The following is a 55,314-nucleotide window of genomic DNA, read 5'->3' as shown; positions in this document are numbered from 1 at the left end:
TCGACCGGGCCCAGCTGGAGGCCACCCGCGGCCCGTGGGTCTTCGACCACCCGTTCTTCGTCATCCTGAACAACGCGGTGGGCGGTGACTGGCCGGGACCACCGGACGCCACCTCGGTCTTCCCGCAGAGGATGCTCGTCGACTACGTGCGCGTCTACCGGTGACGCCTGGCCGGTGACATCTGAGCGGTGACACCTGACCGGTGGCCCGGCCCGTGCCCCGGGCCACCGGCGTCGGCGCTCGACGGCTCCTTCGCGCCCATTGACCTCAATATTGGTTGAGGTTGCATGGTGGATCCCAGTAGAGGCGAGCGAAGGAGTTCTGTGATGAGGGTGGCGGCTTTTTCCGAGTTCGGCGGACCTGAAGTGCTGCGGGTGACGGAGTTCGAGACGCCCGAGGCGGGCGCGGGGCAGGTCCGGGTGCGGGTGAAGGCGGCCGGTGTGCAGCCGTTCGACGTGGCCGTGCGCCAGGGGTGGACTCCGGGCGGGGTGACCGGGGGTCTGCCCCGGATTCCCGGCAACGAGTTCGCCGGGATCGTCGACCAGGTGGGCGAGGGGGTGGGCGGGATCTCCGTCGGCGCCGAGGTGCTGGGGTTCGCCCTGCTGAACTCCTATGCGGAGTACGTCGTGGTCCCGGCCGAGAACGTCACGGCCAAGCCCGCGAACATGCCCTGGGAGGTGGCGGGCGGTTTCACCGCCGGCACCCAGACGGCCCACATCGCCCTGGAGCAGCTCGGGGTGGGGCAGGGCGACACGATCCTGGTGCACGCCGCCGCCGGTTCGGTCGGCACCGCGGCGGTGCAGCTCGCCCGGCTGCGGGGGGCGACGGTCATCGGCACCGCGCGCGAGGAGAACCACGAATACCTGCGCGCGCTCGGCGCGATCCCCGTCACCTACGGCGACGGCCTGCTGGAGCGGGTGCGTGCCCTCGCTCCCGGCGGGGTGGACATGGTCCTGGACGGCGCCGGCGGCGCGGCGCTCGACGTCTCGTTGCAGCTGGTCAAGGGCGAACGCATCATCACGCTGGTCGAGCACGACAAGGCCGAGGCGCTGGGCGTCCAGGTGACCAGGGGAGTACGGCTGGCCTCTCGCCTCGCCGAGCTCGCCGACCTCTACGCCGACGGCAAGCTCACCTTCCCCATCCGCCGGAGCTACCCGCTGGAGCACGCCGCCGACGCCCACCGCGAGGTCGAGGCCGGTCACGGCCGCGGCAAGGTCGTTCTCACTGTGGGGTGAAATGCCGACACGCATACAACAAGTGACTTTTCCCCTGTAAAGTCCGTTTTGAGGGACCGTATGGCGGGGGGAGCCATCGTGGGAAAACTCATGTATGCGGCGGTGCTGTTCATGGCCGCCGCTTCTGGAATCGTCGCCACGGGGACGTCGGCACAGGCGTCCGATCATGACACGCCGGTCAGCCGGGACCAGTACCAGGCCATGCTCGACCAGTGTCAATACGCCGATACGCCGCGGTTGCGCGGCGAATGCCGGGCGGAGGTCAGGAACAACTACCGGATCGGAGAGGAGGACTCCACCCTGGACTGCCGGACGTACTCCGGGGTCACGGTCTGTGGAGACCTGACGTTGAGCAAGCGGGAATCGGCGTGCGTCCAGGACTCGATGGCGGCGGGGCTGACGCGGCGCCGGGCCGAAGTCGAGTGCTACGCCTTCTCCTGAGCCCTCGCCGCGGAAGGCCGGCTCCGCTACGGGCGGGGCATGAGGCGGGGATTCCTCTTCGGATGCCGGTCAACGTATGGCGCCGGTGGCCAAATTTTTAGTAAGGTTTCTTGTTAATAACGTGCTATCCGTCGGCCGTTGGACATGTCCCACCTCCATCCCCCCATAGGAGGAGTCCACGTGCACCTGCGACACAAGGTGGCCACCGGCGCCGCCGTGCTCACCGTCGGGTCACTGCTCGCCCTGTTACCGTCCGCACCCGCGGTCGCTCACGGATCCATGTCGAACCCGCCCAGCCGTGCCTACGTCTGCAAGACGGAGGGTCCGGAGACTCCCAAATCGGAAGCGTGCAAGGCGGCCGTCGCGGCCGGTGGCACCCAGGCGTTCTACGACTGGCACGAAGTGTCCCGGCTGGAGGCGGGCGGCAATCACCGCGCCATCATTCCGGACGGCAAGCTGTGCAGCGCCGGGCGTGACAAATATCGCGGTCTCGACCTCGCCAGGGCCGACTGGCCCGCCACGCGGGTCTCATCGGGACCGTTGACGATCACCTACCATGCGACCGCGCCCCACGCGAACAGCAACTTCGAGTTCTACATCACCAAGCAGAGCTGGAATCCGACCCAGCCGTTGCGCTGGTCGGACCTGGAGCACATCCAGACATTCAACAACCAGAACCCCGGCACGTTTACCAACTGGACGATCAACCTCCCGCAGCGCAGCGGCCGCCAGCTCGTCTACTCGATCTGGCAGCGTGTGGTGGGCAGCACCGAGGCCTTCTACACCTGCTCCGACGTGGACTTCGGCGGGGGCGGCACCCCCACCCCGACACCCACTCCCACGCCGACCACCCCGACACCCACTCCGACGCCGACCGTGCCCACCCCCACGCCGACACCCACTCCGACGCCGACCTCGTCCCAGCCTGGTGGCACCTGGAGCGCGGGCACCGCCTACCCGACGGGTGCGCGGGTGACCTACGGTGGCCTGACCTACCAGTGCCTGCAGCCGCACACCGCGCTGCCGGGCTGGGAGCCGCCGAACGTCCCCTCGCTGTGGCAGCGCGTCTGAGCCGGCGTGACCGGGGCGGCCGGGGCCGCCCCGGTTCGGATGTCACCTTCAGGAGGAGTCCGATGACGAAGCGTGCGGCCCTGATCGTTCTGGGGGTCCTGCTGCTCACCGGCTGCGGCGCCCACAGCATCCAGGAGCTCCACGACGACGGTCACGCGGCGCACGGCGACGGGCACGCGGCGCACGGCGCCGCCCGCACTCCGGGCACGGCGACCGGTACGGGCAGGGACTTCAATCCCACCGACGTGATGTTCCTGCAGATGATGATGGCCCACAACGGCCAGGGCGTGGAGCTGGCCCGGCTCGCGCCGAACCGGCCCGCCCGTACGGAGGTCAAGACGCTGGCCGCGGCGATCGCCACGACCCAGGAAGTGGAGTCCGCCTCGATGTCCGACCGGCTGATCGGCTGGGGTCAGCCGCCCACCGCGAAGCCCGACGAGCACGCCGCCCACGGTGGCATGCCGGGGGCGAGCAAGGCGGAGATCGCCGCGATAGCCGACGCGGCCCCGGCCGACTTCGAGAAGAAGTTCCTCAACATGATGATCGCTCAGCAGGACGACGCCGTGCAGATGGCCAGGATGGAGCTGGCCGACGGCCTGAGCCGTGAGGTCAAGGCGCTGGCCGCGCGAATCGAGGCCTCACGTTCGGCGCAGATCAAGCAGTTTCTGGCGCTCCTGGGCCAGTGACCGAGCGGTTTCTGATGCTCCTGGGCCAGTGACCCGAGCCGCTCGACCGTGATCGATTTGTTCGCACGCTCCCTGGTATGCAATATTTCCTACTGAATATAAGGGAAATTGGGGAGAGTCATGCGCAAGTTGCTCGGGGTCCTGACCGGTTTGATCCTGGCCGGGAGCCTCGCCGCATGCGGTGGGTCTTCGACCGGCACGGCCGAATCCGCCGCCGCACCGAAGGCCGATGCACCGCTCAAGGTCGGGGTGAACCCCGTGCCCCACGGTGAGGTGCTCAAATACGTCAAGGACAACCTCGCCGCCAAGGCCGGGCTGAACCTGGAGATCGTCGAGTTCACCGACTACGTCCAGCCCAACACGCAGCTCGACGAGGGCAACCTGGACGCGAACTACTTCCAGCACATCCCGTATCTGGAGGAGTTCTCCAAGGGGAAGAACATCAAGCTGAGCTGGGTCGCGCCGGTCCACATCGAGCCGCTCGGCCTCTATTCGAAGAAGATCAAGAACGTCTCCGAGCTCGCCCAGGGCGCCTCGGTGGCCCTGCCGAACGACACGAGCAACCTGGGGCGCTCGCTCAAGCTCCTCGCCGACAACGGTGTGATCACCCTCAAGGAGGGCGTCGGCGTCAAGGCCACCGAGCGTGACGTGGCCGACAACCCCAAGGGCCTGCAGTTCAAGCCCCTGGAGGCCGCTCAGCTGCCGCGCTCCCTGGAGGACGTGGACGCCGCGATCATCAACGGCAACTACGCCCTGGAGGCGAGCCTGCAGCCCGCCACCGACTCCCTGGTCCTGGAGAAGGGCGAGGACAACCCCTACGCCAACGGCCTGGTGACCGTTCCCGCGAAGGTGGACGATCCCCGCATCAAGAAGCTCGCCGAGCTCCTCCAGGGGCCGGAAGTCAAGAAGTTCATCGAGGACAAGTACAAGGGAGCGGTCCTGCCCGCCACCAAGTGACCTCGGGGCGCCTTCGCGCCGCCGGATCGGGCTCGCCGCCGCCCGTTCGCCCGCCGGACCTCCCGGCCGGCGACCGGGCGGCGGACGTCTTTTCCGAGCTCATCGGGCCTGCGGATTTTCCGAGCTCATCGGCCCTGCGGCGCCGACGGGACGGCCGTACTCTCCGGCGCGACGTTTGAGACTCGTGTGGGGGATAGGGGATGAGGCGTTGGCTCGAAGGAGGGAATTCCATGACCATCGCAGGCGGCATCATCCTCATCATGCTCGGCGCCATTTTCACCTGGGCGGTCGAGTTCGACATCGCCGGGTTCGACATCAACATCCTCGGCGTCATCCTGATGCTCGGCGGTCTCGTGTGGCTGCTGTTCGCGCTCTACCGGATCAACCTCGCCCGCCGCGCCGTGGCGCCCACCACGACCACCGTCGTCGAGGACCCGGTGACCCACCGCCGTGTCTACGAGGAGCGCGACTACACCGACCCGCCGGTCGTGTGATCCGGTCACTCCCGGCATGAGAGCCGAACATCGAAGGCCTTGCCTACCCGTTGTGTCCTGGGCGATCCGTTAGCGCCCCATTGTGCCGGGTAGGTGTGGTCTTTCATCACGTGTGAACGGAGGACAGGACGTTGAGCAGGATCGTATCCCGGAGCACGAGCGCGGTCAGCGGAATGATCGGCGGTGCCATCGCCGGAGCCATCTTCAAGCAGATCTGGAAGTTCGCCTCGGGCAAGGACGACGCGCCTCAGGCGACGTCCGACGAGTACGGCTGGCGGGAGGTCCTCATCGCGTCCGCCGTCCAGGGGGCGATCTTCGGCGTGGTCAAGGCCGCGATCGACAGGTCTGCGGCGCGGAGCATCCACCGGGCCACCGGCAAGTGAGCTCACGCGAAGAACCCCCGCCCTTTCCGCCCTCCTTCTAGCGGTCGTCGCAACACCCCAGCTCGGGGAGTGCGATGGACTTCGAGATCCGTGCAGACCGTTCAGCCCAGGGACCCCGAAAGCTGCTCAAAGAGCGAGAGCACTACCTTGCTCTGGTGCAGCAAGGGATCACCAACCGGCAGGCGTGCCAAATCGTCGGCGTGAACGAACGGACCGGACGTGAGTGGTTACGCGGTCGACCTGAGGGGCGGAAGAAGGGGACGCGACTGCCAGCGCGAGATGCGCTGGCAGTCGCGGTCTATCCAGGCAGAACCAGGCACATCGAAGCCCGCGGCTCGTCTCGATACCTGGGTGAGGATGAGCGGATCCACATCGCCGACTCGTTGCGTGCGGACGTATCGATTCGAGCGATCGCGCGCGAGCTGGGCCGTGCGCCCTCCACGATCAGCCGAGAGATCCGCCGTAACCGGCACCCCACCAACGGGCAGTATCGGCCCCACGCGGCACACGCCCGAGCGCGGGCTTGCCGCCCACGTCCCAAGCTCGGCAAAATCGGCCAGAATCCCGAGCTACGTGATTTCATTCAAGACCACCTGCATGAACGCTGGAGTCCTGAGTAGATCTCCCAGAGCCTGCGCAGGAGCTTCCCTGGCCGGCCGGAGACGCACGTGGCTCACGAGACGATCTACCAGGCCCTCTACGTCCAAGGGCGTGGTGAGCTACGGCGTGAGCTGGCCCGGGCCCTACGCACGGGCCGCACCATGCGCAAGCCTCGCCGCCTGGCCCAGCAGCGCCAGCCCCGCTTCGTCACACCCATGGTCATGATCAGCGAGCGGCCGGCCGACGTCGAGGACCGCGCCGTGCCCGGCCACTGGGAGGGCGACTGCATCATCGGTAAGAACCAGGCATCGGCCATCGGCACCCTGGTCGAGCGGACCACACGCTACGTGATGCTCGTCCACCTGCCGATCGACCGCAGCGCCGAGCGCATGCGCGACGCCCTGGTGGAGACCATGGCCACGCTGCCCGCCCATCTCAAGCGATCCTTGACCTGGGACCAGGGCAGCGAGATGGGCCGCCACCGAGAGTTCACCATCGCCGCTGACATGCCCGTCTACTTCTGCGACCCGGCCAGCCCCTGGCAGCGTGGCTCCAACGAAAATACCAACGGCCTGTTGCGCCAGTACTTTCCCAAGGGCACCGACCTGTCGGTCCATACCCGCGAGGACCTCGACGCCGTCGCTGCTGAACTCAACTCCAGACCGCGAAAGACGCTCGACTGGGACACCCCGGCTGAACGCCTCGCGGCGCTTCTGGCGGCCTGCGCCTGACCTGGCAGGAGGCGGTCCTGCGGCATCGCCCTAAGGGTTCAGGCTCGACGCCCCGCCGGTTGCGGGACGACATCGCAATTTTGCCCGAACATTGTCGGGCCCGGGATCCGGGTCAGAAGTCGTAGTGGTGGTAGTCGGCGGACTTGGCCTCCTTCTCTGTGCAGAAGAACGTGTCGTCGAACGGCGTCACCGCGTAGTCCTCGTCCCCGGAGACGTTGTAGCTCATGGCGGCCGCGAAGCCGGTGGCGACGACGGGCAGGCTGCCGCACCTGACCACGTGGTACGGATACTGGGTCATCGTGTCGACCAACGGCGTGACCAACGCGATCGCGTACACGGCCACGGCCGCCACCAGCGCGCGCAGCCAGTCCGGCCGGAAGCGCAGCGGAGCGAGCAGGATCAGGCCTGCGAGATAGGCCAGTACGAACAGCACCAGGTACGTCACCGAGAACAGCACCCACGACCGCCCCCACAGCGCGACGATCACCGCGACCAAGCCCAGCGCGGGCAGGCCGATGACGAACGCGGCCAGCCACGCGCCCGCTCGTTGAAATGACCTCATGCGTGGTGTGACGATCAGGTTCGTGGGTTGGTTCTCAGGCCGGACCAGGATTCCCGGACCAGACATGGTGCATGTCCTTCCCGGGACGGACTGGCCGCCCTCGGAAGGACGCCCAGCGGTGACCACCTCGCTATGCTGACTGTCGCCAGCAAACGATCACCTGTGTTGCGACGACCCCTCGAAAGCGCCCCGAAGGGACCGGGGGTTCTTCGCGTTCGATGACGCTCGCCGGGCTCCCGCCCGGCGTTCGTCAGGCTCTCGACCTGCGGGTGATCGCGGCCGCGACGGCTCCGCCCACCAGCGTGAGGGCGGCCAGACGGCGGTGCCGGGAGAGCCACGCCTGCAGGCTGTGAGAGTGAGAGCGGTCACCGAAAGTGCCGTGGGCGCCGTAGTCCTTGTCGTCGTCGGCGGGTTTCCACAGGTTGGCCATGCCGGTGGGGGCCTGGGCCCCGGTCTGCTGGCTCTCCTGACCGGTCCGGCCGAGATAGCGGTCGAGCAGCCCGGGGACGAGCCGCTGCGCGAGCAGCGTGGCGACCGTCGAACCGCCCACCCAGTATTCGCGCCGCTCGGGATGTTCGGCCGCGTGGACCAGCGCCTCGGCGGCCACCTCGGGCTCGTAGATCGGCGGTACCGGCTGCGGATGGCGGCCCAGCTTGGACAGCACCCAGGAGAACTGCGGGGTGTTCAGCGCGGGGAGCTGCACCATGGTGATCCTTATCCCGCTGCGCTCTCCCAGCAACTCCGTCCTGACCGACTCGGTGAACCCCTTGACCGCGTGCTTGGCCCCGCAGTAGGCCGCCTGCAACGGGATGCCCCGATAGGCCAGCGCCGATCCGGCCTGCACGATCGTTCCCCGGTCGCGCGGGCGCATCAGATCCAGCGCCGCCCGCGTGCCCCAGACATAGCCGAGGTAGGTGACCTGGGTGGCCCGCTCGTACTCCTCAGGTGTGATCTCGGTGAAGGGGGCGAAGACCGAGGAGAAGGCCACGTTGATCCAGACGTCGATCGGCCCGACCTCCCTCTCGATCCGTTCGGCGGCGTCCCTGACCTGTCGGTAGTCGGCGACGTCGGCCTCGTAGACCAGCCCGGAGCCGCCCGCCGCACCGGCCTCCACCGCGGCGGATCCCAGACCGGTCTCGCCCCGGGCGATCAGCGCCACCGTGGCGCCACGCTCGGCCAGCAGCCGGACCACCGCCCGGCCGACGCCGCCACTGGCCCCGGTCACCACTACGACCTTGTTCTTCATGGTCCGTTCCTCCTCCGGTTCAGGCGGCTCCCGTACCCGGGCAGGCACGGCTCATACCGAATGACCGGCCGAGAGAGGCCAGCACGTCCGTGTAGACGGCGGTGGTCTGGGCGGCGATCCGGCCCCAGCCGTAGCGTGACCTCGCCCGCTCTCCGGCGGCCACGCCGTACGCGGTGAGCAGGAAAGGATCGGCGAGCAGCCCGCGCAGAGCGCGGCCGAGGACCGCGGCCTTGCGCGGGGGGACCAGCAGGCCGGTGACGCCGGGAACGATCGTGTCCAGGTGCCCGCCCACGGCCGAGGCGACCACCGGCACGCCGCAGGCCATGGCCTCCAGCGGCACGATGCCGAACGGTTCGTACCAGGGCACGCTGACCACGACGTCCGCCGCGCGCATCAACACAGGGACGTCCTCCCGATCCACCCGGCCGAGGAACCGGACGCGGTCTGCCACGCCGTACATTCCGGCGATCCGCATCAGGCGCGCCGGTTCCGGCTCGCCGGGGGCGCCGCCCGCGATCACGAGCGTGGCGTCCGGCACGTGGCGCAGGGCCCGGATGGTGGTCTCGACGCCCTTGCGCGGCACCGCCCGGCCGATGGCGAGCAGGATCGGCCCGGGACCGAGGTCCATCGTGCGGCCCGCCGGGGTGAAGGCGTCCAGGTCGACGCCGCAGGGGACCACATGGATGGAGGCGCAGGGCATCCGCATCCGCCCCAGCTCCGCCACCTCGTCGGCGCAGGTCGCGATCACCGCGTCCGCCTGGCGGGCGACGAGCGCCTCGGTCTCGATGCGCTCGTGCGGGCTGGTGTCGGCGTTCCCCTGGTGGCGTCGCTTGACCGCGCCGAGGGCGTGGAAGGTGTGCACGATCGGCACCGCGGTGTCCCTGGCGGCGGCCAGCGTGGCCAGGCCGCTCATCCAGAAGTGGCTGTGGGCGATGTCGGGCGGAGCCGCGTGCCAGCGCTGGGCGAGCCACCGGCTGAAGTCGGGCATCCACGGCAGCAGGTCGTCCTTGTCCATGGTCATGGCGGGGCCGGCCGGTACGTGGATCACGGTCACTCCGGGGGCGAGGCTCACCTCTTCCGGCCGGCCGGGGTCTTCCCTGCGGGTGTAGACGGTCACCTCGTGTCCCTGCGCGGCGAGCGAGCGGGAGAGGGCGGCGACGTGGACGTTCTGCCCGCCCGCGTCGGCACCGCCGACGGTCGCCAGGGGGCTGGCGTGTTCGGACACCATTGCGATCTTCATGAATGCGGCTCCGCGGCACGACATGCGACAGCAGTGTGCCTGCGTCTTAGGCATCCAACCGGCTCTCCTTCCCCTCGTGAGGGTTTTAAACGCGTTTGACCTTGGGTTTCTCGGGAACGCGATCGTTTTGACGAGAGGAGTTCGACGATGGAGGCTCCGCAGTACATCGCCGCGCGCGTACAGCGCGCACTGGCTGAGGATGAGAGAACCCATGAACTCGGCATCCGGGTGGACGTCCGGGGAGAGCAGCTCTACCTGCGCGGTCAGGTGACCGGAGCCGAGCGCCGCACGCTGATCGCCGACGTGGCGGGTGAGGCGGCTCCCGGCCTGACGCTGCACAACGAGATCACCGTCATGGACGTCCGGGAGCCGGGAGAGGAGGAGAAGCTGTGAGAGAGCTGCGGATCGCGGCGGTCGGAGACGTGCACATGGACGAGAGCTTCAGGGGACGCTACCGCGAACGGCTGCACGACATCGAAGAGCACGCCGACGTCCTGTTGCTCGCCGGAGACCTGACCCGGCACGGCACACTGGAGGAGGCACGAGTGGTGGCGGACGAGTTCCGCGACCTGCCGATCCCCGTGGTCGCCGTGCTCGGCAATCACGACCACCACTCCGACCTGCCCGCGGAGATCGCGGCCCTGCTGACCGACGCCGGGATCACGGTCCTGCACGACGACGCGACCGTGCTCGACATCGACGGGGTACGGCTCGGCGTGGTCGGCGGTAAGGGCTTCGGCGGGGGATACGCGGGCAAGTGCGCCAGCGACTTCGGCGAACCCGAGATCAAGGCGTTCGTCGGCCACACCAAGCGGATCGCGGAGCGCTGGCGGGTGGCGCTCAAGGAGCTCCAGGCCGACCGGAGGGTCGTGCTGTCGCACTACTCGCCGGTCAAGGACACCCTGCACGGGGAGCCGTTGGAGATCTACCCCTTCCTCGGCAGTTACCTGCTGGCCGAGGCGGTGGACGCGGAGGGCGCGGACCTGATCGTCCATGGTCACGCGCACGCGGGAACCGAGAAGGGCGTGACCCCGGGGGGCATCAGGGTGCGCAACGTGGCGCTTCCGGTGCTGGGCCGGTCCTACGGGGTGTACTGCCTGTAGTCCCGGGACGCGGGGGCCGGATCGTGTGCGAGGCGGTGAACGCCAGGCGACGGAACGCGAACGCGCCCGGCGCGATGCCGCGATGCCGTGAGGCCGTGATGCCGTGAGATCGCGATGCCGTGAGATCGCGACGTTGTGAGAGTGCGATGCCGCGATGCCATGAGAGCGCGACGTCGTGAGACGACGCGAGGAAACGACGCCGTGAGACGAGGCGGGGAAACCTCGGCGCTGTGAAACGGTGACGGCACTGAACAGTCAAGTCATGAAACGCCAAAGCACGAAACGCAAGGCGCGAAAGCCGGAGAAGTCGTGAAGAAGCGGGCCGGGTTCTCACCCGGCCCGCTGAGGCTTCTGAAGGTAATTCGGGGCGACTTGAAGTTCGATGTGAATTGTGGATGGTTTTGCGAGCCATCGGCTCGCATCAGACATTGAAGATGCTCACACCTCCGGGGCCAACGAGGAAGCCGAGAACGATGAGGACGATCCCCCAGAGGAGGTCGCGACGGGCCAGGATCACATAGATCCCGGAGATGACGAGTACGACTGCGATGATCCAGAGCAAAGTAGCCATGAGTAGCCCCTGCCCTCACAATTCACGACTTAACATCCTTAGTTCGGTATAGATCGACAATCGGCTGCAGAATCCAGAGCCAGCCGCTGGCCAGCGCGATCACCCCGCCGAACAGCGCGGCCGGCCAGGCGTTGATGACCGTCTCCGAGACCAGCGCCACCGAGCTGGTCATCGCGATCGCGAGCCCGACGGCTCCGGCGATGCCGAGCTCGTTGGCGCGGCGCAGCATCTTCTCCTTCAAGCCGGTCCGAAACAGCAGACGGTGCTGGGCGGCTGGTGTGATGAAGCAGATGGAGGCCAGTGCGGCGCTCAGCAAGGCGATGAAGAAAAGCCACCGGCCGAGAGAGTCCACTTTGTGGAAACCGGCGGCGAACGGCAGCGTCAGCAGGAAGGCGAACAGGACCTGGACCCCGGTAACAGCGACTCGCAACCCCTGAAGAAGCTCACCGAGCTCCCTGTCCACCCGCTCCTTGTGGGTCTCGCCCGGCTCCGCGTCTTCTGTGAGGCGACTTCCATCGGGCTTCCGCTCTTTGTTCCGTATCTGTTCCGGCTGATTCATGTGCACCATTTACCCGAGCCAAGTTTTGCTATGCCTACCTGCGGTTCCGCGGGGTACGCGGGGGGCATGGGAAGCCACAGTCACGAGGTGACCGACGCGATCTTGGAAACACTGAAGCGGGCGAGCACCGGCCTGAAGGACGCGAACGTCAGGTTCGCGCTCGCCGGAGGCTGCGCGGCCTACGCGCGCGGAGCAGCGCCCTCACTGCACGACGTGGACTTCGTCCTTCCGCAGGAAGACGTGCCGACCGCCCTGGAGGCACTGCGTGAGCTGGGCTTCGAGACGGCCAAGCCGCCGGAGGACTGGCTGGTGAAGGCCTATGACGAGGGAAGGCTGGTGGATCTGATCTTCTCGATCTGCGACCATCCCGTCACCCCGGCGCTGCTGGAGCGGGCCGAGCCGATGAAGGCCTCCGCGGTGATCGTGCCCGTCCTGGAAGCCACCGACCTGGTGATCTCGTGGCTGCTGCCACTTTCGGAGCACACTTGCGACTACAGCTCGTTGCTGCCCCAGGTGCGCGCGCTGCGCGAGCAGGTCGACTGGAAGCGGGTCGCGGTGGTCACGCAGGCCTCGCCGTACGCGCTCACCTTTCTGACGCTGCTGGAACGGCTGGAGGTGATTCCCGGCCCGCTCGACCCCGTGGGCGACCCGTCCTGGCCCTGATGCGGGGGCCTTGCCCGTGGGCCGGACCTGTCTCCTGGCCCGGACATCTCTCCGTCCGGACCTGCCTCCTGGCCCGAACCTCTCACCGCCCGGACCTCTCCCCTTCCGGACCTGCCTCACGGGCAAGGCTTGGCCCCGACCACGCTCTCGACGGTTACGCTCTTGCCGCGAACACGCTGTGGACCCCGGGCGCGGTTCCGGCCTGGACGGTCCCGGCCCGAACGGCCTTGGCTTGGACGGTCCTGGCCTGAACGGTCCTGGCCTGAACGGTCCTGGCCTGGACGGCCCTGGGCTTGGACGTAGCGGAAGGGCCCCGCCGCAGCGGGGCCCTTCCTGTTCGTTCACCGTGTGGGTCAGTAAACGCCGCCGGGGCCGCCGCCCAGGGGGAAGCGGCCGTAGTACTCACCGACCGTGTCACGGTAGGTGGGCTCCTTGAAGGTCGCCTCGTCGAACTCCGGAGCGTGCTTGATCTCGTCCTTGGTGCGCGAGACGTAGATCTTCCGCTCCTGCGGGTCGATCCGGGTCACCGTGCTCGCCGGAAGGAGGACCTTCTTGCCGAAGATCCAGGGACCGGTGTCGACGACGATGTAGCTCTCGCCGACGTCATAGGTCGCCTCGTCGACGGAGCCGATCTTTCCGTCCGTGGCTTCCACGTGGAAGCCCGCGATGTCCAGACTCTTGTTGACGTCGTAGACATCGGTTCGGTATGTCCAGAGCTCAGACGACATAGTGCACATCTCCCTTTGGGTTGATTCTCCGGGCTCAACCCTTGCTACCCATGACGGGAGGACTAAACGGAGCACGCCGAGGCGTACGGAATCAAAGCCATGGCTTGTCCTGTTCAAAGACGAATCATGAGATTCGGCCGAAGAGGTCCGAGAGATCCGAAGGGGGCGAAGAGGTCCGAAGAGGTCCGAAGGGATCCGAATGGCTGTCGGTAGGCCCGCTCCGGGTGCTGTCAGCCTTCGAATTTCACCTCGGGGTAGCGCCGGGACGGCCGTTCGAGCAGCGGCTGTGATCGCTTGCGAAGGTGCAGGTCGAAGAAGGCGCCGACGTACTTTCGGGTGATCTCCACCGAGCGGGCCCCGCCGAGCGGCTCACCGAAGTTGAGGCCGAGCTGCTCGGCCGCCAGCGGATAGTCGGTGAAGGACCCGTGGGTCATGCCGTCGACCATGAGCCAGCGCTTCCAGCCGGTCATGTGATTCCAGTCACGGCTCCAGGTGGGGTCGGCTCCGCCCGACTGGTTGGCCTTGCCCGCGCCCATCATGAGGAACGGGCGGGAGAGCCCGTCGTCGGGGATCGGGACGAAGAAGGTGCCGTCCAGGTTGACCCCGGCACGCACCCGGGAGTCTTCGATCATGGTCCGCTGGCTGCCGCTGCCGCCGACGGAGTGACCTCCCATCGCGATCCGGGACGGATCGATCACCTCCGCGTCCTTCCAGGCCGGGTGCGGACCGGTCAGCCGATCGAGCACGAAGGAGACGTCGGCCGCCCGGCCCTTGGTCACCTTCGCGCCGAACTCGAGGGTGCTCTCGGACTCGCAGGCGACGCAGGTCGCGGTGTGCCCGTCGGGGAAGGTGGTGCCGGAGGCCTCGTGCGTGTGGTCGATCCCGGCCACGACGTAGCCCCTGCTGGCCAGATCCTCGGCCAGGGCCGTCAGCGAGCTGCGCGGCAGGGAGAAACCCGGTGACAGCACGACGAGGGGCAGGCCGTGTCGGCGGCCCAGTGGCGCGGCGTCGACGACCGCGTTGGTCCGCGTCCTGCTCAGCGTGTCGGGAGGCACGTCGTCCAGACCTATCCCCTTCAGCAGCAACGTCGACTCCTGCGAGGTCATGTAGGGGGCTCGCCGCCCGTGGGAGGCCCGTGCCGGGTACCACAGCGAGACCATGAGCTCGCGCGACTTCTCCTCTGCCACCCATGGATCCGGGCGGGAGTCGTCGACCAGGTGCAGTGATGTCATGCCCACCGGGTGCGGGCCGGTCGGTCTGGACAGGACGACCGGGCCCGCGGCGGCCGTGGAGGCGGTCGGGCTCGGGGAGGCCGGGACCGCGGCGGAGGCGCCGGCGGCGGCCGTGGCGGCGGGAGGCGTGAAGGCGAACAGGGCGACGGCGGCGGCCAGCGCGCCACGAAGAATCGTTTTCTGCATGGCGATTACCCTTCCGGGCGACGGCCGGGAGCGCCTTGGCCGAGAGGTGATTGGAAAGATGCGACTTTCGTAGGGGGTCAGCGCGACGATCGTCGCGGGTGCGTTCCGGCGGCACCCCCTACGCTCGGAACGTGGAGTACGGCGAAGCGGCACCGATCGGCGACCGGACGCTGAAACGGGTCAACCGTCTGAGCGATCGGGTCGGTCCCTGGGCACTGGGTCTGGCCGTCTTCCTGTTCTCCTGGGTGTCCGGCGACGGCTTGGTGCGGGCGTCCTCGCTGTGGCACCGGCCCGGGTTCCTCCCGCTGCTGGTCATGTCGGCGCTGGCGGCGGGCTTCGTACGGCGGGCACGGTGGCCGCTGTTCGTCCTGGCCGCCGTGGGCTGGGTGTCGTTCGGGCTGTGGCCCGCGGTGTTCGTCGCCTCCTACCACGCGGGCACGAGCCTGCGACGACGGATCGACGTCGTGGCCTACGCCCTGGCCGCCGCCGTGATCATGGGGGGGTCCGCGGCGGCCGATGCCGTGGCCGGCACGGTGGTCGACGGTGAGCGGCACGCCGTGGCGGAGACCGCGGTGGACGGCGTCATGGCGTTGGCGGTGCTGGTGGCCCTGCCGCTGGTGGCGGGGTTGTGGGTGAACGCGCGACGACAGGTGATCGTCGCGTTGCGCGAGCGCGCGGAACGGCTCGAACGCGACCAGCGGGACCGCGCCGACCGGGTCCGGGCGCAGGAGCGCACCCGGATCGCACGCGAGATGCACGACATCGTCGCGCACCGGGTGTCGCTGATGGTCCTGCACGCCGGAGCGCTGGAGGTGGGGACCGCCGAGGAGCGCAGCGCGCAGACGGCCGCGCTCATCCAGGGCATCGGGCGGGAGGCGCTCGTCAACCTGCGGGAGGTGCTCGGCGTGCTGCGCTCGCCGTACACCGATGGTGCGTCTGATGGCGCGACCGGTGTCGTGGCCGCCGGCCTCGACGGCGACGGCGTCCTCCTCGCTCCGCAGCCGATGCTCGCCGACCTCGACCGCCTCCTCGACCAGTCGAGGTCGCTGGGCATCTCCGTCAGCCGGCACGACGAGGGGGCCGTCCGCCCGCTGCCGGCCATGGTGGAGCGGACCGCCTACCGGTTGGTCCAGGAAGCGCTGACCAATGTCCACAAGCACGCCGGCGACGCCGCGGCGGAGGTCTTCCTGCGGTATCTTCCGGAGACGTTCGAGGTGACGGTGGACAACGGCGTGTCCCATGCGGTCGCCGAGCCGCTTCCCGGCGCCGGGCTGGGGCTGACCGGGTTGCGGGAGCGCGTCGAGCTGGTGGGCGGTGAGTTCCGGGTCGGCCGGTTGCCCGGCGGCGGGTTCAGGACGTCCGCCCGGCTCCCGGCAGAGCAGACGGAGGGGTCCGCGTGATCCGCGTGTTGATCGTCGACGACGAGATCCTCGTCCGATCGGGCCTGCGCATGATCCTGGAGGCCACCGGTGACATCGCCGTGGTCGGCGAGGCGTGCGACGGCGCCGACGCGGTCGGCGCGGCCGTCCGGCTCCACCCCGACGTCGTCCTCATGGACGTCCGCATGCCCGGCATGGACGGTCTCACCGCGGCCGCGAAGATCGGCGTGTTGCCGCGGGCGCCCAAAGTGATCATGTTGACGACGTTCGACCTCGACGAATACGTCCATCTGGCGCTGCGCGCCGGCGCGGTCGGGTTCCTGCTCAAGGACACGCCGCCGCGGGACTTCGCGGCCGCGGTCCGCACGGTCGCCGCCGGCAACGCCATGCTCGCTCCCACCGTCACCAAACGGCTGATCAGCTCGTTCGCCGAGAAGGGGCCGTCGAAGTCCGAGGCGGCGCGCAAGCGCCTGAACGTGCTCACCTACCGTGAGCGCCAGGTCCTGCGGGCGGTGGCCCGGGGCCTGTCCAACGCGGAGATCGGCCGCGAGCTGACGATGAGCGAAGCGACCGTCAAGGCGCACGTCAGCCACTCCCTGGCCAAGCTCGGCCTGGCCAACCGCGTCCAGGCGGCCGTCCTCGTCCACGACGCGGGCCTGATCCCGGGGTAGGGCCTCGATCCGGATAACGGTCCGAGATAGGGCTTCGATCTGGATGGCGGTCCGGGGCAAGGCTCTGATCTGGATGGCGGTCCGGGGCGGGGCCCGGGTCTGGATCACGGTCGCTCCGAGGCTCTCATCGTTGACGGCCCCGCTCCGTGGGCGCGTGCGTGAAGTCGCGTTCCGCGACGGGCGGCTGAAGGGAGTGTGACCGGCATATGTCATTCCATGTACGGACCACGGTTCCGAGTCCGGTAGTCTTGTCGAGGTCAAGCGCCGCTAGCTCAGTTGGTTAGAGCAGCTGACTCTTAATCAGCGGGTCCGGGGTTCGAGTCCCTGGCGGCGCACCTGACGGGAAGCCCGGTCGTGATAACGACCGGGCTTCCCGCGTTTCCGGACGCCTCCGTTTCGCTGGTCGATCCGTCCGTCGCGTGGTCGCGCCACCGTCCTGGGTGATCACGTTGTTTCCGGGTGGTCATGTCCTGTCCACCCGGGTGGACAGGTCCTCCCGGGTGGACAGGTATCGCGGGAGGACAGGGCCGTCTTCACGGCTGATCGCGAGTGCAAGACATCCCAACCGTCACGCTGATAGCTTTTTGTCCTACCTATTGATGTGTTCTGGGGGCCAGGGTGAACCAGCCGTTAGTGGAGGACGATCCGCAGCGACTGGGCCCGTACGACATCGTCGGTCGCCTTGGAGAGGGCGGCCAGGGCGTCGTCTACCTGGGGCGGGCGGCATCCGGTGAGCAGGTCGCCGTCAAGCTCTTACACCACGGACTACTGACCGACCCCGGCGCGAGGAACAGGTTTCTCCGCGAGGTGGAGATCGCCCAGCGCGTGGCCAGGTTCTCCACCGCGCCCGTGCTCCACGCCGACCTCGCCGGCCAACGACCGTACATCGTCAGCGAGTACGTGCCCGGACCCTCGCTGCGCGACCTCGTCACCGTCGAGGGGCCGCGGCGCGGTGCCGCGCTCGACCGGCTGGCGATCAGCACCGCCACCGCGCTGGCCGCCATCCACCGTGCCGGGATCCTGCACCGGGACTTCAAACCCGCCAACATCCTGATGGGACCGGAGGGTCCCGTCGTGATCGACTTCGGCATCGCCCGCGCTCTGGACGCGCCGGGCACCGCCTCGACCGGGCCGCTGATGGGGACGCCGTCCTACTTCGCGCCGGAGCAGTTCGGCGGGGCGGCGGCCACGGAGGCGGCCGACATCTTCGCGTGGGGCGTGACCATGGTGTTCGCCGCCTCGGGCCGGCCCGCGTTCGGCGCGGACTCCACCCCCGCGGTGATCAACCGCATCCTCAACCAGGAGCCGGTGATCTCCGGGCTGGACGGGACGCTGCTCGAACTCGTCACCGCCGGCCTGTCCAAGGATCCGGCCAAGCGGCCGAGCGCCGATGACCTGGTCGCCCGGTTGACCTCGCTCCCCGCGCGCCCCCCGGCGGGTGGGCGCCGCCGTACGATGATCCTGACGATCGCCGGCTGCGCGGCTGCGGCGCTGCTCGTCACGGGCGGCGTGCTGATCAACACGGACGGCCATCCGGTGGGATCACCCGTCGGGAGGGTCTCGACGTCTCAGTCACCGACGCGTTCCACCACGGCCCTCGCCTCGGGCTCCGCCTCCACCTCGGCCTCGGACTCCGGCACGGCTCTCGCCACTGCGCCGTCACAGACCAGAAAAGCGGCACGACGGACGTCGCCTCCGGTACCCAGGCAGACGCCCCGCCTCAGGGCTTCGGCGCCGACCGCCAAGCCGACCCGCACTAAGAACTCCACGAACACGCCGACGGGCAACGAATCCGGGAAGCGCTCGAGACCCGATCCGAGCCCCGGAACCGTCCCGGAACCAGCCGCCGAGACCACCGCCGCACCCCCTCCGGCACAGTTCCCGTCCCCTCCCGAGAATCCCTTCACCTGCATTCCCTCGATGTGTTGACGGCGCCCGCGATCGTCCGGCGGACCTGCCGGCTCCCAGGATGGGCTCCCGGCGTCGACCGGGCCGACCTGTGAATTGCCCGGGGCCGGCCGGGATGATCACCGCGGAGGGGAGATCACCTGACCGGAGCCGAAGCGCCGCGGGATCAGCAAGGCGGGGACGAGCGCGAGCACGCCGATCCCGAAGCTCCACAGAAGACTTCCGGTGAACGCCCGCGGGCCTACGCCGTCCGCGCGGGTGAGAGTCTGCAGGACGACGGCCAGTACGGCGGCACCCAGCGCGCTTCCCATCCGGACCACGATCTGGGAGGCGGCCGCCGCCCCGGGGACGGCGCTCCTGGGCAGGGTGCGATAGGCGGCGGTCATGGCTCAGGCGTGCTCGATCCGGCGTGCTCCGGCCGGGCGGGTCCCCTCTCCGGCGCGAGGGCCGCCGCCGGCGAGAACGATCACCATGTCACCGGGCTGGAAGGTGAGCTCCCTGCTCTTGGGCGGGTTCAGGACGATGCCGCTCCCACCGGAGCGATAGCCGATCGCCACCTCCTCATAGGCCCGCGCCGCCGCTACCACGGTCGCGTGGTTGACCGGGGTCGACAGCCGCACGTAGTCCTCGGCGGGCTTGATGTAGATCTCCTGTCCTCCGGCGTCGAAGAGGTCGGCGAACAGGTCGTAGCGATGTGGATTCTCGGCGATCTGGATCATCAGAAGACTGGTGATCTTGGAGCTGACGATGAAGTCGTCGACCTCGGTGACCTCCACGAGACGCCTGTCGCGGTCATCGACGATCTCCGTCACCAGGCTGTGCTGCCACCCGTTGCCCTGGCTCATGTCCCGGACGTGGAGAAGGGTGAGGAGCGTGCGCGAATCGGCGACGTGGGCGTCGACCCGGTCGTCGGCCAGGATCAGAACGTGGTCGTAGGATCCGAGACCCAGTGATTCGAGGACATCGCGCCTGGTGACGTCCTCGGTCGCGCAGCTCAGAGCCAGGTGGTCGAGCCGGGCCGACAGGGTGTTCACCCGCGAGGTCATCCGGGGGTCCTCGGCGACGACCGTCACCTGTGAGCCCGGCGGCATGTAGCGGTCGAACTCCGTGACGATCGCGGCTCCGCAGTCGTTCCAGCCGAGGATCAGCACGCGCCGCGCCGGGGGGTCGTGCCGGTCGGTGACGGCGATCGCCGCTTCGTTCACCTCGGCGGAGGTGCGGGTCCGCTGGATGCCGTCGTCGTCCGCGATCACGATGAGCTGGTCGTCCGGGCCGATCGGCGTCTCTCCGGCGGGGTTGAGGACGACCTTTCCCTCTTGCCGCATACCGATGAGCGAGTGGTTCTCCCAGACGGTCAGCGCGTCGCCGAATCTGCTGCCCGCCAGCTCTCCGGGCGGGCAGAAATAGATCTCGTCGCCCTCGAAGCCGAGGAGGTCGCTGTAGACCGTGGAGAGGCCGGCGTGCAGGCAGGTCTGGACCATGATCCGGGCGGCCGTCTCGTCGATGTCGACGATCCTCGCGTTTCCTCCGCCCGCGAGCCGGGCGGCGGCGAGATTGCGCGGATCACGGACGCCCGCCACCAGCTGGACCTCCGGCCGTACCCCCGCGGCGTCAAGGGCCAGCAGGCTCTTGATGGTCTTCGCGTCGGAGTCCGCGTCCTCGGACCCGAGCACGATGACCGCGTGCGCCTGCTCGGGACTGACGATGGCCACGTCCATCGGATCGGTGGGGTTTCCGGTGCGGCACACCACGCGCAGGCGGCGGGGAAGGTCGGCCCTGTCCCTGACGGCCTCCTCCATGGAGACCTTGTCCTCGTCGGCGAGGATCGCCACGCAGGTCCTACCCCTGCCGGCGTTGGCGGCGGCGAGCTCCGAAAGGATCAGGAACGTCTGCTCCGACCAGCCGAGAAGGACGGTGTGATCGTATTCGAGCACCTGAGAGCGGCCCTTGCGCAACCGGGCCAGCTTCCGGTCGAGCCCCGTCTTGATCAGCCCGATGAGAGCACTGAAGATCACGATTCCGGTCAGGGCGAGAACCAGCATGCACGCCAGGAAGAGCGGGGAGCCGATGTCGCGGGTCACCATGACCGGCGACATGGTGCGCATCAAGCCGGACCAGAGGGCGGACGGCAGGTCCGTGGGCCGTGGGGAGAGGGCGAGGATGGCGGCCGCGCCGACGGACGCCATGACCACGGCCACGACGGCGAGCAGGCCGGTCATAGCCCAGGCGCCCCGGGCGATGAGGTTGTCGAAGCGATATCGCAGACGCCTCATGGGCGAGCCCTCCCTTTCCTTACATTGAGTTAACAGTCACAACGTAAAGTGATTGCGGCTCGGTGTTGGGGAAAGTGCGGAAATCCGCGGGAAAAGGCTCCGGCCGGACCCTGTGGGGTCCGGCCGGAGCTGGGGGGCGGGTGAGGCTAGCTGACGCTGGCGCAGATCACGTAGACGCTGATGCCGACGTCGTTGTAGTTGTTCTGGCGGCCGAGGCCGATCCAGCCGGCACCGTCATCGGTGGGGAAGGAGCCGACCAGGATCGCGTCGTTGCCCTGTGCCTCGGCGCCGCCGCCGACTGCCTTCTTGCCGCTGGGACAGCGGACCGTGCGGCGCTGGAAGTTGGGGACGTTGGCGTTGGGCAGCTTGACGATCTGGTAGCCGGTGAAGTCGGCCGCGGCCGGAGCCGCAGCCGGGACGGAGGCCGTGGCCGACGCCGCGGCGGCCATCGTCGTCAGGCTCGCACAGCCGACGAGGGCGGCCAGGGCGATGGTCGTGAGCCTCTTGCTTTGCATGTTGTCTCCTGGGGCAGGGGGTGCCGGAGTGGTCACGCAAAGTAAATAAGTTGTTACTTGCAGTGTCCAGCCTTGTTTTTGTCACCGCGCGGCGAGTTGTGTGGGGCAACGGTTCGTTGATAGCGCGTCACCCGTCACCCGTCACCCGTCACCCGTCACCCGTCACGCGTTTCCGGTCGTCCGCGCCCGCGCCCGCGCCCGCCGTCCGCCGTCCGTCACCCGTTTCCGGTCGCGCGCCCGCCGTCCGTCCCACCGCCCGGCTCGTGATGGAGAGAGCGCTCTCAAATGCAGACAGGGGCATCGAGCGCCGGCGGAACGGGACACGGCTGTGGCGCCCCCTGATCCATGGCGAGCGGTCGGCACGTGAAAACCCCTGATTTACGGGAGATAACTCCCTCGCCTGGGCTTCCGTGATTCACCTTCTCGTTACCGCGGCGAAACATTGACGCCCGTCGCACAGGCCGTTACTTTCGCGGTCAGAGAGCGCTCTCTCGCAAGGTTCGCCTCAGATCCCGACTCCTTTCGGAGGCACCCCCCATGGATCACTCGATCCGGACCTCGGGTCCGGACAGCGCGCAACCTCATGACGGACGACTCACCTCCCGCCTCCGGGCACGCAGACGCGCCCTCGCCGCCGGTGTGGCCGTCGCGATGGCACTGGCCGGAATGTTCGGTCTCAGCGTGGTCCGCTCCGCCGAGGCGGCGACCGTCGGCGCCGGCGGCTACGCCGACACGCTGCCCGCCGGTCGCTCACTGCCGGCCGGCTGCGGCTCCATCTCCACCAACCCGCGCCAGTGGGTGACGGCCAACGCCCCCGCGGGAGCCGTACCGACCAATGACTGGTGGTCGTCGATCCTCTACAAGAGGACCGACTGCTCCTACGGCGAGCCGCTGCACGCCCACCCGATCTCCTACGACACCTTCGGCACCGGCCTCGGCTTCTCCTACAACACCACACCTGCGATCAGCGGGACGGCGACCGGGGTCGGGGAGTACCACTACCCCTACGTCCAGGACATCCTCGTCGGCGTCGCCGGGCTGAACTCGCCCGACGTCAAGGTCGACGGCTGGAGCGACTGGACGGTCACGCCGTACTGGAGCGGTGGCGGCCGGACCATGAAGGCCACCATCGGCCACGGCCTGCCGTTCGCCTACTTCCAGGTGACGGGCGGCGACGCGCAGATCACCACCTCGGGCGTCCCGGCGGTCTGGTCCAACAGCGGCGCCACCGTCGGCTTCACGGCCAACGGGCACGACTACGTCGCCTACGCCCCGGCGGGCGCGACCTGGACGGTCGCCGGGACGACGATCAGCTCGTCGCTGGCAGGCAAGGGCTTCTTCTCGGTGGCGGTGCTGCCCGCGGGCGGCGACCGCGCCGCGCTGGCGAACACCTACGGCCAGTACGCGCACGCGCACGTCACCGGCACCCGGGTCTCCTACTCCTACAACCCGGCCGCCGGCACGCTGAGCACAACGTACGCCTTCACCACCATGGCCAGGCAGGGCGGTGCGAGCGGCACCGTCATCGCGCTCTACCCGCATCAGTGGAACCATCTGACCGGTTCGACCCCGCTCGCTCAGACCTACACCTCCGCGCGCGGCCAGATGAAGATCATTACTGGGACGCAGTTCACGACGTCGATGAAGTACACCGGCGTGCTGCCCGAGGTGCCCGCCGTCGGCGACGGCGCGGGAGCCGACCTCGCCACGGTCACCAACCTGCTCAACGCCGAGCTGGGCAACCCGATGGACAACCGGGGCGACGACACCTACTGGACCGGCAAAGGGCTGGGCCGCGCCGCCCGCATCGCGGAGATCGCCGACCAGCTCAACCTCACCTCGGTCCGCGACGCCGCCCTGAGCGCCATCCGCGCTCGCCTCAACGACTGGTTCACCGCCTCACCGGGCAAGACGTCCCGGGTCTTCTATCTCAACCCCGCCTGGGGCACGCTGATCGGCTACCCGGCCTCCTACGGTTCGGACCAGGAGCTCAACGACCACCACTTCCACTATGGCTACTACGTCGCGGCCGCCGCGACCCTCGCCAAGTTCGATCCCGGCTGGGCCAAGGCCGGCCAGTACGGCGGCATGGTCGACCTGCTGATCCGCGACGCCAACAACTACGACCGCGCCGACACGCGCTTTCCCTACCTACGCGACTTCGACATCTACGCCGGTCACGACTGGGCTTCGGGTCACGGAGCGTTCGGCGCGGGCAACAACCAGGAATCCTCATCCGAGGGCATGAACTTCGCCAACGCCCTGATCCAGTGGGGCCAGGCCACCGGCAACGCGGCGGTCCGCGACGCCGGCGTCTACATCTACACCACGCAGGCGGCGGCGATTCAGGAGTACTGGTTCGACGTGCGCAACCAGAACTTCCCAGCGGCCTTCGGGCACAGCACGGTCGGCATGGTCTGGGGCGACGGCGGCGCCTACGCCACCTGGTTCAGCGCCGAGCCGGAGATGATCCAGGGCATCAACATGCTCCCGGTCACCGGCGGCCACTTCTACCTGGGTGACGACCCCGCCTATGTGACCACCAACTACAACGAGCTGACGAGGAACAACGGCGGGCCGCCCACGGTGTGGCGCGACATCATCTGGGAGTTCCTCGCCCTCGGCGACGGGGACGCCGCCCTGGCGAACCTCCGCGCCAACGGCGCTCTCACCCCGGAGGAGGGGGAGAGCCGGGCACACACCTTCCACTGGATCCGCAACCTGGCCGCGCTGGGCACGGTGGACACCTCCATCACCGCCGGTCATCCGCTGGCCAAGGTGTTCAGCAAGAACGGCGCCCGCACCTACGTGGCGTCCAACATCACCGGGACCGCCATCACGGTGACCTTCTCCAACGGCACCGTACTCAACGTGCCGGCGGGCAAGACGGTCGCCTCGGGAGCCCACACCTGGAGCGGTGGCAACGCCGGCGGCGGCACCGGACCCGATCCGACCCCAACGCCGACCCCAACGCCGACTCCGACTCCGACGGCGGGCCCTTTCGCCGCGACGCGCTACCTGCAGGCCGGTGGGGCACTGCCCGGCGTCCCGGGGGCGGCGGGCAACGTCGTGCTGACCGCGGCCAACGGCAACCACGACGGCACACCCGTGAACGCGCAGGTCTTCACGGCGACCGGTCTGACCGCCCCGTACAACGGCGCGGCCACCGCCTTCGACCTCCTCCTGGACGCGGGCACCACCGTCGCCAACGGCGTCCAGGCGCGGATCTCCTACGACCTCACCGGAGACGGAAGCTGGGACCGGACGGAGACCTACCGCTACTTCGCCACCGACCCGGTGGCCGGCTGGGAACACTACACCCAGGCCGCGGGCCTGCAGTCCTCGTCCGGAACGCTCGGAAACCTCTCCGGTGGCCGGGTGAGAGTGGAGGTCTGGAGCGCCATCGGCGCCGGTCCCACCGCACTCGGCGTCGGCGACCGATCCCTGGTGCGGCTGCCGTTCGGCTGATCGTCGGTGCCCGTCGGTGCCCGTCGGTGCGGCCGGGAGCGGGGGGCCCGGCCGCTCCGGCCCATGCGGCGGAGCGGCCCCGTCGCCGTGGACGTTCCTTTCCCGGGGTGGAGGGCAGTAGGGGAAGGCCGCGTGAGGGCGACGCTGGTCGGGCGCCTGCCACCCGACTTGAGTAGTGTTCCTCTGTTATGTACCAGTTCAAGCGCAGGGGGTGACCGGGTTGACCATGTCGACCCCGCCGGATACCGGGTCCGGGATTCGAAAATGGCTGTTAGACGGCCTGCATCGACCCGATCTCAAGACCCCCGGCCCCCACCACGAAGAGTCTCCGCACAAGCAGCATGCCTGGTGGCAGGTCATGTGCCTGACCGGCGTGGACTACTTCTCGACCCTCGGCTACCAGCCGGGCATCGCCGCCCTGGCCGCCGGAACCCTCAGCCCGATCGCCACCCTGCTCCTGGTCGCCCTGACCCTGTTCGGCGCCCTGCCCACCTACCGCGCGGTCGCCAAGGAGAGTCCCAACGGTCTGGGCTCGCTGTCGATGCTCGAAAGCCTGCTGCCCGGCTGGCGCGGCAAGCTACTGGTGCTTTTCCTGCTCGGCTTCGTCGCCACCGCCTTCATCGTGACGATCACCCTGTCGGCCGCCGACGCCACCGCCCACATCCTGCACAACCCCTTCGTCCCCCAGGCGTGGGGGAGCTGGCAGGTGCCGGTCACCCTGGTGCTCATCGCCCTGCTCGGGACCGTTTTCCTCATGGGCTTCAGCGAGGCCATCTCCATCGCGGTGGTCCTGGTCGTCGTCTACCTGCTGCTCAACGTGGTCGTCCTGGCGGTGGCCGTACAGCACGTCGTGGCCGACCCCAGCCTGATCACCGACTGGCGCACGGCGCTGACCACCGAGCACTCCAGCCCGATCGCCATGATCGCCGTCTCCCTGTACGTCATGCCCAAACTCGCCCTGGGCCTGTCCGGGTTCGAGACCGGTGTCGCCGTGATGCCCCTGGTCAGGGGTGAGCTGGCCGAACGGATCAAGGGCGCCAGGAAACTGCTGACCACCGCCGCGGTCATCATGAGCGTCTTCCTGATCACCTCCAGCTTCGCCACCACCCTGCTCATCCCGCCGGCGGAGTTCGCCGAAGGCGGCAAGGCCAACGGCCGAGCCCTGGCCTACCTGGCCCACGGCTACCTCGGTGACTGGTTCGGCACCGCCTACGACGTCAGCACGATCGCCATCCTGTGGTTCGCCGGAGCCTCGGCGCTGGCCGGCCTGCTCAACATCGTGCCGCGCTACCTGCCCCGCTACGGCATGGCCCCCGACTGGTCACGCGCCGCCCGGCCGATGGTGCTGGTCTTCACGGCCGTCTCCTTCGTGATCACCTTCGTCTTCGGCGCGGACGTGGAGTCGCAGGGCGGCGCCTACGCCACCGGTGTGCTGGCGCTCATCCTGTCGGCCGCGGTCGCCGTCACGCTGTCGGCGTGGAAGAACGGCCGCAAGTCCGCGATCCCGTTCGGGATCGTCACGTTGATCTTCGCCTACGCGACGGTGGCCAACATCATCGAACGCCCCGACGGCCTGGTGATCGCGCTCTTCTTCGTCCTGGCGATCGTCGTCACCTCGCTGGTTTCCCGGGCCACCCGCTCCACCGAGCTGCGGGTCACCGACATCACCCTGAACGACGAGGCCCGCCGCTACATCAACGAGGCCGCGGAGATCCACCTGATCGCCAACGAGCCGCACGCCCGCGACTGCAAGGAGTACGTCGACAAGGCGCGGGAGGCCTGGGAGCGTCACCGCCTGCGGCGCGCGGAGGGCTTGATCTTCCTGGAGGTGACGGTGCCCGACGCGTCGGAGTTCACCTCCGAGCTGCGGGTGATCGGCGAGGAGCGGTACGGCTTCCGCATCTTGCGGGTGGAGAGCGCCACCATCCCCAACGCGATCGCGGCGATCCTCCTTCAGCTGCGCGACGAGACCGGCAAGCTGCCGAACGTCTACTTCCACTGGGCCGAGGGCAACCCGATCGGGGCGCTCCTGCGCTACCTGGTCTTCGGCGGCGGCGACGTCCCCCCGCTCACCCGCGAGGTCCTGCGCCAGGCCGAACCCGTGGCGGAGCGCCGCCCCCTGGTCCACGTCGGCTGACCCCGCGCGGCGGCGCGATCCTCGACCCGTAGCCGTTACGCACATGTCTCCTGACCGTCGCCCACGCCCTCGGGTGCGGCGGGTATACCTTGATCAGTCTGGACGGCAGCCGGCGCAGGCCGCATCGTCGGTGCATGGGAGATACGAAGCGATGAGTAGAGATCTGGTCATCCGCGTCACCCATCACGAGGAGGCGGGCTGCGCCGTGCTCACCGTCATGGGCGACATCGACCGGAATTCCTGCTCGCTCCTGCGGGAGAGGATCCACGACCTGGTCTCCGACCGGCACACCCAGATCGTCCTCGACGTCGGGGACGTCAGCTTCTGCGACTCCAACGGCCTGCGGACGTTCCTCAGCGGGATGACCATGGCCTTCGACGCAGGTGGATGGCTCAGGCTGGCGGGAGTGCAGGGCCATTTCGAGCGGCTGTTGCGCATGACCGATCTCTACGGTTTCTTCTCCATCGACGCCGATGTGGTCGGCTCCCTGGAATACGCCTCTCGTGGGGGCCCGCACTCTCCCTGACCGGCCGATGTGATGGCGTCCTCACCCTCCGGATCCGTTGGAGCCGGTCGCCTCCGGACGAGCACGCGTGCCCAGGCAACAGTCAGGCATCAGTGACGATCACCTCTTAACACTGCATTAACTCTGTTTTATCTTTGCTGGAACAGCGGCAAACCACGCTCTGACCACGGTGCACTTCACCGATCTTCGTGGTTGTTCACAGTGAGGAGCGTGTACGTGGCAGAGCCACCCGCCGGGGGGAATCCGTCGACCACGCAGGCACTCGACCACGACCAGCTGCAGGACAGGACGGCGCCCGACTTCGCCAAGCTCAAAGAAAATCTCCACGCTGCGGTCCAGAAGGCGAGGGACGGACTGAAAGCCGTCGGCGAGCTGCCCAGCGAGGAAGAGATCGACCAGCACTTCCTCCAGTGGCTCGCTCCCAAACGCGACCAGATGCTGCGCTTGACGGATGACCTCGCCGAGGCCTACGGCGACATCGGGGGCGGGCTGCTCGCGATGAGCAAGAACCTCCAGGACATCGACTGGGGCATCGCGGACGACCTGGAGAAGGTGCCGGACTATCTTGCCGACGTCGCGGAGCCCAAACGGGGCGACCGTTGATAGCGATCTCTCCCATGCTGGGGCTCCAGGTGCTCATGGGCACCGGCGCGGTCTATCTGTCGGCGCTGCGGATCTACGGAGGCCTCACCGCCCCAGAGATCCCGTCCGGCAAGCTCCGGGAGATCGCACGGATCTTCAACCAGCTCGCCGACGACATCGACGGCGGACGCGGGGAGAAGGCCTCCGACGGCATCGCCGACCGCGCCGACAAGCTGGCCGTCTCGGTGTGGAGCAACCCGAAAAACAGCGGCCCGGCCGTCGAGGCCTTCAAGAGCCTCTACATGGGCGCCGTCGCCGTCTATCCGGCGCAGCTCGCCAAGGACTGCCGCGTCGTGGCGATCGGCTGCGAGGCCTACGCGCACCTGGTGGACGACACCCACAAGCATCTCGCCGAGCTCGACGACCAGATCATGCAGATCCTGTGGGCCGTCGCGTTCCAGCCGATGACCACCGCCCTCTACGGGATCGCCGCCGCGCGGATCGCCGCGCTGGTCAAGGTGGCGAAGAGTCTCAAGCTCTCCTTCGGCGCGAGCGCGGCGAAGATCATGGAGATGGCGGTGCCCAATTACACCATGATCACACTCCTGTACATGGCGCTGGACGGCCCGGCCTACGCCGCCGGATCGATGGCGGCCACCGACCTCAGCAAGGTCGCCCACGGCCAGCCGGTCGGCTCGGTGAAGGAGCACCTCACCGAGTTCGGCAAGATCGTCGCCGGCAACAGCGCGTACGTCGTCGGCTACGACATCGCCAAGCTTCCCTTCCGCAACCTGCCGACCAACCGCGGCATCGAGATGGGGGCGCGCCTGTTCGGCTCGGGGGCCGGCTACACCCCCACCTACAGTGCCCTAGACGGCGACGGGGAATACCTGCCCACCTACGACGAGTGGGTGAACAAGCTCACCGGGCACGGCCTGCGGGCGGTCATCTTCCCGCCCGGATGGAAATTCAAATAGTGAAGGAGCATGCCGTGAGCTACCCGGACGAGGCTGTCCTGCGCCACATGGAAGACGGCCTCGGCGAGGTCACCGGTGAGGGGGAAGCCGCCGGCGGGCTCATCCGCGCCGTCACCGACCCGGCCGGCGGCCTGCTGAAACTCACCTTCAACCCGCGTGTCATGCGCATGGACAGCCACGAGCTGGCGGACGAGGCGGCCGAAGCCGTACGGCGGGCGCAGGCGGACGGGCAACGCAAGACGCGCGAGCTGGTCGGCGGGGCGCTCGGCCCGCTCGCGCCGGAGGGGCTCCCCGACCAGGCGAGGTTCTGGGACGGGCTGCGGGAGATCCAGGAGGCCTTCGACCGGTCGATGACGGAACGGGAGGACGAGGTCGCCCGACGGCTGCGGGACCTGGACTAGCGGGGCGCAGGCACGCGCCGTTCTCCGCCTGCCGGGCGAGACCGGGGCGTGGCGGCGTGGGCGGGCAGTTGACCGCGCGGGGGCCGGACGGTCAGCCCGTGCGGAAAGGTTGGGTCTTCTCAAGGGGTGGCGGGCGGGCTATCAAGAGCTCAGAGCCAGTTGTGAGCCAGGTGGTCCCGCCGTCGTGATCCGCATGCCGTACGGCGTCGCGGGCGTGCCTGATCGTCCAAGCCCCCCAGCGGAACGAGGCCGACATGCGTCGATTACCAAAAGTGATCGTCAGGATCCTTTGTGTCACCGTTATGTTCGCGGCCGGGCTCACCGCCGTGGCCGCGAGCGCCCAGGCCGCGGTTCCGAACCGATGGGGATTCGCCCACGTCAACCTCACCTCCGGAATTCCCGACCCCGCTCACCAGGCGGGCAGCTGGGGGGCTGGATTCAACGTCTCGGTGTCTCCGGGCGGGGTGGGGCAGACCTACGTGAAGTTCCCGCAGCTCGCGATCGACGGCGGCGTCGTGCACGTCACCGCGATCGCCCAGACCGCCTACTGGTGTCAGGCCCAGAAATGGGGCCCCTCGGGGCCCGACCTGATCGCGGTGGTGCAGTGCTACAAGTACGGCGGCGGCCCGGTGTTCACCCCGTACACCATCGTCTTCGAGCAGAGCACGGGCATCCTGCCCGCGCCGCAGGCGTTCGGCTACGTCCATTACAACGGCTCCCTGGTCGCCACCCAGTTCAACTCGTCCGGGGCGGCCAACGGCGTCACCCCGCTGGGAGTGGGCGTCTGGAACGTCACCCTGCCGGGACTGGGCTCGCCGGGGCCGGAGGGGAACGTCCAGGTGACCGCGGTCAACCCGATCAACCCCGCCCGCTGCAAGGTCGGCGGCTGGGGATCGGCGCCCGGCGCTCAGACGGTGCAGGTGCGCTGCCACAACGCGACGAACGTCCCGTTCAACACCGGCTGGACGCTGACCTACCAGCGTCAGCGGGCCATCACCGGGGCGGCGATCCCGCCGAAGAACTTCGCCTACACCTTCGACAACACCCCGGCCAACCCCGGGCCCTACGCGCCGGTGCCGCCGGGGGTCAACTACAACTCCCAGGGTGCGGTGAACACCGTGCAGACCGCCGGGACCGGCCAGCGCATGGTGATCTTCCCGGCCGTCGGCGTCCTGCCCGACCACGTCCAGGTCACCGCCTACGGGACGGGTCCTGAATTCTGCAACCTGGTGACCCTGTGGAACACCAGCGGCGGCACCGCGATCGTCCGCAACGTCGTCTGCTACAACGCCGGCACCCGCGTTGACCAGCCTTCCCTGACCACCTACACCTCGGCCTTCTGACCTCGACACCCGGTACGGCCGTCTCGCGCTCGGCCCCGAGGTGCGCGCGGGCCGTTACTGCAACCGCCACGGCCCCGTGGCCTCCTCGGCCGCGTCCTATGACGCAGAGACGGCTCGCCGCCTGTGGGAGGTCACAGGACGCCTTCGCGGCCCGTTTTGAACGGCCTGTTCCCGGCGGCCGGCGGGAGCGTGTCCGTCGGCGGCGCCGCGGGGCGCAGGCCCGCGAAGAGGTCGTCCTCGGGCAGGCGGGTGGAGACGAGGCTGCGGGCCAGGTGATAGTCCTCGGTCGGCCAGACCTGCCGTTCGACGGAGCGGGGGTGGGCCATGAAACCCGCCTCGGGGTCGATCTGGGTGGCGTGCGCGAGCAGCGCCCGATCCCGTACGGAGAAGTAGTCCGCGCACTCGACGCGGGTGGTGATGTCGAGACCGGGCGTGGTGTCGGGCCAGTCGGCGAGGAGGGCGCCCATAGCCGAGTCGACGCCGCGGGCGGTCATCGCGTCGTGCATGGTCTGAAACCACTGCCGGGAGAAGGCGCCCTGGTAGTAAAGCTTCAGCGGCTGCCAGGGCGCACCCGTTCCGGGGCGGTGCTCCGGGTCGCCTGCCGCCTCGAAGGCCCGCATGGTGACCTGGTGGGTTCTGATGTGGTCGGGATGCGGGTAGCCGCCGGTCTCGTCGTAGGTGACGACCACGTGCGGACGGAATTCCCGGATGAGCGCGATCAGCGACGCGGCGGCCGTCTCCAGGGGTTCGAGCGCGAAGCAGCCTTCCGGCAGCGGCTCGCCGTCGGCGGGCGGGCCGGAGTCGACGAAGCCGAGGAAGCGCTGCCGCACGCCGAGGATCTCCCGGGCGGCGGCCATCTCCTCCCGGCGCAGTCCGGTGAGGTTCGCCCGGACTTCGGGCCGGTCCATACGCGGGTTGAGCACCGAGCCGCGTTCGCCGCCCGTGCAGGTGGCGACCATGACGTCCACCCCTTCGGCCGCATACCGGGCGAGCGTCGCCGCGCCCTTGCTCGACTCGTCGTCGGGGTGGGCGTGCACGCTGAGCAGGCGAAGCGTCTCGTCTCGGGTGACGCGCATGTTCATGGTTCTCCTCCGAGGTCGGTGCTGATCGGTGGACGTCAGGGCTTCTTGGCGGCGTACAGCAGTGCCGGGCCGATGGGGGGTGCGGCCGGGGAGTGGTGAGTGGCGGAGGCGGTCATGGGCTTTCCTCTCGTGGACGACCTGACGGTCATCAAGTTAGGTCAAACCCAATTATTAGGTCAAACACAAATTTATGCTCAGCCTATTTGATGGGTTTGACCTATGGGACGGGGTAGGGTGGGGCCGTGGCGGAAGGAACGCAGAGCCTGCGCGAGCTCAACAAGCTGCGGACCCGGGAGCTGATCTCCCATGTCGCGACGCGGCTCTTCCTCGAACGAGGCTTCGACAAGGTCACGATCGCCGAGGTGGCGGCCGCCGCCGGGGTGGCCAAGATGACCGTCACCAACCACTTCCCGCGCAAGGAGGATCTGGTCCTCGATCTCCACGAGGAGCTCGTCACCGGTCCCGCCAGAGTCGTCGCCGAACGCGCCACCGGAGAATCCGCCCTTGACGCGCTGCGCCGCCACTTCTTCCAGGCACTCGGGCGCTGCGACCCCGTCCTCGGCTTCTCCGGTCCTGACTTCGTCGCCATGCTGGTCGGCAGCCCCGCGCTGACCGCCCGGTTCCGGGAGATCCACGAGCAGCGCGAAGGCGCGCTGGCCGTCGTCCTCGCCGCCGAGACGCACGCCGCCGAAGACGACCTCACGCCCCGCCTCGTGGCCGGGCAGATCATCACGGTCTACCGCGTCCTGCTGGACGAGGTCTTCCGCCGCACCCTGGCCGGGCAGGACAACGAGTCGATCGCCGAGCGTCTCGCCGAGCCCGCCCGCCGTAGCTTCGACCTGCTGCGGCCCTCCCTGGGCGACTACGCGGTCCGCTGACGGGCCGGACGCGCAAGAGACCCTGCGATCGCCCTCACCGGCCCCGCCATCCCGTACGGCCCCGCCATCCCGTACGGCCCCGCCATCTTGTACGGCCCCGCCATCTTGTACGGCGCTGCTCTTGTACGGCGCCGCTCCCGTTCGGCGCCGCTCTTGTACGGCGTCGCGCCTGCCGACGGCGAGGCCGTGATCCGGACGATCCCGGGAGTCCTCCCGAAGGACCTGTCCCGAACGGCACGGTCTGCGTGGACGCCCGTCTCGCGGGTAGCCGGAAGGCATGGCGACCTATGGCTTTCACTCATCGCACGAGCAGATCCACCCGGCCGAGTTGCTGAAGGCGGTGACGCGAGCGGAACAGGCGGGCTTTGCGGCGGCGATGTCGTCGGACCACTTCTCGCCGTGGAGCGCCCGTCAAGGGCACTCCGGCTTCGCCTGGTCCTGGCTGGGCGCCGCCCTCCAGGTCACCGAGCTGCCGTTCGGCATCGTCAACGCACCCGGCCAGCGCTACCATCCCGCGATCATCGCCCAGGCGATCGGCACCCTGGGGGCGATGTTCCCCGGCCGGTTCTGGGCCGCGCTGGGCACCGGGGAGGCGAGCAACGAGCACATCACCGGGGACCGCTGGCCGCGTAAGGACGTCCGTACGGCGCGCCTGCGGGAGTGCATTGACGTCATCCGGGCGCTGCTGGCGGGGGAGGAGGTCAGTCATGACGGCCTGGTGACCGTGGACCGCGCCCGTCTGTGGACCCGGCCGGAGACCCCGCCCAAGCTGGTCGGGGCCGCGGTGAGCGCCCAGACCGCACGCTGGTGCGCGGAGTGGGCCGACGGCCTGATCACTGTCAACGGCCCGATCGAGAGGCTGCGCGAGGTCGTCGGGGCCTACCGGGACGCGGGCGGCCGGGGAAAGATCGCTCTCCAGGTCCACCTGAGCTGGGCCGAGAGCGAGGAGGAAGCCCTGGCGATCGCCCACGACCAGTGGCGGAGCAACGTCTTCGGCCCGCCCGTGAGCTGGGACCTCGACACCGCCGAACTCTTCGACGTGATCTCGGCGGACGTGCCGCCCTCAAAGGTCGCCGAGGTGGTCAACATCTCGGCCGATCTGGGACGGCACGCGGCCTGGATCGACGATTACGTGGAGCTGGGCTTCGACGAGATCTACCTGCACCACGTCGGTCAGGAGCAGAGTGCCTTCATCGACGCCTTCGGCGCGAAGGTCCTTCCCCGGCTGCGTTGACGCCGTCGGGCGCGGGCATCCGGCGCGGACACCGGAAGGCGTCCGCGCGAGGACGTTCAGGAAAGGCGCCCGCCGCCGTCGACGTGCAGCACGGTGCCGGTGACGAACGGGTTGGCGACGGCGAACAGGACGGCCTGGACCAGGTCGTCGGAGGTGCCCACACGCCGGGCCGGGTTCCGCTCGGCGACGCCGCGCAGGAACGTCTCCTTGTCGCCGCCCATCGCGTCCCAGGAGCCGGAATCGACGATGCCGGGGGAGACGGCGTTGACCCGGATCGGCGCGAGTTCGACGGCGAGCGCTTCGACGAGGAACGCCAGCGCGCCGTTGGTGGTGGCCATCACGGCGCGCCCCGGGCTGGGCCGCCAGGCGGCGACACCGGAGAAGAAGGTGAAGGAGCCGCCGTCGCGTACCCGCCCGGCCAGGTGCTTGGCGAGCAGCAGCGGCCCGACCACCTTGGCGTCGAAGGCGCGCCGTACGGCGGCGAGCTCGAGCTCCGCCACCGGGCCGTTCGCGGGCATCGCCGCCGTCGACACCAGGTGGTCGAGCTCGCCGGTCTCGGCGGCCAGCTTCGCGATGGAGTCCTCGTCGGAGAGGTCGACCGGCACCACCCGCGCGGGACCGGTCACCTCCCCGGCGGTCCACTCCAGTTTCCGGGCATCGGGGCCGGCGAGGATCAGCTCGGCGCCGGCGGCGGACGCCGTCATCGCGAGCAGGCGGCCGGTGCGGGAGCCGGCGCCGATGACGACCATTCGCCGCCCCCGAAGCGAGGCGGCGGCCGGCAGGGATGCGGGGGTCTGAACGGTCATGAACGGTTCCTTCGTGATCAGGGGGCGTCGCCGCCCGTCGGCGACCCCTGCACTCTGCCGGCGGCCCGGCCGATGAGTCCAAGGCTTGTTTTTTAGCGTTGCCATAAGATTCGCTCATGGCGACGCTGCGGCAGCTCGAATACCTCGTGACGATCGTTGACACGGGATCGTTCACACGGGCGGCCGAGGTCCTGCACGTGACGCAGCCCGCGCTGTCCCACCAGGTCCGGGCGCTGGAGCAGAGCGTGGGCGGCCCGCTGCTCGAACGCCTGCCCCGTTCGGTACGGCTCACCCCGATGGGGCGGGCGATGCTGCCCCACGCGCGCGCCACCCTGGCCGACGCCGAACGTGCCCGCACCGCCGCGCGGCAGGCGTCCGGGCTGGAAGCCGGTGAGCTCCAGCTCGCCACCCTCTATTCGATCAGTCTCGGCGTGCTGCCGCCCGCCCTGCGCGCCTGGCGCCGAAGCCATCCGCAGGTCCAGGTGCGCCTGCTCGAATTTCCGCACGCCGATCAGTTGCTGGCCGCCATGGTCGCCGGGCAGGCCGACCTCGCCGTCGGACCGCGGCCCCAGGACTGGGACGGGCCGATCGCGACCTCGGCGTCGAAGAATTCGTCGTGATCGTCTCCGCCGATGATCCGCTCGCCGGCGGCGATGACGCGCGCGTGGAGCTGCGGGCGCTCGCCGGGCGGAGCTGGGTGCACTACACGCCCGGCAACGGCCTGGCCCGCGTGCTCGACCAGGCCTGTGCGGCCGCGGGCTTCCAGCCCCGCGCCGCGATCCGCACCGAGCAGACCGCCGCCGCCCCGCTGCTCGCCGCGGCGGGCCTCGGACCCGCCCTGGTCCCGGCGAACCTCATCCCGCGGCACTTCGACGGTCACCTGCTGCGCCCCGATCCGCCGGTGACGCGCGGCCTCGGGGCCTACACCCGGGTCCGGCCCGATCCGCTCACCGCGGCCTTCGCCGACACCCTCGCCCGGCAGGCCTGCGTGATGCCCCCGCATGTCCGCGACAGGCTCCGGCTCGACACCGCTCCCACCGGCCCGGGACGCCCGCGATCCGCTCCGGGTGGAGACCGGGAGCGGGACCGGCCGTCAGGTTCCGGCTGAGGCGAGCAGACGGTCGATCGCCCGGCGGGCCCGGACGTGGGCCGTCGGGTCACGGTGCAGCTGGATGGCCTGATTGGCGGCGAGGGCGACGCCGTTCAGCTCGAAGGCGAGCTGGTCGACGTCGGTCTCCCCGGGTAGGTCTCCGGCCTCGACGGCGGCGCGTATCTCGCCGGTGACGTAGGCGGACCAGGTCGACAGCGCCGCGAGGACGGCGTCGCGGACCGGACCCGGCCGCCCGTCGAACTCGGTGGCGACCGAGGTCAGGAGGCATCCTTCCGGCGTCTCGCCGTCCCGCATGTAGTCGACCCACTCCTGGAACACGCGCGCCAGCCGCTCGGCCCCCGGCTTGGCGCCCACCACCCTGGCCGGGACCCGCAGGCGAAACGCCTCGACCGCGGCGTCGAGCGTGGCGAGCTGTAGCGCTTCCTTCGTGCCGAAGTGGCCGATCACTCCGGCCTTGCTCATCCCCAGCCCGGTCGCCAGACGTCCGATCGTGAGCCCTTCCAGCCCGTCGGTCGAAGCCAGCGCGAGAGCACAATTGATGATCTTGGTACGGGTGGCGGTCGTTTCGACGGCGGACTTGCGTGGACTCATGGAATCAGCTTAACCTACCGATCGTTCGCCAAATACAACCGAACGTTCGTTAGCTAAAGGAGTCATCGTGAAGATCCACCACCTCAACTGCGGATCGATGCGTCAGATCGACCCCGTCGAGGGCAGCCCGCTCGCACCCGCTCGCGCCGTCTGCCACTGCCTGCTCGTCGAGACCGACCGTGACGGCCTCATCCTGGTCGAGACCGGACTCGGCACGCCTGACGTCGCACGACCCGAAGAGACCCTCAGTCCGGAGTTCCTCGGCCGGGCACAGCCGGTCCTCGACGTGCGGGAGACCGCGCTGCACCAGGTGGCCGAGCTCGGCTTCCAGCCGGAGGACGTGCGGCACATCGTGCTGAGCCACCTCGACCTCGACCACGCCGGCGGGCTGCCCGACTTCCCCTGGGCGCAGGTCCACCTGCGCGAGGCCGAGCACCGCGCCGCGATGGCCGCTCCCGGTCATCACCCCGAGGACCGGGTCCGCTACCGGCCGGCCCACTGGGCGCACCGGCCGCACTGGGTGACCTACCCCGGCTACCAGGGGGACCCGTGGTTCGGCTTCGACGCGGTCCGGCCGCTCAAGGGCGTGGACGCGGAGATCCTGCTCGTGCCGCTCGGCGGTCACACCCTCGGCCACAGCGCGATAGCCGTGCCCGACGGAGACCGCTGGCTGCTGCACTGCGGCGACGCCTACTACTTCCACGGCGAGATCGACCCGGACAGCCCGCACGGCCACCCGGGAATGGACATCCTGCAGCAGATCACCGAGGTGGACCGTCCGCTACGGCTCGGCAACCATGCCCGTCTGCGCGAGCTTGTCCGCCTGCACGGCGACGAGGTGAGCGTCTTCAGCGCCCACGACCCCTGGGAGCTCCGGCGCCACACGTCGCTGCCGGCCTAGCCGGGATCGCGGGGGACGGTTCCGGCGAAGGCGTACGGCCGGCCTCCGGGCGCGGGCGAGCGCCGCGCTCGAAAACAGGCACCGAGGCGAGATTTTGTGAAAACGCGGGTAAACGCCGTTCCCTATGAACGGAATTATCTTCTTCGAAATCAAGGACGCGTAACCGGCTCTCCTGTCCAAGCGGTTCCGCCGGTCCATGAAGTGTCAGGGAAATCGCATCTTGACCGAAGTGCCGGAAAAGGACACTCATTCGATGTCGGCCTGCGCGTAACAGGCCGGCATGGAGGGAGAGCGGAATGCGAAAGAAGGCAACGGGGAAAAGGGGCCGGGGAATCGCGTGGCGACGGCTGGGCGCCGCGCTCGCCGTGCCGGTGCTCGCCGGAGGCGTGCAGACCCTTGCCTCACCGACCGACACCGCCGCCCAGTGACTGGTCCCGTACACCTGCGAACAGGGCTACGTCTGGCGGGAGGCGGTCGCCAATCTACGCGGTCGGGCTCAACACGGTGGGACCGTACTCCCTGGGTTTTCTCATATCCAACTCCCAGGGTGCCCTGGGCGGCTGGAACTACATCACCACCGTGGGCTGCCGTGGGCTGCAGGCCGGGCTCGCGACCGTTGTCGTCCTCGACCAGGGGAGCGGTCCAGGGGGGCGGTACGGTCACCACGGGAGGAACCACCTCCGCCTTCTGGTGCTAGGGCGTTCTCGTATTCCGCCGCGTCGGCGCACCGGGGGCCGTACGGCCCGGGTGGGGAGCGTACGGTCGCGCGATCGTGCGCGGACCGCCGCCGTGCGGTGGCCGGCGGTGCTTCGCGCCGGCTCCCCGTTCGCGAGCCGGTCCGCCCTCATACGGGCCGGTCGCGCTCCTGTTCCCTCTGTGAGCCGGTCCGCTGTCCCCTCTGCGAGCCGGTCCGCTTTTCGCGAACCGGCGCGGCGGAGCGTCAGTGCAGGCGGGTCAGAGCCTGCGGGGTCAGGCGCCGCGCGAGCGTCTCCAGGGCGGCGGTGACCTCGTCGATCTCCCGGGGGTCGTCGGTGCCGAGCGCCGTGGCGAGCGCGGCCTCGATGGGAGAGGCACGGACCTCCGCCACGCGGTCGGAGACCTCGGGGGCCTGCCGTACGAGAAGCCTGCGGCGGTCCTTGGGGTCGGCCGCGGTCACGATGGAGCCGGCCTCGCGGAGTCGGGCGACGCACGCGGACACCTGGCTCTGCGGGAAACCCGTCCGCGTGGCGATCTCGCCGACGGAGCTGTTCGGATGGTCGCGGATGTCGCTCGCCACGATGAGGACGGACCGGTGGCTCGTGGAGTGGGCGCCGAGGCCCTCCGTCGGAAGCGCCTCCTCTCCGATCTTCATCAGCGTCCGGCCCAGGAGGAACAGCTCGACTCCGTTCATGCTCGCGACGATACATCAAGGGTTGATGCATCTCCAATGATGCATCAGATTTGATGTATCTGTTTTGATGCTTTATGGTTGGGGTGAACGCAAGCGAGACATGACTCCCCGGAGGATTCCCATGAGCGCCACGAAGACCGGCATGCTGCCCGTGCCCGGAGCCGACCTCTACTACGAGATCCGCGGCGCCGGCCCCCTGCTGCTCGTCGGCCAGAGCGGAGAGGGCGACGCCGGCCGCAGCGTCGATCTGGTCGACGGGCTCGTCGACCGCTACACGGTGGTCACCTACGACCGCCGGGGCCTGTCCCGCAGCACGATCGACGACCAGGCGCGCCCACTGACCATCGGCACGCACGCCGACGACGTCCACCACCTGCTCGCCGAGCTGACCGACGAGCCGGCGCTCATACTCGGCTGCAGCCTCGGCGCCATCATCGGGCTTCACCTGGCGGTCAAACACCCCGAGCAGGTGGGCACGCTCATCGCGCACGAGCCCGTCGCGCTGCGGCTGCTGCCCGATGCCGAGCGCGAGTCCGCGGACCGCAAGCTGGGCGACATCCAGGAGATCCACCACCGCGAAGGCTGGCTCCCCGCGATCAAGAAAGTCGCGGAGGTCCTGGGCATCGACCCCTCCGCACAGGACGTGGAGCCCGGCCTCACACCGCATCCGATCACCGCTGACCGGGGCCCCAACTTCGAGTTCTTCCTTGAGGAAGACCTCAACGCGGTCCGCGGTGACACGCTGGGCGGTGCCGAGATCGCCGCCCTGCGGGGTGGGCCGACCCGCATCGTGCCCGCCGCCGGCCGCACCACCCCGCGAGACGTCTTCGACTACCGGTGCGCGCAGGTGCTGGCGGAGCTGCTCGGCGACGTCGAGCCGGTCGGGTTTCCCGGCGGGCACAACGGCAACCTGACCCACCCGAGGGCGTTCGCGGCACGGGTGCGCGAAGTCCTCGACGGGTCGGTGTGACACGGGGCGGTTGGACATAGAGGGCGGCCGGACATGGATCGGCCGGTTACGAGGCAGGGCGGATGCCGGCCCGTCCGGACACGGATCGGCCGGATATGGGGCAGGGCGGACATGGATCGGCCGGATACGAGGCAGGGCGGATGCCGGCCTGGCCGGACACGGATCGGCCGGATGCGGCCGGCCTGGACGCGGGCCGGTCCGACGCGGGCCGTGCGGTCGCGCACCCGCCGGACCCCGTCCTGGTGCCGGGCCCGTATCCTCTGGCTGCCGTACGCCGTGACGCACAGCCGCCGTCCCGGTATCACGTGCGACCGGTCCCGCCCCGAGGAAGAGATACGTGCCCCCGATGACGGCCTTCGATCGCACCCGCCGCGCCTGCTACACCGGATACGTCACCCAGGCCATCGTGAACAACCTGGCCCCGCTGCTGTTCGTCGTCTTCCAGACCCGCTACCAGCTCCCGATGGAGATGCTCGGACGCCTGGTCCTGCTGAACTTCGCCACCCAGCTGGTCACCGACATCGTGGCGGTGAGGTTCGTCGACCGGATCGGCTATCGCCTCCCGCTGGTGCTGGCCCACGTCCTGTCGGTGCTGGGACTGGTGCTGCTCGCGGTGGCCCCGGCCACGTCGCCCTCTCCCTACCTGGGACTGTGTGTCGCGATCGTCGTCTACGCCGTCGGCGGCGGCCTGCTGGAGGTGCTCGTCAGCCCCGTCGTCGACGCCCTGCCCAGCCCGCAGGAGGGCAAGGCGGCGGCGATGAGCCTGCTGCACTCCTTCTACTGCTGGGGTCAGGTCGCGGTGGTGGCGGGCACCACGCTGCTGCTGGCCTGGATCGGCCAGGACGCCTGGCAGGTCCTGCCGCTGGCCTGGGCGGTCATCCCCCTGGTCAACATGGTGGCCTTCCTCCGGGTGCCGTTGCCCGCGACCGTGCCCGACGAGCACCGCACCTCCCTGCGCGAGCTCTTCGGCGCCCCCGCCTTCGCCGCCGCCACCGTGCTGATGCTCTGCGCCGGAGCGGCCGAGCTGACCATGTCGCAGTGGTCGTCCCTGTTCGCCGAGGAAGGACTGGGCGTCTCGAAGGTCTGGGGCGACCTGGCGGGCCCGTGCCTGTTCGCGATCCTGATGGGTGTCGGCCGCATCGTCTACGGATTGTGGGGTGAGAGGATCCCGCTGGTGCCCGCCATGGTGTCCTGCGGCGCGCTGGCGACCGCGTGTTACCTCGTCACCTGCCTGTCGGCCGATCCGGTGGTCAGCCTCGTCGGCTGCGCGGTCTGCGGGCTGGCCGTCAGCCTCCTGTGGCCCGGAACCTTCAGCCTCGCCGCCGCGCGCTTTCCACTGGGTGGTGCGGCCATGTTCGGCGTGCTGGCCGTCTTCGGCGACGCCGGCGGCGCGGTGGGCCCCTGGATCGCGGGAGCCGTCGCGGACGCCTCCACCGCGGCCGGTGGATTTCTGGACGGCCTGCCGGCCGTACTCCCCGATGACGGCGGGTCCGGGCTACGTGCCGGCCTCCTCGTCGCCACCGCCTTCCCGCTCGTCGTCGTCGCCGTCACCCTTTTGTACGGCGCGCGCGCCCGACGTGCGCCGGCCGACCAGGACGTCGCGGATCCGGTCGGCGGGTGACACGTGCTCGGTCCGTGGTGGCGGTGCCGGTGCGTCCGGCCGCCGGCCACGGCCGGGAACCGGTGCATCCCGCCCGCCGGCCGCCGACGGCGGGCCGGATCCGGGACGGCGGTGGGTCAGGGTGCACCGGTCCGCGGGGCGGTGCGTCAGAGGCGCTGCCACAGGGCCGGGACGTTCGGGGGCTCCCAGCCGGCGTAGGCGGTGTGCGCCTGGAGGCACCGGTAGGTCACACCGCCGTAGGTGACCTGGTCACCGGCCTTGTAGTTCGTGCCGGCCTTCCAGGTGCCGCCCCCGTTCGGAGGGGTGGTGGGAGTCGGCGTCGGGCTGGGCGACGGCGAGCCGATGATGTTGAGCACGAAGTCGAAGGTCGCCTCCCGTCCCGAGCCGACCGTGCGCACGGTCATGACCAGCGACGGATCGAAGATCGTGTCGGTGCTGTTGCGCGGCTCGTTCGGGAAGTAGAGCTGGGTGGTCAGGATCGGCTTGTTGGGAGCCTGCACCTTGACGTGGATATGCCGGGTACGGCCCGGATATAGGCCCGGAACGATCGTGGTCAGCTTGAACGCGCCCTGGGCGTCGCTGAACTGGTGCCCGCGGAAGGTGTATCCGGTGTTGTCGTAGGCTCCGTTGTTGTCGGCCTGCCAGAAGTCCAGCAGCGCGTTGGCGATCGGCTGGCAGGAACGGCCGAAGACGTAGCCGCTGACGGTCAACGGGACGCCGGGGCCGGTCAGCGTGGAGCGCAGCGGCGAGTTGGGCTTGAAGTAGGGGCCCTCGGTCTGGGCGATCGTGGGGGCGTCGCCGTCGTCGCAGAACGGCGTGGGGTCGAGCAACTGGCCCGTTCCCCGCGCGTTGCGGGCCAGCGCCGGAGCCTGGCCGATCAGCAGCGGAACGGCCGGGGCTATGAGAGCGGCCTTCAGCAGGGTCTTGCGGCTGATGCCCTTGGATCCCCTGTCATCGATGTTCTCGTCGTGGGTGTTCTCGGCGTCCACAATGGCCTCCTTGGCCTCCGGGGGGTGTGCCTGGATGCAACCTGTCGAGCGCGCGCGGCACCGACGAGGCCGGTCGAACCGGCACCGTGCGATACCGCGGCGGGGAACCGGCCGGAATCTGGCAGCCTGGACTTGAACAAAGCTGACACTCGCCTGTGAGGGCGGAAAACCCTACAAGTTTCCATAACTTTGCCATATGGGGTTGTAAGTCAGAATGGTGCAGGTGAAGGGCCCCGGGATGGTTCTCCGGTGGCGCCATATCGAATGTCCATCGTGTCAATGGAATGGCGTTACCAGCCGCGATGCCGTGGAATATCGAGGGGTCGCCGTCTCGACCATCCCGTGTAGTGAGAGGTGGAGGGCCTGGGCCCGGGGAGTTGCGGCGGCTGGTGCTCGGCGCGGTCACCGCCTACATCGACACGCGAGCCCTCGATGCCGTGCTGCGCACGGCGAGGCGCTGGATGCCCGGGTGCCCACTGCGTCGCGGCCCTGGGCCGTTTAAGGATTGGCTGCGTGCGGTTGATGCTCGGTAGGATGCCGATCATGGCCTGCCGCATTTCCGAACTGATAATCCCTTGCCGGGATCCGCACCGGCTGGCGGCGTTCTGGTGCGAGGTGCTGGGCTTCATCGTGCTCGACACCGAGGACGCCGGCGCGGTGGAGATCGGACCAGAGGAAGGGTTCGGCGGATTGCAGCCGACTCTGATCTTCAGCCCCACTACCGATCCCAAGGCGGGCAAGCTGCGGCTGCACTTCGACGTCAACGCCACTGACCGCGATCAGGACGCCGAACTCGAACGCCTCCTGAAGCTTGGGGCGCGCCCGGCCGACATCGGCCAGACCGGCGAGGAGCCCTGGCACGTCCTGGTCGACCCCGAAGGCAACGAATTCTGCCTTCTGCGAGCCCGCCTGAGCTGAGCATCGGCCCGCACCGGCAAATCACCCCTATGTGAGGACTTCGCGCGCATGACGCCGCCTGCTCTTTAGACCTGACACTTCCCTGCGCATCGGTCGCCGACGACGCCGTCGGCTCTGTTTCCCATGCTCTTCGTCAGGTCTTCAGAGAGATCATGTCTTCACATCCTCATATCGTGCTGTCCTGGGCGGTGCGGCGCACCCGCCTGCCTCTGCTCGCCCTCCGGTGCGTGACTGCCCTTCCGGCCGCGCCACCAGCCGTAATGAGATCGCTCACAGAGCCAAGATCGATATCCCGCTGAACCGCAGGACGAAACTGGATTTCTCGTTCGTCCTGGCGTGGTCGGTTCAGTAGGTCCAGGTGTCGGTGCGACGCTCTCCGCCAAGGCAGGACACGGCACAGCCGTTTTCTGCCTTGGTCAGGTCGACGCGGATCCAGTCGGTCGGCGGCGTTGAGAGGGCGGGGATCTGCTGACCGCTACCAGCGCCTCGGCGGGATGCGGACGAATCGGCTCAGCTCTTGGCGAGCGCTTCGCGGCGGATCCACTGGAGCATGGTGGGGTTGTCGACAGTGGTGACGACGCTGACGGTGGTGTGGAGGTAGCGGTCGCCGTCCAGCAGGGCCAGCATGCTCGCGGCCAGGTCCGCACGGGCGGTGAACCTGCCGTCGGCGTGGCCCTCGACGAGGGTGTAGTCGGTGGACGACGGCAGATGGTAGAGCCCGCTCGGGCGCACGATCGTCCAGTCCAGATCGCTGGCGCGGACCAGCGTTTCCATCCGCCGCATGTCGTCGTACAGCGTCTTACCCAGCACCCGGGTCACGTATGGCAGCACTACTCGGTTGAACAGGAACCCACCATCGGAGTACGAGTGCGGGGCGACCCCGCTTGAGCTGACCACGGCGAGGCGACGCACCCGATGCCGTTTCATCGCGGCGACGATATTGGCCACACCACGCGAATAGGTGCTGATCGGTTCCTTCCCAGCGGGCACCCCGAGCGCCGACAACACCGCATCCCGCTCTGCCACGGCGGCGTCGACGGCCACCGGATCGAGCACGTCGGCACCGACTACCTCGAGGCGATCATGGTGCAGCGGAAACGAGTCCGGCTGCCGGGTGACTGCGGTGACCTGGTGTCCGGCGGCGAGTGCCTGACCGGTGAGCAGGCGGCCGGTGGGACCGTTGGCCCCGAAGACTGTGATCCGCATGACGACTGTCCTTCCTTGGTCACGACACCTTCTGGTAAACGGTCCGGGAAGCTGCGCGCAGCGGGCCGAGTGCCCGCGCCCACGCCAGCAGCTCGTCGACCAGCCTGTGTACCTCCGCCGTGTGCGGCTCCTGTGGCCGGAAGTCGGCGAAGTTCGCGAAGTCCTCACGCAGCGACAGCGCCACCTGCGGTCCGATGTCCGCCATCCGCAGCACGCCCGCCTGCGCGCGCAGCTTCTGCACCGCCATGACCGCGCCGAAGATGCCGTAGCCGACGTAGCCGACCGGCTTGCCGCCCCACTCTTCGTAGAGGTGGTCGATGGCGTTGGTCAGGGAGGCGGGCGGGGCAGTGTTGTATTCGGGTGTGACGACGATGTAGGCGTTGTACGAGGCGATCCGCTTGGCCCATCGCTGGGTGTGCGGCTGCCGGCCCGGCGCCCTGCTCGCCGGGATCGCCTCGTCGAGCAGCGGCAGCGCGTAGTCCTGCAGGTCCACGAGCTCGAAATCTGCGGCTGTGCCCGCGTGTTCAGCCGCCAGGTCCCGTACCCAGCGGGCCACCTGGTCGCCGTTGCGGCCAGGGCGGGTGCTGCCGATAATGATGCCGATTCTGATCATGCCGGATCCTCCTGCGATGTTTGCTTGTTCATCAGAAGCCGGAGACGTTGTCCAGCAAGCGGTGCTCGGCGCTGGCTGCCCCTCGTTTTCCGAACTGGCCGGGGCGCTGGCGAACTTCAGTGCCGCCAGTGGCGCGTGCATGCTCCTGGGCAGGTCCTCGTGCCGTTCCCGGGATGTGCACCGGGCCATATCCCGGGGCGGTCGCCATCAGGCCGGCATCGAGCCGAAGTCGGCCGCGTGGCGGGCGACCCACTGGGCGTAGGTGAAGGGTGGTCGCCCGGTGACTTCCTCGACTGCCGGCGATACTTGCTCGGTCTTGCCGTCTCTCGCGGCGAGCCCGTCGATGAGCTCGTCGATCACCGGTGCCGGCATTCCGTGAAGGAGCATCTGCTCCCGGAATTGCTCTCGAGGTTGCTCCTCGAACCGCAGCGGCCGCCCGATCGTCTCCGCAATGATCCGCACGCGGTCGATCTGGGTCAGCGACTGGGGTCCGGTGAGGAGAAACGCCTCGCCGGTACGCCGATCGAGAAGGGCGCGTACGGCGACCGCGGCGATGTCACGCGGGTCGACCGGGGCCAGTGCGGCATCGCCGTACATCCCGCGGACGACCCCGCCGTCGACGACCTGAGGCGCCCAGACCAGGTCGTTGGTCATGAACGCGCCGGGGCGCACGAAGGTCCACGGCAACCTGGACGCTTCGACGGCCCGTTCCAGTCGCAGGTGCTGTTGGCCGATCCACCCGGGCGTGGGAAACGTGACGGTCGATGAGGACAGCAGCACGACATGCCGAAGGCCGGCTTCCCGCGCCGCGTCGAGGAATCCGTCGACGGCGTTGAAGACGGGGAACAGGAATGCCCGCTCGACGCCGGTCAGCGCCGCCGGCAGGGTTTCCGGTCGGGTCAGGTCGCCGGGCACGACCTCGACCTCGTCCGGAAAGGAACGGCCGCCGCGGTTGCGGGTGATGACGCGTACCTTCTCGCCCGCGTCGAGCAGTTGGCGGACGATGTCGGCGCCGACGTTTCCGGCGCCACCGGTTACCAGGATCACGGTTGAGATCTCCTTTTCTTTTCTACGGGCCGGTTATCGGCGCGTGGGCTGTGTTCGGCCCGCGAGGAGGAACCCGGCTGGGGCCAGGCTGTCGATGGTGTAGCCGTGGGCGGGCGGGCCGTGTGACGACCGGGCCCCGCGTGGGGGCTTGCAGGAAGTCGGCGGCAGCCGGCCGCATTCGCTCGGCTACGATCCGGAACTCCTCGAGCAAGCAGGCCTGTGGCCGCGGCAGCTGCCAGTGCTGAGCTGCGCGGAGGCAAATGCGTCAGTCTCGGGACAGCCTCGTCACCAGCACACCAGGTCCGGGAACGCCGGCGGCGCTTGTGGTCAATCCGTGGTCCGGCGAGCCTGGTTCGCCTCGCGAACGACTGCCCAGGCGTCCGCCACCGGACCCAGGTGCCGCAGCTTGTCGGGGTTGATCACCGCGCGGATCGTCTGGATCTGCCCGTCGAGGATGTCGAGCGCCAAGGTGTTGACGACGTTGCCGTCCCGGTCACGGAAGATCGCGCCCGGCTGGCCGTTCACCGCGTGTGGCTCCACGCCGCCGCCGATCCGGACGAACGGCGCGACGATCGCGGTCAGCATCCTGGCCACGTTCTCAGCGCCGAAGACGCCCCTGCCCCACAGCGGGGCCTTGCCGCCACTGTCGCCGATCATCTGCACGTCGGCGGCGAGCAGCTTACGCAGCCCGTCGACGTCCCCTTCTCGGAAGGCGTCGAAGAATCGCTCGGCGAGTTCTTCTCGCTCCCGTCGATCGGCCTCGAACCGAGCGCGTCCCGCGTCCATGTGGCGGCGCGCCCGCACGGCGAGCTGGCGGCAGGCCGCCTCCGACCTGCCCACCGCCGAGGCGACCTCTCCGAAGCCGAATCCGAACACCTCCCGCAGCACGAAGACCGCCCGCTCGAGCGGGCTGAGCCGCTCCAGCAGCAACAGGGCCGCCATCGAGAGCGAGTCGGCCAGTTCGGCCGACCGCTCCGGGTCCTCATACGGATCGGCCAGCAGTGGCTCGGGGAACCACTGACCGGCATACTCCTCCCGCCGGACGCGCGCCGAGCGCAGCACGTCGATCGCGATCCGGGACACCGTGGCCGACAGGAAGGCCTTGGCCGAGACGGGTTGTGTCGGGGAGGCCTCGTATCGCAGCCAGGTCTCCTGGACCGCGTCCTCGGCCTCGCTCACGCTGCCCAAGATCCGATAGGCGATGGAGAACAGCAGCGGCCGCAGCTCCTCGAACTCTTCGGTCCGGGTCATGCCAGCTCCTCCTTGAAGCCCTGCCGCCAGGAGGGGTAGCGCAGCTGCCAGCCGAGCTCCCGCTTGGTCTTGGCGTTGGAGAAGCCGCGCCCTTGGGTCATCATCGTCACCGCCACCTCACCGACCGACACCGCATCCAGCCGTCCATCACGACCGCCTCGGCGCCCAGCTGCTCCAGCAAGCCCAGCTTGGCCGTGCTCGTCGTCGTCGCCGTCACCTCGTGGCCACGCGTCACCAGCTGCGGCACCAGCCGCCGCCCCAACACCCCGGCCCCGCCCGCCACGAACACCCGCATGACCATCACCTTCCAGATCCCGGAGCCTGTCTTCGAAACCCGAGACGAGACAGCCCGCCCATCTGTGACATGCGGACAGAAACAGCTGGGAGAAGATCGTCGGTAGCGCCGCCCGGGATGAATCCACGACAAGTCCGGATGCCTGCCGGCCCGAGACCGGGCCGCTCACGCCCTCTTTGGCAGGGTCAGGTGGGACATCTGGAGGAAGTACCCTTCTGAGCTGCATTTAGGGCGAGACAGGATCGTTGACGATCGTGACCTTGACTGCTGCCGACCTTGGCGTCGGTGTGCGTGATGATCGGGGCTGAGGAACCTGGGGGCAGCCGTTGGCGTTGAGGATCGGCGTCAGCGTCGCGGCGGCCGTAGGCCCGGCGGACAGTCCGCCGATCGGCGGGCGCCGGCGGTGGGGGGACTCGAAGGGGCATGGCCGTCCTTCGACGGGGTACCGCAGGGAGTTCACCGGCGGTGCGCGGCGAGGGGAAAGGCTGAGGTGAATCATCACAGGCAGGCGTTGCGGGTGCGGGTCACTCATCACGGTCACTGCAGCGTGCTGAGGGTCGGTGGGGACCTGGACTTCCTCACCGCGTCCACGCTCACCGACCACGTCGACGCGCTCTGGGGTCTGAGCGCGGGCCCGCGCCTGGTGCTGGAACTGTCCCAGCTGACCTTCTACGACTCCACCGCCGTGGGAGTCCTGGCTCACCTGCGGCAACGCATCCAGGACGCCGCCACCGGGCGCCTTGTGCTCGTGGGTCTTCCCCACGGCCTGCGGCACCTGCTGGACCAAACCGGCCTGCTGGCGCACTTCGAGCTGCGCGACAGCACCGACCAAGCCGTCGCCGACCTGCTCCCCTCGGCATGAAGATTCTCCCTTGCTTCCCTGCTACCGAAAATCTGCAGTGACGGAGATAGACACCTGCGATGGAAGAGGCTAGAGTTTCTGACATCGCAAGGAACGGATCCACGAGGGCAGAGCAGTAGGCAGGAAGCACGACGAACTGCCCGGACGGACGTGGATAGCAGGAGATGACGCAGGTGGACGGCAGAAGGTCGGACGTGCCAGGGCCAACGCAGGTGAAGGGTCCAAGCCGTGGACGCGCTGCCTGAGCAGTAGTGAAAGTAGATGGCAGAAGGTCGGACGTGCCGAGGCCGGCAGGATTGAAAGGGCCCGGCCGTGGACGCGCTGTCGGAGCAGTGGCAGATGAAGTCGAAGTAGGGATAACGAAGGGAGTGTTGAACGCCATCAGGATCGCCCGTCGCGGGCTGAACTTCGCCGCACGGGTACCGCACCTCCACGGATTGGACGGTGGTCTACGGTCACGCATACGCGATCCCCGCACCCCCCGCCCGCTCGGGCGGCCAGTGCGGAAGCAGTGAACCGGCCGCAGGGCCGGTAGATGGTGTTGAACCTCATCGGGCCCCGGCGCATCATGGCGCCGGGGCCCCTGTCGGCGTTAGGGAAGGTTTTATGGATCAAGCAGTCATATCCCCGGGCCCTCACCCCCGAGAGGCCGCCGAGAAGACGGAGACGGAGGCGGCCCAGACGCTTCCCGATGTGGCCGGTGACAAGCCCGGCCGAAAACTCGACGATGAGGACTACCCCGCCTACAGCATGGGCCGGGCCGCGGAGATCCTCGGCGTCACCCCGGCGTTCCTGCGCGGCCTGGGCGCCGCCAAGCTGATCGAGCCTCAGCGCTCTGAAGGCGGCCACCGCCGCTATTCGCGTTACCAGCTGCGCCTGGCCGCCCGCGCCCGGGAACTGCTCGACCAGGGCACCGCCCTGGAGGCCGCCTGCCGCATCATCATCTTGGAAGACCAGCTCGCCGAGGCCCTGCGTATCAACGCCGAACTACGTCGACGCGACTGACCGGCCACCCGCCTTACCGTGCCCAGCTCCGCCATCTGTCCCGCCTTCCGTTACCGGGTGTCGACCACCCGGTGCGGAGCAGCGTCGGGGCGGGGGGAACCTCGACGTCGAACGCCCGTAAGGCGGTTCTCAGACGCCCGATGTCGCTGACGACTCAAGCCCGAGTTGTCGCCTGCGTGGCAGCGCGCGACGGGTTCAGCAACCGCGACCGCTGGTCCGGGTCTCGCAACGCCGCAGAAGGGCGTCCGCGGCGTGCACCCGGTAGATGGCGTGTGTCGCCCTACGCGCTCGCAGCGCTCGGCCCTTAATCATCGAGGTAGCGCAGGATGGCCAGCACCCGGCGGCTGTAGCCGGGATCGCGCGGCAGCTCCAGCCTGTCCATGAGTGAGTGGATGTGCTTTTCGACAGTGCTCAGCGACACGTGCAGGCGCTCGGCGATCGCCGAGTTGATATAGCCCTGGGCGAGGTGCCGCAGCACCTCTGTCTCGCGCGGGCTCAGTCTGCTCAGCGGGTCGGCGTGGATGGTACGAGTGAGCAGTTGGCGGACCACTTCGGGGTCGAAGGCCGTGCCGCCCGCGCGTATCCGCTCCAGCGCGTCGAGGAAGTCGGCCACCTCTGAGACGCGGTCTTTGAGCAGGTATCCCAGGCCTTCGGCGTCGCCGGCGAGGAGCCTGGCCGCGTAGGTCTTCTCCACGTACTGCGACAGTACGAGCACGCCGACGCCCGGGTGGCGCTTGCGGATCTCCAGCGCCGCGCGCAGCCCTTCGTCGGTGTGCGTCGGTGGCATGCGTACATCGATCACCGCCACGTCGGGCGGATGCTCATCGATCGCTTCGAGGAGCGCCTGCGCGTCGCCGACGGCGGCCACAATCTCATGCCCGGCGTCGGCGAGCAGCCGCGTCAGCCCTTCGCGGAGCAGTACCGAGTCGTCGGCCAGGATCACCCGCACGGGACCTCCTTGGGCAGCGTGGCCGCGATCCTGGTGGGCCCGCCTGGCGGGCTGTCGACGGTGAACGACCCGTCCAGCGCCCGGACACGCCTGGCGAGCCCGGACAGCCCCCCGCCGGAGGGGTCGGCGCCACCCGCGCCATCATCGGAGACCACCACGCTCACGGTCTGCTCGTCCTCCTCCACCATGACCAGGATGTCACGTGCGCCCGCATGCTTGATCGCGTTGCTGATCGCCTCGCGGACGATGAAGTACAGGGCAGTCTCAATCTCGGAGACGGGCCGTTCGACCAGCCGGTAACGCACGGTCACCGGCACGCTGGCCCGCTCGGCGACGCCGGCGAGCGCGGCACGTAGCCCCAGCTCGTCGAGCGCGGTCGGGTAGATCCGCCAGGCCACGCTGCGCAGCTCGTCCAGGAGCTGGCGTGACTCGGTGTAGGCCTGGGCGACCAGCTCGCCGGCCTTGGCCGGGTCGGCGCTGTGCTGGGCACGGCCGAGCAGCATGGCCAGCGCGATCCCCCGCTGCTGGACACCGTCGTGCAGGTCGCGCTCGATCCTGCGCCGCTCGTCGTCCACGGCGCGGACGATGTCGGACCGGGTGGTGGTCAGCTCGGCGATGCGCCGGCGCATCCGCTCCTGGCTGCTCGGCCCCAGGAACCGGTCGGCGAGCAAGCGCTCCGCAGCGCCGGTGGCAAGCGCTCCGGCCTGGGTCAGCACGAGTAGGAATCCGCCTGTCAACAGCCCCACGACACCAATGTTGCTGATCACCTTCACGCCGGGGAGGTCGACCGGTACGGACTCGCTTTCGCCGGTGAGCAGGTCCCACAGCCCTCCGAACAAGAGCAGGCCGCTGAAGAACAGTCCGGCAGCCACGCCGTACCCTGCCACCAGTCCCACGGCGGCGCGCACGGCGAGAAAGCCGTACCCGCCACCGGCTGGAGCCGTCCGATGCCCCAGCCATGTGGCGAGCCGTGCCCGTTCGAGTGCCAACAGCCGCTCCGCGATCCGGTCGCAGGTGGGCCGAGTCGCCGGAATCAGACAGACCGGACCGGCCACGCAGAGGAACATCAGCTCGACCACGCCAAGGGCCACGCCCGCCAACATTCCCACCAAGGTGCGCGCACCACGTCGACCTGACACGACCTGCAGTCTAGGCAGCACACCACCCTGCGTGTTCATAGCGGTTTCCCGTAACCAACGCGGAGGATTCACGCAATGGTGCACGTTGATAGGGCCTCGGTAGCTTCGGCAGGTGTTCAGAACCGCCCTTGCCGCAATCTGTCTGACCCTGGTCCCCAACATTTCCGCGTCGGTCCCCGCGTCGGTCGACGCCTATGTCGAGCAGTACCGGGCAGCCACGGGACTGCCCGGCGTCGAGGTGGCGATCACGAAAGAGGGCAGAGTCATCCACACCGCCGGATACGGTCAGACCGCCACCGGCGAGCCCGTCACAGCCGACACCCCCATGGCAGTGGCCTCGGTCAGCAAGTCCTTCACCGCCTTGGCCGTCATGCAGCTGGCTGAGAAGGGCAAGGTCGCCCTCGACCAGCCGGTGAGCCGCTACCTGCCCGAGTTCACGATGGCCGAGCCGCGGGCCGCGAAGATCACCGTACGGCAACTGCTCAACCAGACCTCGGGCATGGCCGACTCGGCCTTCCAGGAAAAGAGCCTGCCTCAGCCGCAAACGCTCCAAGGCGCCGTGGCCCGGCTCAGGACGGCGAAGCTCGCCACGGATCCCGGGACCGCCTTCAGCTATCACAACACCAACTACCAGGTCGCCGCCCGGCTCGTCGAAGCGGTCAGCGGCCGGCCCTTCGCGGCCTACCTCGACGCGCACGTATTCCAGCCCCTCGGCATGCGCCACAGTACGACTGTCAACACCGATCGCGACCTTCCCGGCAGCGCCCGCGGCCATCTGTACGTCCTCGGCCACGCCGTCGCTTTGCCCGAGCCCACAGGATTCGGAAACGGCTCGGGCGGGGTCCTCAGCACCGCCAGCGACATGGCCAGATGGCTGATCGCGCAGAACACCAGCCTCCCGGGTCTCCTGTCCCCACAGGCCGTCCAGGAAATGCGCACGCCATCGAAGCCGAACGATGAGTACGCCCTCGGCTGGCAGATCGGCAAGACCGAACGCGGAACCCCCGTGCTCGAGCACGGGGGAGACCTGTTCACCTCCACCGCTCACCAGCTACTGATGCCCGGCTCGGGATACGGCATCGCCGTCATGGCCAACACCGGTATGGTCTTCTCCGACGCGCACATCCTCATGACGGGCCTGGTCGCCATCATCGAGGGCGGCACCCCGCAGGTGCCCTCCGGGCAGCCGTTGCTCCTCACCGACGTGCTCTTCGCACTGCTGATCCTGGTGACCATCGGGCTTGGGGTACGGGGCACAGCACGTGCCCGGCAATGGGCTGCGCGCCGCACGGGATGGCAGCTATGGCGGCTGGCGCCGTACCTGGTCCCGATCGGGTTGTGCGTGACGATCGCCCCGATCCATCGCATACTGGCACGCGGCCGCGACGCCTCATGGATCCAGCTGGCCTACCTCTACCCGACGTTCATGGTCTGGCTGGTGACGGTCGCGGCCGCGAGCCTCACGGTGGTCGCCGCACGCCTCTGGGGCGCAGCGCGGCTACGACGGCAATGAAGCGTGCGCGGCGGGTGGTGAGTCACGTGATGTGTCGGCGCGAGCCGAGAGCGTCTCGCACCTCCGCGGTAAGAACCTGCTCGCAGAGAAGTTCCGCCGGCTCGGCTATCAAGTTCAGCTGGAGGAGACGTACCGGGACCAAGGCCGGCGGGTGGACGTCGCGGTGACCCTCCCCACCGGGGACAGGCGTCCCCGGGTCGCGGTGGAGGTGCAGGATTCGGCCCTCGCCGTGGAGACGACGAAGGCCCGCACGAGGACCGACCGGTCCCTCGGGTTCATCGGCACCATGTGGGTCTTCACCGACAAGCGAGCCCGGGTGAACCTTCCGAGGGAAGTTCCGCGAGGCCCTTACGCGCACCCGGGTTGAGGAATCTGGGGGCAGCCGACGGCGTCGTGGAGCACGTCTTCTCCTCGGTGTTCCCGCCCGACCGGCACTTCTACCCGGTGTTCCCGCCCGACCGGCACGCCGAGCAGGTGCTGGACTGGCTGCGCACGCGTCCACCGCACGCCCACTCGTGAGCGACGTGCCCTCTCGTCTCCGCTGACCGGCCAGAATGAGGAGCTGGACGATGCGAAACGGCCGAAGGGTGTTCCGATGACCGGTGAGGGCGGGAGGACGGCGCGGAGGGCCGCGTCCGGTGAGGAGGCGGCTCGGGGGGCCGCGTCCGGGGGGAAGGCGAGACAGGCCGGCGTGTCTGCGAAGAGGGCGGGGCAGAGCGGCGCGTCCAGGGGCAAAGCCAAGGAACAGGCCATGGAACAGTTCAAGGATCGGGCCGAGGAACAGGCCGAGGAACAGTTCAAGGATCGGGCCGAGGAACAGGCCATGGAACAGGCCAAGGACCGGGCCGGGGATCAGACCAAGGGCCGGGTCAAGGAACAGGCTGAGGACCAGGCCGCCGAGGACCGGGTTGAGTCCTTCGTCTCCGTTGCGGAGCGGGTACGGCGCGGCCTGGAAGGTTCCTCGGCGGGGGAGCGGCTGGTCGCCCGTACCCTGCTGGCGAGCTACCCCACGGCCGGGCTGGAGACCGCGGCGCGGCTGGCCGAGCGCGCGGGAGTGAGCGCGCCGACCGTGGTCCGCTTCGTGGCCCGGCTCGGTTTCGCCGGATACCGGGCGTTCCAGCAGGCCCTGCGGGACGAGATCGAGGCGCGACGGGCCTCGCCGCTCACGCTCGCCCAGCAGCTCGGCGACGGGGTGGCCCCGGACTCCCTGCGGGTGTCGGCCGGAGCGATCTTCCGGCAGCGGCTGGACGAGTCGTTCGCGGCGCTGTCCGACTCCGAGCTGGAGGCCGTGCTGGACCTGCTGGCCGACCCGGGACGCCGGATCGCGCTGATCGGGGGACGGTTCTCGCACACCCTGGCCGAATATCTCGGCCTGCACCTGCGGCTGCTACGTCCCGGCACCCGCGTGCTCGACCCGCGACCGGAGAGCCTGGCCGCGTTCTCCGTGGACGTCGGGCGGCGTGACGTGGTCGTCGTGTTCGACTACCGGCGCTACCAGCGCGACGTCGTCGAATTCGCCCGTCGCGCGCACGACAGGGGGGCCAAGGTGGTGCTCTTCACCGACCCATGGCTCTCGCCCGCGTCGGAGGCCGCCGACCTCGTGATCCCCGTCCGGGTCGAGGCGCCCAGCCCGTTCGACAGCCTCGTTCCGGCGCTCGCGCTGGTGGAGACGGTGGTCGCCGGTGTGATGGCGCGGCTGGGGAAGGCGGGTGAGGAGCGGCTGCGGCAGTGCGAGGAGATCGCGGGCGACGTCACTGTCGACTGAGCGGCCTCTGAACTGAGTGGCCCCTGAACTGAGCGGGGTCCGAACTGAGCGGCGTCCGAACTGAGCGGCGCCATCGACCGAGCGGCGCCATCGACCGAGCGGTGCCCGAACTGAGCGGCGCCTCGCCGGGAGGGCGTTCCGGCCGGGTCGGCGCCTCCTAAAGGGTGTAACAAATTTTTCATAGATGCTTGTTGATGGTCTTTATGAAAGCTATGTTTCATCAACATGTGCTGGTCGCGACCGCCGCCGGCGCTGCCGTCAGCATCAGGAGGTGCTGTGACCGAAGAACTGCGTCCGCCTCGCAAACTAC

The 55,314-nt window shown here is 69.0% G+C and carries 59 protein-coding genes, 1 tRNA gene and 1 pseudogene (2 of these 61 running past the window's edge); 39 read left to right on the top strand and 22 right to left on the bottom strand.

The features are described from left to right. From ACQPYK_RS40360 to ACQPYK_RS40320, 9 genes and pseudogenes are all read left to right on the top strand, one after another. Nucleotides 1-164, top strand: the final stretch of a protein-coding gene (locus tag ACQPYK_RS40360; RefSeq protein ID WP_433259057.1) for a family 16 glycosylhydrolase. It extends 901 nt beyond the left edge of the window; only the last 164 of its 1,065 coding nucleotides appear in the window; its start codon lies beyond the left edge, outside the window; its stop codon occupies nt 162-164. A 162-nt stretch (nt 165-326) separates the two neighbouring features. Beyond that, entirely contained in the window at nt 327-1,235 is a 909-nt protein-coding gene (locus ACQPYK_RS40355; protein ID WP_433243728.1) for an NADP-dependent oxidoreductase, read from the top strand. A 78-nt stretch (nt 1,236-1,313) separates the two neighbouring features. Beyond that, nucleotides 1,314-1,676 (top strand): hypothetical protein, encoded by a 363-nt coding sequence (locus ACQPYK_RS40350; RefSeq protein ID WP_433243725.1) that lies wholly within the window; start codon nt 1,314-1,316, stop codon nt 1,674-1,676. Between the two features lie 180 nt (nt 1,677-1,856). Continuing rightward, nucleotides 1,857-2,747 (top strand): lytic polysaccharide monooxygenase auxiliary activity family 9 protein, encoded by an 891-nt coding sequence (locus tag ACQPYK_RS40345; protein WP_433243722.1) that lies wholly within the window; start codon nt 1,857-1,859, stop codon nt 2,745-2,747. Nucleotides 2,748-2,809: 62 nt separating this feature from the next. Next, complete coding sequence (locus ACQPYK_RS40340) at nt 2,810-3,433, top strand: DUF305 domain-containing protein (protein ID WP_433243719.1); 624 nt, start codon at nt 2,810-2,812, stop codon at nt 3,431-3,433. A 120-nt stretch (nt 3,434-3,553) separates the two neighbouring features. Further along, the gene (locus ACQPYK_RS40335) at nt 3,554-4,390 is read left to right on the top strand and encodes a MetQ/NlpA family ABC transporter substrate-binding protein (RefSeq protein ID WP_433243716.1); all 837 of its coding nucleotides are present in this window, start codon (nt 3,554-3,556) and stop codon (nt 4,388-4,390) included. A 230-nt stretch (nt 4,391-4,620) separates the two neighbouring features. After that, the gene (locus tag ACQPYK_RS40330) at nt 4,621-4,884 is read left to right on the top strand and encodes a DUF6458 family protein (RefSeq protein ID WP_433243713.1); all 264 of its coding nucleotides are present in this window, start codon (nt 4,621-4,623) and stop codon (nt 4,882-4,884) included. Between the two features lie 131 nt (nt 4,885-5,015). Then, a complete protein-coding gene (locus ACQPYK_RS40325; RefSeq protein WP_433243710.1) occupies nt 5,016-5,267 on the top strand; it encodes a DUF4235 domain-containing protein in 252 nt (83 codons plus the stop codon). A 167-nt stretch (nt 5,268-5,434) separates the two neighbouring features. Further along, a pseudogene (locus ACQPYK_RS40320) lies at nt 5,435-6,598 on the top strand (IS30 family transposase). 112 nt (nt 6,599-6,710) lie between these two features. On the opposite strand, the gene ACQPYK_RS40315 reads toward ACQPYK_RS40320, so the two are convergent. The 3 genes from ACQPYK_RS40315 to ACQPYK_RS40305 all read right to left on the bottom strand — a co-directional run bounded on the left by ACQPYK_RS40315 (nt 6,711) and on the right by ACQPYK_RS40305 (nt 9,646). Beyond that, nucleotides 6,711-7,226: a hypothetical protein gene (locus tag ACQPYK_RS40315; RefSeq protein WP_433243707.1), complete on the bottom strand. Its 516-nt coding sequence runs from the start codon at nt 7,224-7,226 to the stop codon at nt 6,711-6,713. A gap of 184 nt (nt 7,227-7,410) precedes the next feature. Next, nucleotides 7,411-8,406 carry an SDR family oxidoreductase gene (locus ACQPYK_RS40310; RefSeq protein ID WP_433243704.1) on the bottom strand — a complete coding sequence of 332 codons (996 nt, stop codon included), beginning with the start codon at nt 8,404-8,406 and terminating at the stop codon, nt 7,411-7,413. Nucleotides 8,407-8,425: 19 nt separating this feature from the next. After that, on the bottom strand, nt 8,426-9,646 hold the full coding sequence (locus tag ACQPYK_RS40305; RefSeq protein ID WP_433243701.1) for a glycosyltransferase: 1,221 nt from the start codon (nt 9,644-9,646) through the stop codon (nt 8,426-8,428). A 147-nt stretch (nt 9,647-9,793) separates the two neighbouring features. Between ACQPYK_RS40305 and ACQPYK_RS40300 the strand changes: the two genes are divergently transcribed. Both ACQPYK_RS40300 and ACQPYK_RS40295 read left to right on the top strand, forming a co-directional pair. Next, a complete protein-coding gene (locus ACQPYK_RS40300; protein WP_433243698.1) occupies nt 9,794-10,039 on the top strand; it encodes a BON domain-containing protein in 246 nt (81 codons plus the stop codon). Further along, the gene (locus ACQPYK_RS40295; RefSeq protein ID WP_433243695.1) at nt 10,036-10,749 is read left to right on the top strand and encodes a metallophosphoesterase family protein; all 714 of its coding nucleotides are present in this window, start codon (nt 10,036-10,038) and stop codon (nt 10,747-10,749) included. Before ACQPYK_RS40300 ends, ACQPYK_RS40295 begins: the two co-directional genes overlap by 4 nt. Before the next feature lie 421 nt (nt 10,750-11,170). Here the strand turns inward: ACQPYK_RS40295 and ACQPYK_RS40290 are convergent, their stop codons facing one another. Further along, nucleotides 11,171-11,320, bottom strand: a complete 150-nt coding sequence (locus ACQPYK_RS40290; protein ID WP_184719841.1) for a GPGG-motif small membrane protein — start codon at nt 11,318-11,320, stop codon at nt 11,171-11,173. A gap of 22 nt (nt 11,321-11,342) precedes the next feature. Further along, complete coding sequence (locus ACQPYK_RS40285; protein WP_433243690.1) at nt 11,343-11,879, bottom strand: DUF6328 family protein; 537 nt, start codon at nt 11,877-11,879, stop codon at nt 11,343-11,345. Between the two features lie 87 nt (nt 11,880-11,966). Here ACQPYK_RS40285 and ACQPYK_RS40280 point away from each other — a divergent pair, with 87 nt between their 5' ends. Next, nucleotides 11,967-12,542: a nucleotidyltransferase family protein gene (locus ACQPYK_RS40280; protein WP_433243687.1), complete on the top strand. Its 576-nt coding sequence runs from the start codon at nt 11,967-11,969 to the stop codon at nt 12,540-12,542. A gap of 353 nt (nt 12,543-12,895) precedes the next feature. On the opposite strand, the gene ACQPYK_RS40275 is transcribed toward ACQPYK_RS40280, so the two are convergent. Further along, the gene (locus ACQPYK_RS40275) at nt 12,896-13,270 is read right to left on the bottom strand and encodes a PRC-barrel domain-containing protein (RefSeq protein ID WP_433243684.1); all 375 of its coding nucleotides are present in this window, start codon (nt 13,268-13,270) and stop codon (nt 12,896-12,898) included. A gap of 230 nt (nt 13,271-13,500) precedes the next feature. Beyond that, complete coding sequence (locus ACQPYK_RS40270; RefSeq protein WP_433243681.1) at nt 13,501-14,688, bottom strand: alpha/beta hydrolase family protein; 1,188 nt, start codon at nt 14,686-14,688, stop codon at nt 13,501-13,503. A 131-nt stretch (nt 14,689-14,819) separates the two neighbouring features. On the opposite strand from ACQPYK_RS40270, the gene ACQPYK_RS40265 reads away from it, so the two are divergent. The 4 genes from ACQPYK_RS40265 (at nt 14,820) to ACQPYK_RS40250 (ending at nt 18,667) form a co-directional block, all read left to right on the top strand. Continuing rightward, nucleotides 14,820-16,088: a sensor histidine kinase gene (locus ACQPYK_RS40265; RefSeq protein ID WP_433243678.1), complete on the top strand. Its 1,269-nt coding sequence runs from the start codon at nt 14,820-14,822 to the stop codon at nt 16,086-16,088. Further along, nucleotides 16,085-16,738: a response regulator gene (locus ACQPYK_RS40260; RefSeq protein WP_433243675.1), complete on the top strand. Its 654-nt coding sequence runs from the start codon at nt 16,085-16,087 to the stop codon at nt 16,736-16,738. The genes ACQPYK_RS40265 and ACQPYK_RS40260 overlap by 4 nt, the downstream gene beginning before the upstream one ends. A gap of 261 nt (nt 16,739-16,999) precedes the next feature. Then, nucleotides 17,000-17,073: transfer RNA gene (locus tag ACQPYK_RS40255), tRNA-Lys, on the top strand. Nucleotides 17,074-17,356: 283 nt separating this feature from the next. Further along, on the top strand, nt 17,357-18,667 hold the full coding sequence (locus tag ACQPYK_RS40250; RefSeq protein ID WP_433243672.1) for a serine/threonine-protein kinase: 1,311 nt from the start codon (nt 17,357-17,359) through the stop codon (nt 18,665-18,667). Nucleotides 18,668-18,765: 98 nt separating this feature from the next. Here ACQPYK_RS40250 and ACQPYK_RS40245 read toward each other — a convergent pair whose 3' ends face one another. From ACQPYK_RS40245 to ACQPYK_RS40235, 3 genes are all read right to left on the bottom strand, one after another. Then, nucleotides 18,766-19,032: a hypothetical protein gene (locus tag ACQPYK_RS40245; protein ID WP_433243669.1), complete on the bottom strand. Its 267-nt coding sequence runs from the start codon at nt 19,030-19,032 to the stop codon at nt 18,766-18,768. A 3-nt stretch (nt 19,033-19,035) separates the two neighbouring features. Then, nucleotides 19,036-20,919, bottom strand: a complete 1,884-nt coding sequence (locus ACQPYK_RS40240; RefSeq protein ID WP_433243666.1) for a CASTOR/POLLUX-related putative ion channel — start codon at nt 20,917-20,919, stop codon at nt 19,036-19,038. Between the two features lie 146 nt (nt 20,920-21,065). After that, nucleotides 21,066-21,434 carry a hypothetical protein gene (locus tag ACQPYK_RS40235; RefSeq protein WP_433243663.1) on the bottom strand — a complete coding sequence of 123 codons (369 nt, stop codon included), beginning with the start codon at nt 21,432-21,434 and terminating at the stop codon, nt 21,066-21,068. 537 nt (nt 21,435-21,971) lie between these two features. On the opposite strand from ACQPYK_RS40235, the gene ACQPYK_RS40230 reads away from it, so the two are divergent. The 7 genes from ACQPYK_RS40230 to ACQPYK_RS40200 all read left to right on the top strand — a co-directional run bounded on the left by ACQPYK_RS40230 (nt 21,972) and on the right by ACQPYK_RS40200 (nt 30,868). Continuing rightward, complete coding sequence (locus tag ACQPYK_RS40230; protein ID WP_433243660.1) at nt 21,972-24,902, top strand: glycosyl hydrolase; 2,931 nt, start codon at nt 21,972-21,974, stop codon at nt 24,900-24,902. Nucleotides 24,903-25,260: 358 nt separating this feature from the next. After that, nucleotides 25,261-27,039, top strand: a complete 1,779-nt coding sequence (locus ACQPYK_RS40225; protein ID WP_433243657.1) for an amino acid transporter — start codon at nt 25,261-25,263, stop codon at nt 27,037-27,039. 151 nt (nt 27,040-27,190) lie between these two features. Then, complete coding sequence (locus ACQPYK_RS40220; RefSeq protein ID WP_433243654.1) at nt 27,191-27,565, top strand: STAS domain-containing protein; 375 nt, start codon at nt 27,191-27,193, stop codon at nt 27,563-27,565. 216 nt (nt 27,566-27,781) lie between these two features. Then, entirely contained in the window at nt 27,782-28,168 is a 387-nt protein-coding gene (locus ACQPYK_RS40215) for a hypothetical protein (protein ID WP_433243652.1), read from the top strand. A 14-nt stretch (nt 28,169-28,182) separates the two neighbouring features. Next, nucleotides 28,183-29,124: a hypothetical protein gene (locus tag ACQPYK_RS40210; RefSeq protein ID WP_433243649.1), complete on the top strand. Its 942-nt coding sequence runs from the start codon at nt 28,183-28,185 to the stop codon at nt 29,122-29,124. 14 nt (nt 29,125-29,138) lie between these two features. Continuing rightward, nucleotides 29,139-29,525: a YbaB/EbfC family nucleoid-associated protein gene (locus ACQPYK_RS40205; protein WP_433243646.1), complete on the top strand. Its 387-nt coding sequence runs from the start codon at nt 29,139-29,141 to the stop codon at nt 29,523-29,525. A 254-nt stretch (nt 29,526-29,779) separates the two neighbouring features. Beyond that, nucleotides 29,780-30,868 (top strand): hypothetical protein, encoded by a 1,089-nt coding sequence (locus ACQPYK_RS40200; RefSeq protein ID WP_433243643.1) that lies wholly within the window; start codon nt 29,780-29,782, stop codon nt 30,866-30,868. Between the two features lie 131 nt (nt 30,869-30,999). Here ACQPYK_RS40200 and mca read toward each other — a convergent pair whose 3' ends face one another. Beyond that, nucleotides 31,000-31,944, bottom strand: coding sequence for a mycothiol conjugate amidase Mca (gene mca / locus ACQPYK_RS40195; RefSeq protein WP_433243640.1), 945 nt, complete (start codon nt 31,942-31,944; stop codon nt 31,000-31,002). A 248-nt stretch (nt 31,945-32,192) separates the two neighbouring features. Here mca and ACQPYK_RS40190 point away from each other — a divergent pair, with 248 nt between their 5' ends. Next, nucleotides 32,193-32,828: a TetR/AcrR family transcriptional regulator gene (locus ACQPYK_RS40190; protein WP_433243637.1), complete on the top strand. Its 636-nt coding sequence runs from the start codon at nt 32,193-32,195 to the stop codon at nt 32,826-32,828. A 277-nt stretch (nt 32,829-33,105) separates the two neighbouring features. After that, on the top strand, nt 33,106-34,062 hold the full coding sequence (locus ACQPYK_RS40185) for a TIGR03885 family FMN-dependent LLM class oxidoreductase (protein ID WP_433243634.1): 957 nt from the start codon (nt 33,106-33,108) through the stop codon (nt 34,060-34,062). A 56-nt stretch (nt 34,063-34,118) separates the two neighbouring features. Here the strand turns inward: ACQPYK_RS40185 and ACQPYK_RS40180 are convergent, their stop codons facing one another. Beyond that, nucleotides 34,119-34,868, bottom strand: a complete 750-nt coding sequence (locus ACQPYK_RS40180) for an SDR family oxidoreductase (protein ID WP_433243632.1) — start codon at nt 34,866-34,868, stop codon at nt 34,119-34,121. A 116-nt stretch (nt 34,869-34,984) separates the two neighbouring features. On the opposite strand from ACQPYK_RS40180, the gene ACQPYK_RS40175 reads away from it, so the two are divergent. Together ACQPYK_RS40175 and ACQPYK_RS40170 are read left to right on the top strand one after the other, a co-directional pair. Further along, entirely contained in the window at nt 34,985-35,488 is a 504-nt protein-coding gene (locus ACQPYK_RS40175) for a LysR family transcriptional regulator (RefSeq protein ID WP_433243629.1), read from the top strand. Next, nucleotides 35,485-35,976, top strand: a complete 492-nt coding sequence (locus tag ACQPYK_RS40170; protein ID WP_433243626.1) for a LysR substrate-binding domain-containing protein — start codon at nt 35,485-35,487, stop codon at nt 35,974-35,976. Before ACQPYK_RS40175 ends, ACQPYK_RS40170 begins: the two co-directional genes overlap by 4 nt. On the opposite strand, the gene ACQPYK_RS40165 is transcribed toward ACQPYK_RS40170, so the two are convergent. Continuing rightward, on the bottom strand, nt 35,962-36,570 hold the full coding sequence (locus ACQPYK_RS40165; protein WP_433243623.1) for a TetR/AcrR family transcriptional regulator: 609 nt from the start codon (nt 36,568-36,570) through the stop codon (nt 35,962-35,964). The two genes, ACQPYK_RS40170 and ACQPYK_RS40165, sit on opposite strands and share 15 nt — an antisense overlap. Nucleotides 36,571-36,637: 67 nt before the next feature. Between ACQPYK_RS40165 and ACQPYK_RS40160 the strand changes: the two genes are divergently transcribed. Both ACQPYK_RS40160 and ACQPYK_RS40155 read left to right on the top strand, forming a co-directional pair. Next, the gene (locus ACQPYK_RS40160) at nt 36,638-37,471 is read left to right on the top strand and encodes an MBL fold metallo-hydrolase (protein ID WP_433243620.1); all 834 of its coding nucleotides are present in this window, start codon (nt 36,638-36,640) and stop codon (nt 37,469-37,471) included. 296 nt (nt 37,472-37,767) lie between these two features. After that, the gene (locus ACQPYK_RS40155; RefSeq protein ID WP_433243617.1) at nt 37,768-37,899 is read left to right on the top strand and encodes a hypothetical protein; all 132 of its coding nucleotides are present in this window, start codon (nt 37,768-37,770) and stop codon (nt 37,897-37,899) included. A 512-nt stretch (nt 37,900-38,411) separates the two neighbouring features. Here ACQPYK_RS40155 and ACQPYK_RS40150 read toward each other — a convergent pair. After that, on the bottom strand, nt 38,412-38,861 hold the full coding sequence (locus ACQPYK_RS40150; RefSeq protein WP_433243614.1) for a MarR family winged helix-turn-helix transcriptional regulator: 450 nt from the start codon (nt 38,859-38,861) through the stop codon (nt 38,412-38,414). Between the two features lie 121 nt (nt 38,862-38,982). Between ACQPYK_RS40150 and ACQPYK_RS40145 the strand changes: the two genes are divergently transcribed. Next, nucleotides 38,983-39,831: an alpha/beta fold hydrolase gene (locus tag ACQPYK_RS40145; protein ID WP_433243611.1), complete on the top strand. Its 849-nt coding sequence runs from the start codon at nt 38,983-38,985 to the stop codon at nt 39,829-39,831. Between the two features lie 346 nt (nt 39,832-40,177). Further along, entirely contained in the window at nt 40,178-41,452 is a 1,275-nt protein-coding gene (locus tag ACQPYK_RS40140) for an MFS transporter (protein ID WP_433259056.1), read from the top strand. A gap of 146 nt (nt 41,453-41,598) precedes the next feature. Here the strand turns inward: ACQPYK_RS40140 and ACQPYK_RS40135 are convergent, their stop codons facing one another. Beyond that, complete coding sequence (locus ACQPYK_RS40135; RefSeq protein ID WP_433243608.1) at nt 41,599-42,441, bottom strand: carbohydrate-binding protein; 843 nt, start codon at nt 42,439-42,441, stop codon at nt 41,599-41,601. 543 nt (nt 42,442-42,984) lie between these two features. Between ACQPYK_RS40135 and ACQPYK_RS40130 the strand changes: the two genes are divergently transcribed. After that, nucleotides 42,985-43,359 (top strand): VOC family protein, encoded by a 375-nt coding sequence (locus tag ACQPYK_RS40130; RefSeq protein WP_433259054.1) that lies wholly within the window; start codon nt 42,985-42,987, stop codon nt 43,357-43,359. A 510-nt stretch (nt 43,360-43,869) separates the two neighbouring features. Here ACQPYK_RS40130 and ACQPYK_RS40125 read toward each other — a convergent pair. From ACQPYK_RS40125 to ACQPYK_RS40105, 5 genes are all read right to left on the bottom strand, one after another. Continuing rightward, nucleotides 43,870-44,565 (bottom strand): NAD(P)-dependent oxidoreductase, encoded by a 696-nt coding sequence (locus ACQPYK_RS40125; protein ID WP_433243605.1) that lies wholly within the window; start codon nt 44,563-44,565, stop codon nt 43,870-43,872. A gap of 19 nt (nt 44,566-44,584) precedes the next feature. After that, nucleotides 44,585-45,178 (bottom strand): NADPH-dependent FMN reductase, encoded by a 594-nt coding sequence (locus ACQPYK_RS40120; protein WP_433243602.1) that lies wholly within the window; start codon nt 45,176-45,178, stop codon nt 44,585-44,587. 207 nt (nt 45,179-45,385) lie between these two features. Continuing rightward, nucleotides 45,386-46,225 (bottom strand): NAD(P)H-binding protein, encoded by an 840-nt coding sequence (locus ACQPYK_RS40115; protein WP_433243599.1) that lies wholly within the window; start codon nt 46,223-46,225, stop codon nt 45,386-45,388. 327 nt (nt 46,226-46,552) lie between these two features. Then, nucleotides 46,553-47,476: an RNA polymerase sigma-70 factor gene (locus ACQPYK_RS40110; RefSeq protein ID WP_433243596.1), complete on the bottom strand. Its 924-nt coding sequence runs from the start codon at nt 47,474-47,476 to the stop codon at nt 46,553-46,555. Between the two features lie 106 nt (nt 47,477-47,582). Beyond that, complete coding sequence (locus ACQPYK_RS40105; protein ID WP_433243593.1) at nt 47,583-47,771, bottom strand: NAD-dependent epimerase/dehydratase family protein; 189 nt, start codon at nt 47,769-47,771, stop codon at nt 47,583-47,585. A gap of 490 nt (nt 47,772-48,261) precedes the next feature. Here ACQPYK_RS40105 and ACQPYK_RS40100 point away from each other — a divergent pair, with 490 nt between their 5' ends. Together ACQPYK_RS40100 and ACQPYK_RS40095 are read left to right on the top strand one after the other, a co-directional pair. Beyond that, nucleotides 48,262-48,633, top strand: a complete 372-nt coding sequence (locus ACQPYK_RS40100; protein ID WP_433243590.1) for an STAS domain-containing protein — start codon at nt 48,262-48,264, stop codon at nt 48,631-48,633. A 750-nt stretch (nt 48,634-49,383) separates the two neighbouring features. Further along, nucleotides 49,384-49,638, top strand: a complete 255-nt coding sequence (locus ACQPYK_RS40095) for a MerR family transcriptional regulator (protein WP_433259052.1) — start codon at nt 49,384-49,386, stop codon at nt 49,636-49,638. 304 nt (nt 49,639-49,942) lie between these two features. Here ACQPYK_RS40095 and ACQPYK_RS40090 read toward each other — a convergent pair whose 3' ends face one another. Continuing rightward, entirely contained in the window at nt 49,943-50,587 is a 645-nt protein-coding gene (locus tag ACQPYK_RS40090) for a response regulator (RefSeq protein ID WP_433243587.1), read from the bottom strand. Beyond that, nucleotides 50,578-51,678: a sensor histidine kinase gene (locus ACQPYK_RS40085; RefSeq protein WP_433243584.1), complete on the bottom strand. Its 1,101-nt coding sequence runs from the start codon at nt 51,676-51,678 to the stop codon at nt 50,578-50,580. The genes ACQPYK_RS40090 and ACQPYK_RS40085 overlap by 10 nt, the downstream gene beginning before the upstream one ends. Before the next feature lie 160 nt (nt 51,679-51,838). Here ACQPYK_RS40085 and ACQPYK_RS40080 point away from each other — a divergent pair, with 160 nt between their 5' ends. From ACQPYK_RS40080 to ACQPYK_RS40060, 5 genes are all read left to right on the top strand, one after another. Next, nucleotides 51,839-53,239, top strand: coding sequence for a serine hydrolase domain-containing protein (locus tag ACQPYK_RS40080; RefSeq protein ID WP_433243581.1), 1,401 nt, complete (start codon nt 51,839-51,841; stop codon nt 53,237-53,239). 31 nt (nt 53,240-53,270) lie between these two features. Further along, complete coding sequence (locus ACQPYK_RS40075; protein WP_433243578.1) at nt 53,271-53,606, top strand: competence protein CoiA family protein; 336 nt, start codon at nt 53,271-53,273, stop codon at nt 53,604-53,606. Beyond that, entirely contained in the window at nt 53,603-53,758 is a 156-nt protein-coding gene (locus ACQPYK_RS40070) for a hypothetical protein (protein ID WP_433243575.1), read from the top strand. The genes ACQPYK_RS40075 and ACQPYK_RS40070 overlap by 4 nt, the downstream gene beginning before the upstream one ends. 232 nt (nt 53,759-53,990) lie before the next feature. Then, nucleotides 53,991-55,004, top strand: coding sequence for a MurR/RpiR family transcriptional regulator (locus ACQPYK_RS40065; RefSeq protein WP_433243572.1), 1,014 nt, complete (start codon nt 53,991-53,993; stop codon nt 55,002-55,004). A gap of 276 nt (nt 55,005-55,280) precedes the next feature. Beyond that, on the top strand, nt 55,281-55,314 hold the start of the coding sequence (locus ACQPYK_RS40060; protein WP_433243569.1) for an APC family permease. The gene runs 1,511 nt beyond the window's last position; the window shows 34 of its 1,545 coding nt (coding positions 1-34); it begins with the start codon at nt 55,281-55,283; the stop codon falls past the right edge of the window.

This window comes from Streptosporangium sp. CA-135522 (assembly GCF_050949235.1).
Taxonomy (GTDB): Bacteria; Actinomycetota; Actinomycetes; order Streptosporangiales; family Streptosporangiaceae; genus Streptosporangium.
This window is presented reverse-complemented; position numbering and strand designations above follow the sequence as displayed.

Excerpts from the sequence above, each read along its gene's own strand:
- ACQPYK_RS40225 (WP_433243657.1), top strand. The coding sequence starts at position 25,261 with ATGTGCCTGACCGGCGTGGACTACTTCTCGACCCTCGGCTACCAGCCG.
- ACQPYK_RS40110 (WP_433243596.1), bottom strand. The coding sequence starts at position 47,476 with ATGACCCGGACCGAAGAGTTCGAGGAGCTGCGGCCGCTGCTGTTCTCC.
- ACQPYK_RS40200 (WP_433243643.1), top strand. The coding sequence starts at position 29,780 with ATGCGTCGATTACCAAAAGTGATCGTCAGGATCCTTTGTGTCACCGTT.
- ACQPYK_RS40155 (WP_433243617.1), top strand. The coding sequence starts at position 37,768 with ATGCGAAAGAAGGCAACGGGGAAAAGGGGCCGGGGAATCGCGTGGCGA.
- ACQPYK_RS40245 (WP_433243669.1), bottom strand. The coding sequence starts at position 19,032 with ATGACCGCCGCCTATCGCACCCTGCCCAGGAGCGCCGTCCCCGGGGCG.
- ACQPYK_RS40065 (WP_433243572.1), top strand. The coding sequence starts at position 53,991 with ATGGAACAGTTCAAGGATCGGGCCGAGGAACAGGCCGAGGAACAGTTC.
- ACQPYK_RS40335 (WP_433243716.1), top strand. The coding sequence starts at position 3,554 with ATGCGCAAGTTGCTCGGGGTCCTGACCGGTTTGATCCTGGCCGGGAGC.
- ACQPYK_RS40235 (WP_433243663.1), bottom strand. The coding sequence starts at position 21,434 with ATGCAAAGCAAGAGGCTCACGACCATCGCCCTGGCCGCCCTCGTCGGC.
- ACQPYK_RS40290 (WP_184719841.1), bottom strand. The coding sequence starts at position 11,320 with ATGGCTACTTTGCTCTGGATCATCGCAGTCGTACTCGTCATCTCCGGG.
- ACQPYK_RS40180 (WP_433243632.1), bottom strand. The coding sequence starts at position 34,868 with ATGACCGTTCAGACCCCCGCATCCCTGCCGGCCGCCGCCTCGCTTCGG.
- ACQPYK_RS40285 (WP_433243690.1), bottom strand. The coding sequence starts at position 11,879 with ATGAATCAGCCGGAACAGATACGGAACAAAGAGCGGAAGCCCGATGGA.
- ACQPYK_RS40120 (WP_433243602.1), bottom strand. The coding sequence starts at position 45,178 with ATGATCAGAATCGGCATCATTATCGGCAGCACCCGCCCTGGCCGCAAC.
- ACQPYK_RS40145 (WP_433243611.1), top strand. The coding sequence starts at position 38,983 with ATGAGCGCCACGAAGACCGGCATGCTGCCCGTGCCCGGAGCCGACCTC.
- ACQPYK_RS40175 (WP_433243629.1), top strand. The coding sequence starts at position 34,985 with ATGGCGACGCTGCGGCAGCTCGAATACCTCGTGACGATCGTTGACACG.
- ACQPYK_RS40315 (WP_433243707.1), bottom strand. The coding sequence starts at position 7,226 with ATGTCTGGTCCGGGAATCCTGGTCCGGCCTGAGAACCAACCCACGAAC.
- ACQPYK_RS40310 (WP_433243704.1), bottom strand. The coding sequence starts at position 8,406 with ATGAAGAACAAGGTCGTAGTGGTGACCGGGGCCAGTGGCGGCGTCGGC.
- ACQPYK_RS40105 (WP_433243593.1), bottom strand. The coding sequence starts at position 47,771 with ATGCGGGTGTTCGTGGCGGGCGGGGCCGGGGTGTTGGGGCGGCGGCTG.
- ACQPYK_RS40275 (WP_433243684.1), bottom strand. The coding sequence starts at position 13,270 with ATGTCGTCTGAGCTCTGGACATACCGAACCGATGTCTACGACGTCAAC.
- ACQPYK_RS40125 (WP_433243605.1), bottom strand. The coding sequence starts at position 44,565 with ATGCGGATCACAGTCTTCGGGGCCAACGGTCCCACCGGCCGCCTGCTC.
- ACQPYK_RS40095 (WP_433259052.1), top strand. The coding sequence starts at position 49,384 with ATGGGCCGGGCCGCGGAGATCCTCGGCGTCACCCCGGCGTTCCTGCGC.
- ACQPYK_RS40340 (WP_433243719.1), top strand. The coding sequence starts at position 2,810 with ATGACGAAGCGTGCGGCCCTGATCGTTCTGGGGGTCCTGCTGCTCACC.
- ACQPYK_RS40165 (WP_433243623.1), bottom strand. The coding sequence starts at position 36,570 with ATGAGTCCACGCAAGTCCGCCGTCGAAACGACCGCCACCCGTACCAAG.
- ACQPYK_RS40270 (WP_433243681.1), bottom strand. The coding sequence starts at position 14,688 with ATGCAGAAAACGATTCTTCGTGGCGCGCTGGCCGCCGCCGTCGCCCTG.
- ACQPYK_RS40240 (WP_433243666.1), bottom strand. The coding sequence starts at position 20,919 with ATGAGGCGTCTGCGATATCGCTTCGACAACCTCATCGCCCGGGGCGCC.
- ACQPYK_RS40140 (WP_433259056.1), top strand. The coding sequence starts at position 40,178 with ATGACGGCCTTCGATCGCACCCGCCGCGCCTGCTACACCGGATACGTC.
- ACQPYK_RS40300 (WP_433243698.1), top strand. The coding sequence starts at position 9,794 with ATGGAGGCTCCGCAGTACATCGCCGCGCGCGTACAGCGCGCACTGGCT.
- ACQPYK_RS40185 (WP_433243634.1), top strand. The coding sequence starts at position 33,106 with ATGGCGACCTATGGCTTTCACTCATCGCACGAGCAGATCCACCCGGCC.
- ACQPYK_RS40220 (WP_433243654.1), top strand. The coding sequence starts at position 27,191 with ATGAGTAGAGATCTGGTCATCCGCGTCACCCATCACGAGGAGGCGGGC.
- ACQPYK_RS40130 (WP_433259054.1), top strand. The coding sequence starts at position 42,985 with ATGGCCTGCCGCATTTCCGAACTGATAATCCCTTGCCGGGATCCGCAC.
- ACQPYK_RS40355 (WP_433243728.1), top strand. The coding sequence starts at position 327 with ATGAGGGTGGCGGCTTTTTCCGAGTTCGGCGGACCTGAAGTGCTGCGG.
- ACQPYK_RS40330 (WP_433243713.1), top strand. The coding sequence starts at position 4,621 with ATGACCATCGCAGGCGGCATCATCCTCATCATGCTCGGCGCCATTTTC.
- ACQPYK_RS40305 (WP_433243701.1), bottom strand. The coding sequence starts at position 9,646 with ATGAAGATCGCAATGGTGTCCGAACACGCCAGCCCCCTGGCGACCGTC.
- mca (WP_433243640.1), bottom strand. The coding sequence starts at position 31,944 with ATGCGCGTCACCCGAGACGAGACGCTTCGCCTGCTCAGCGTGCACGCC.
- ACQPYK_RS40210 (WP_433243649.1), top strand. The coding sequence starts at position 28,183 with ATGCTGGGGCTCCAGGTGCTCATGGGCACCGGCGCGGTCTATCTGTCG.
- ACQPYK_RS40230 (WP_433243660.1), top strand. The coding sequence starts at position 21,972 with ATGGATCACTCGATCCGGACCTCGGGTCCGGACAGCGCGCAACCTCAT.
- ACQPYK_RS40150 (WP_433243614.1), bottom strand. The coding sequence starts at position 38,861 with ATGAACGGAGTCGAGCTGTTCCTCCTGGGCCGGACGCTGATGAAGATC.